At 72.3% G+C, this 57,671-nt stretch carries 47 protein-coding genes (1 of these 47 running past the window's edge); 13 read left to right on the top strand and 34 right to left on the bottom strand.

What is annotated here, in order from left to right; translation table 11 throughout:
• Positions 1-767 (bottom strand): transposase (locus tag ACVCAH_RS04350; RefSeq protein WP_447134723.1); only part of this gene is annotated, 767 nt, incomplete at its 3' end.
• 757 nt (positions 768-1,524) lie between these two features.
• Here ACVCAH_RS04350 and acs point away from each other — a divergent pair.
• The 6 genes from acs to ACVCAH_RS04380 all read left to right on the top strand — a co-directional run bounded on the left by acs (position 1,525) and on the right by ACVCAH_RS04380 (position 13,568).
• Positions 1,525-3,489, top strand: a complete 1,965-nt coding sequence (gene acs, locus ACVCAH_RS04355; RefSeq protein WP_447134724.1) for an acetate--CoA ligase — start codon at positions 1,525-1,527, stop codon at positions 3,487-3,489.
• A 267-nt stretch (positions 3,490-3,756) separates the two neighbouring features.
• Entirely contained in the window at positions 3,757-6,549 is a 2,793-nt protein-coding gene (locus ACVCAH_RS04360; protein ID WP_447134725.1) for an immune inhibitor A domain-containing protein, read from the top strand.
• 390 nt (positions 6,550-6,939) lie between these two features.
• Positions 6,940-9,243: an immune inhibitor A domain-containing protein gene (locus ACVCAH_RS04365; RefSeq protein WP_447134726.1), complete on the top strand. Its 2,304-nt coding sequence runs from the start codon at positions 6,940-6,942 to the stop codon at positions 9,241-9,243.
• A gap of 321 nt (positions 9,244-9,564) precedes the next feature.
• Positions 9,565-11,955, top strand: a complete 2,391-nt coding sequence (locus tag ACVCAH_RS04370; RefSeq protein ID WP_447135035.1) for an immune inhibitor A domain-containing protein — start codon at positions 9,565-9,567, stop codon at positions 11,953-11,955.
• Between the two features lie 127 nt (positions 11,956-12,082).
• On the top strand, positions 12,083-12,559 hold the full coding sequence (locus tag ACVCAH_RS04375; protein ID WP_447134727.1) for a hypothetical protein: 477 nt from the start codon (positions 12,083-12,085) through the stop codon (positions 12,557-12,559).
• A gap of 76 nt (positions 12,560-12,635) precedes the next feature.
• A complete protein-coding gene (locus ACVCAH_RS04380) occupies positions 12,636-13,568 on the top strand; it encodes an alpha/beta fold hydrolase (RefSeq protein ID WP_447134728.1) in 933 nt (310 codons plus the stop codon).
• 1 nt (position 13,569) lies between these two features.
• On the opposite strand, the gene ACVCAH_RS04385 is transcribed toward ACVCAH_RS04380, so the two are convergent.
• Positions 13,570-13,935, bottom strand: a complete 366-nt coding sequence (locus ACVCAH_RS04385) for a hypothetical protein (RefSeq protein ID WP_447134729.1) — start codon at positions 13,933-13,935, stop codon at positions 13,570-13,572.
• Positions 13,932-17,279, bottom strand: a complete 3,348-nt coding sequence (locus tag ACVCAH_RS04390; protein WP_447134730.1) for an SseB family protein — start codon at positions 17,277-17,279, stop codon at positions 13,932-13,934. Before ACVCAH_RS04390 ends, ACVCAH_RS04385 begins: the two co-directional genes overlap by 4 nt.
• 152 nt (positions 17,280-17,431) lie before the next feature.
• Between ACVCAH_RS04390 and mycP the strand changes: the two genes are divergently transcribed.
• Positions 17,432-18,778 (top strand): type VII secretion-associated serine protease mycosin, encoded by a 1,347-nt coding sequence (gene mycP / locus ACVCAH_RS04395; protein ID WP_447134731.1) that lies wholly within the window; start codon positions 17,432-17,434, stop codon positions 18,776-18,778.
• A gap of 141 nt (positions 18,779-18,919) precedes the next feature.
• On the opposite strand, the gene ACVCAH_RS04400 is transcribed toward mycP, so the two are convergent.
• Together ACVCAH_RS04400 and ACVCAH_RS04405 are read right to left on the bottom strand one after the other, a co-directional pair.
• Positions 18,920-19,213: a WXG100 family type VII secretion target gene (locus ACVCAH_RS04400; RefSeq protein ID WP_447134732.1), complete on the bottom strand. Its 294-nt coding sequence runs from the start codon at positions 19,211-19,213 to the stop codon at positions 18,920-18,922.
• A 28-nt stretch (positions 19,214-19,241) separates the two neighbouring features.
• The gene (locus tag ACVCAH_RS04405; protein ID WP_088997043.1) at positions 19,242-19,562 is read right to left on the bottom strand and encodes a WXG100 family type VII secretion target; all 321 of its coding nucleotides are present in this window, start codon (positions 19,560-19,562) and stop codon (positions 19,242-19,244) included.
• A gap of 335 nt (positions 19,563-19,897) precedes the next feature.
• Here ACVCAH_RS04405 and eccE point away from each other — a divergent pair, with 335 nt between their 5' ends.
• The 4 genes from eccE to rarD all read left to right on the top strand — a co-directional run bounded on the left by eccE (position 19,898) and on the right by rarD (position 23,705).
• Complete coding sequence (gene eccE / locus ACVCAH_RS04410) at positions 19,898-21,751, top strand: type VII secretion protein EccE (protein WP_447135036.1); 1,854 nt, start codon at positions 19,898-19,900, stop codon at positions 21,749-21,751.
• 67 nt (positions 21,752-21,818) lie between these two features.
• Complete coding sequence (locus tag ACVCAH_RS04415) at positions 21,819-22,205, top strand: phage holin family protein (RefSeq protein ID WP_447134733.1); 387 nt, start codon at positions 21,819-21,821, stop codon at positions 22,203-22,205.
• Between the two features lie 67 nt (positions 22,206-22,272).
• Positions 22,273-22,773, top strand: coding sequence for a GNAT family N-acetyltransferase (locus ACVCAH_RS04420; RefSeq protein WP_447134734.1), 501 nt, complete (start codon positions 22,273-22,275; stop codon positions 22,771-22,773).
• Entirely contained in the window at positions 22,770-23,705 is a 936-nt protein-coding gene (gene rarD, locus ACVCAH_RS04425; protein WP_447134735.1) for an EamA family transporter RarD, read from the top strand. The genes ACVCAH_RS04420 and rarD overlap by 4 nt, the downstream gene beginning before the upstream one ends.
• A 36-nt stretch (positions 23,706-23,741) precedes the next feature.
• Here the strand turns inward: rarD and ACVCAH_RS04430 are convergent, their stop codons facing one another.
• Both ACVCAH_RS04430 and ACVCAH_RS04435 read right to left on the bottom strand, forming a co-directional pair.
• On the bottom strand, positions 23,742-24,428 hold the full coding sequence (locus ACVCAH_RS04430; protein ID WP_447134736.1) for an anti-sigma factor family protein: 687 nt from the start codon (positions 24,426-24,428) through the stop codon (positions 23,742-23,744).
• Entirely contained in the window at positions 24,425-24,940 is a 516-nt protein-coding gene (locus ACVCAH_RS04435) for a sigma-70 family RNA polymerase sigma factor (protein ID WP_447135037.1), read from the bottom strand. Before ACVCAH_RS04435 ends, ACVCAH_RS04430 begins: the two co-directional genes overlap by 4 nt.
• Before the next feature lie 224 nt (positions 24,941-25,164).
• On the opposite strand from ACVCAH_RS04435, the gene ACVCAH_RS04440 reads away from it, so the two are divergent.
• Positions 25,165-27,291 (top strand): PhoX family protein, encoded by a 2,127-nt coding sequence (locus ACVCAH_RS04440; RefSeq protein WP_447134737.1) that lies wholly within the window; start codon positions 25,165-25,167, stop codon positions 27,289-27,291.
• Positions 27,292-27,403: 112 nt separating this feature from the next.
• On the opposite strand, the gene ACVCAH_RS04445 is transcribed toward ACVCAH_RS04440, so the two are convergent.
• Positions 27,404-28,186, bottom strand: coding sequence for an IclR family transcriptional regulator (locus ACVCAH_RS04445; protein WP_447134738.1), 783 nt, complete (start codon positions 28,184-28,186; stop codon positions 27,404-27,406).
• Between the two features lie 153 nt (positions 28,187-28,339).
• On the opposite strand from ACVCAH_RS04445, the gene ACVCAH_RS04450 reads away from it, so the two are divergent.
• On the top strand, positions 28,340-29,542 hold the full coding sequence (locus tag ACVCAH_RS04450; protein ID WP_447134739.1) for an MFS transporter: 1,203 nt from the start codon (positions 28,340-28,342) through the stop codon (positions 29,540-29,542).
• Positions 29,543-29,638: 96 nt separating this feature from the next.
• On the opposite strand, the gene ACVCAH_RS04455 is transcribed toward ACVCAH_RS04450, so the two are convergent.
• From ACVCAH_RS04455 to paaA, 26 genes are all read right to left on the bottom strand, one after another.
• Entirely contained in the window at positions 29,639-30,724 is a 1,086-nt protein-coding gene (locus ACVCAH_RS04455; protein ID WP_447134740.1) for a polyprenyl synthetase family protein, read from the bottom strand.
• Positions 30,725-30,815: 91 nt separating this feature from the next.
• Positions 30,816-32,369: an NADH-quinone oxidoreductase subunit NuoN gene (gene nuoN / locus ACVCAH_RS04460; protein WP_447134741.1), complete on the bottom strand. Its 1,554-nt coding sequence runs from the start codon at positions 32,367-32,369 to the stop codon at positions 30,816-30,818.
• A complete protein-coding gene (locus ACVCAH_RS04465; RefSeq protein WP_447134742.1) occupies positions 32,366-33,898 on the bottom strand; it encodes an NADH-quinone oxidoreductase subunit M in 1,533 nt (510 codons plus the stop codon). The genes nuoN and ACVCAH_RS04465 overlap by 4 nt, the downstream gene beginning before the upstream one ends.
• A gap of 64 nt (positions 33,899-33,962) precedes the next feature.
• The gene (gene nuoL, locus ACVCAH_RS04470; RefSeq protein ID WP_447134743.1) at positions 33,963-35,921 is read right to left on the bottom strand and encodes an NADH-quinone oxidoreductase subunit L; all 1,959 of its coding nucleotides are present in this window, start codon (positions 35,919-35,921) and stop codon (positions 33,963-33,965) included.
• A gap of 11 nt (positions 35,922-35,932) precedes the next feature.
• On the bottom strand, positions 35,933-36,250 hold the full coding sequence (nuoK, locus tag ACVCAH_RS04475; protein ID WP_447134744.1) for an NADH-quinone oxidoreductase subunit NuoK: 318 nt from the start codon (positions 36,248-36,250) through the stop codon (positions 35,933-35,935).
• A complete protein-coding gene (locus ACVCAH_RS04480; RefSeq protein WP_447134745.1) occupies positions 36,250-37,020 on the bottom strand; it encodes an NADH-quinone oxidoreductase subunit J in 771 nt (256 codons plus the stop codon). Before ACVCAH_RS04480 ends, nuoK begins: the two co-directional genes overlap by 1 nt.
• Entirely contained in the window at positions 37,017-37,658 is a 642-nt protein-coding gene (nuoI, locus tag ACVCAH_RS04485) for an NADH-quinone oxidoreductase subunit NuoI (protein ID WP_447134746.1), read from the bottom strand. The genes ACVCAH_RS04480 and nuoI overlap by 4 nt, the downstream gene beginning before the upstream one ends.
• 1 nt (position 37,659) lies before the next feature.
• On the bottom strand, positions 37,660-39,012 hold the full coding sequence (nuoH, locus tag ACVCAH_RS04490) for an NADH-quinone oxidoreductase subunit NuoH (protein WP_447134747.1): 1,353 nt from the start codon (positions 39,010-39,012) through the stop codon (positions 37,660-37,662).
• Positions 39,009-41,489: an NADH-quinone oxidoreductase subunit G gene (locus tag ACVCAH_RS04495; RefSeq protein ID WP_447134748.1), complete on the bottom strand. Its 2,481-nt coding sequence runs from the start codon at positions 41,487-41,489 to the stop codon at positions 39,009-39,011. Before ACVCAH_RS04495 ends, nuoH begins: the two co-directional genes overlap by 4 nt.
• Complete coding sequence (gene nuoF / locus ACVCAH_RS04500; RefSeq protein ID WP_447134749.1) at positions 41,489-42,805, bottom strand: NADH-quinone oxidoreductase subunit NuoF; 1,317 nt, start codon at positions 42,803-42,805, stop codon at positions 41,489-41,491. Before nuoF ends, ACVCAH_RS04495 begins: the two co-directional genes overlap by 1 nt.
• A complete protein-coding gene (gene nuoE, locus ACVCAH_RS04505) occupies positions 42,802-43,923 on the bottom strand; it encodes an NADH-quinone oxidoreductase subunit NuoE (protein ID WP_447134750.1) in 1,122 nt (373 codons plus the stop codon). Before nuoE ends, nuoF begins: the two co-directional genes overlap by 4 nt.
• A complete protein-coding gene (locus ACVCAH_RS04510; protein ID WP_447134751.1) occupies positions 43,920-45,245 on the bottom strand; it encodes an NADH-quinone oxidoreductase subunit D in 1,326 nt (441 codons plus the stop codon). The genes nuoE and ACVCAH_RS04510 overlap by 4 nt, the downstream gene beginning before the upstream one ends.
• On the bottom strand, positions 45,242-45,979 hold the full coding sequence (locus ACVCAH_RS04515) for an NADH-quinone oxidoreductase subunit C (RefSeq protein WP_447134752.1): 738 nt from the start codon (positions 45,977-45,979) through the stop codon (positions 45,242-45,244). Before ACVCAH_RS04515 ends, ACVCAH_RS04510 begins: the two co-directional genes overlap by 4 nt.
• Positions 45,976-46,650, bottom strand: a complete 675-nt coding sequence (locus ACVCAH_RS04520; RefSeq protein WP_447134753.1) for a NuoB/complex I 20 kDa subunit family protein — start codon at positions 46,648-46,650, stop codon at positions 45,976-45,978. The genes ACVCAH_RS04515 and ACVCAH_RS04520 overlap by 4 nt, the downstream gene beginning before the upstream one ends.
• Positions 46,651-46,664: 14 nt before the next feature.
• Positions 46,665-47,030: an NADH-quinone oxidoreductase subunit A gene (locus ACVCAH_RS04525; RefSeq protein ID WP_447134754.1), complete on the bottom strand. Its 366-nt coding sequence runs from the start codon at positions 47,028-47,030 to the stop codon at positions 46,665-46,667.
• Between the two features lie 138 nt (positions 47,031-47,168).
• Positions 47,169-48,446, bottom strand: a complete 1,278-nt coding sequence (locus ACVCAH_RS04530; protein ID WP_447134755.1) for a geranylgeranyl reductase family protein — start codon at positions 48,444-48,446, stop codon at positions 47,169-47,171.
• Positions 48,447-48,616: 170 nt separating this feature from the next.
• Positions 48,617-48,844 (bottom strand): hypothetical protein, encoded by a 228-nt coding sequence (locus tag ACVCAH_RS04535; protein WP_447134756.1) that lies wholly within the window; start codon positions 48,842-48,844, stop codon positions 48,617-48,619.
• Positions 48,845-49,073: 229 nt separating this feature from the next.
• Positions 49,074-49,784: a demethylmenaquinone methyltransferase gene (locus ACVCAH_RS04540; protein WP_447134757.1), complete on the bottom strand. Its 711-nt coding sequence runs from the start codon at positions 49,782-49,784 to the stop codon at positions 49,074-49,076.
• Positions 49,785-49,929: 145 nt separating this feature from the next.
• A complete protein-coding gene (locus ACVCAH_RS04545) occupies positions 49,930-51,120 on the bottom strand; it encodes a cell wall anchor protein (RefSeq protein WP_447134758.1) in 1,191 nt (396 codons plus the stop codon).
• A 203-nt stretch (positions 51,121-51,323) separates the two neighbouring features.
• The gene (locus tag ACVCAH_RS04550) at positions 51,324-52,502 is read right to left on the bottom strand and encodes a hypothetical protein (RefSeq protein WP_447134759.1); all 1,179 of its coding nucleotides are present in this window, start codon (positions 52,500-52,502) and stop codon (positions 51,324-51,326) included.
• Positions 52,503-52,765: 263 nt separating this feature from the next.
• Complete coding sequence (gene mqnC / locus ACVCAH_RS04555) at positions 52,766-53,956, bottom strand: cyclic dehypoxanthinyl futalosine synthase (RefSeq protein WP_447134760.1); 1,191 nt, start codon at positions 53,954-53,956, stop codon at positions 52,766-52,768.
• A gap of 158 nt (positions 53,957-54,114) precedes the next feature.
• Positions 54,115-55,251 carry a 1,2-phenylacetyl-CoA epoxidase subunit PaaE gene (gene paaE, locus ACVCAH_RS04560; protein ID WP_447134761.1) on the bottom strand — a complete coding sequence of 379 codons (1,137 nt, stop codon included), beginning with the start codon at positions 55,249-55,251 and terminating at the stop codon, positions 54,115-54,117.
• The gene (gene paaD, locus ACVCAH_RS04565) at positions 55,248-55,724 is read right to left on the bottom strand and encodes a 1,2-phenylacetyl-CoA epoxidase subunit PaaD (protein ID WP_447134762.1); all 477 of its coding nucleotides are present in this window, start codon (positions 55,722-55,724) and stop codon (positions 55,248-55,250) included. The genes paaE and paaD overlap by 4 nt, the downstream gene beginning before the upstream one ends.
• A complete protein-coding gene (paaC, locus tag ACVCAH_RS04570) occupies positions 55,721-56,446 on the bottom strand; it encodes a 1,2-phenylacetyl-CoA epoxidase subunit PaaC (RefSeq protein WP_447134763.1) in 726 nt (241 codons plus the stop codon). The genes paaD and paaC overlap by 4 nt, the downstream gene beginning before the upstream one ends.
• A complete protein-coding gene (gene paaB, locus ACVCAH_RS04575; RefSeq protein WP_088997011.1) occupies positions 56,443-56,730 on the bottom strand; it encodes a 1,2-phenylacetyl-CoA epoxidase subunit PaaB in 288 nt (95 codons plus the stop codon). The genes paaC and paaB overlap by 4 nt, the downstream gene beginning before the upstream one ends.
• A protein-coding gene (paaA, locus tag ACVCAH_RS04580; protein ID WP_447134764.1) for a 1,2-phenylacetyl-CoA epoxidase subunit PaaA crosses the window boundary here: on the bottom strand, positions 56,727-57,671 show its 3' portion. 126 nt of this gene lie beyond the right edge of the window; only the last 945 of its 1,071 coding nucleotides appear in the window; its start codon lies beyond the right edge, outside the window; it ends in the stop codon at positions 56,727-56,729. Before paaA ends, paaB begins: the two co-directional genes overlap by 4 nt.

Raw genomic sequence — 57,671 nt, forward strand, 5'->3', positions numbered from 1 at the left:
ACACCCACCCGCTGCTGCTGGGCCCAGGTGATGACCGTGCGGGCGGCCTCGTGCTGGGCCTGGCGGACCCGCCGCCGGTGCCGGCCCTCCACCAACCGGGCACGACGGCGGTACGTGCGCCACCGACGTGACCCCTTCTCACCCGGCCTAGGGGCGCGGCGGGCCACCGCTCGGCGGCGGGCCTTGGTGTCGGCCAGGTGCATGCGATGCTCAGCGCGGACCGCCCGCCCCGACACCAACAGCCCCTCACCCTCGGGGCCAGCCACCGCGTACGGGTGAATGATCCCCAGATCCACCCCGGCCACCCGACCCGGATCCGGCTCCTCACCCGGCGGGTAGGTGACGACGGTGACTTCGGCGGTGACGTCGAGAAACAGCCGCCCACCCTCGCACAACAAGGTGATCGACCGGACCTGCTCCACCGGATACGGCACATCCCGCGCCAACCGCACCCACAACGCCGGGCCGCCTTTGGTGGTCGGAATCCGCACCCGGCGCCCATCGATGGTGAACGTGCCGTGATACCAACGCACCGGCACCAGCCCCCGCCGCCGCCGCGGGAACCGCGCCGACACGTCACCGCCGGCGCGGCGTTTCGCGGCCGCGAACCACGCATTCGAAAACCGGCGCAGCACCGACCGCGCGCCCGTGGTGTCCGGTTCGCCGAACGTGCCCGGCCCCGACGCCGCCAACTCCCGACACAACTCCTGGTAACCGACCAGCGGTGCATCGTGCCGGCGGCGCCGCCACGCGTTGACCTCCAACACACACGCCCACACGTCACCCGCCGAGCGCAACAGGCCGAAACACCGCCGCCGCTGCCCCGCCGTCACCCGCAACCCCACCCGAGCCGTGCAATGCACAACCCGCGGCGCGGCAGGATCCCGACGGCGAGGCACAAACCCCAGCCAACACCACCCCTACGACATCTCCGCAACCCCGACAACCCGGCGAACGTTAATGGCCACCGCACCAGAGAGGCTCCGCCTCGGACCGCCGAGCAGGCCGGTTGAGCCGGACAAACAACCTGTGGCCCTACCTCGGGCCAAGCTCACGCAGGGACCTGCGGCCCGATCTTGGCCGGCCGCCGCCACCCGCTGCGCCGATGTCCGGCCGCCGTGGCGACCGGCTGTGCCACACCAAAGTGGCTGGTCAGAACCCATGTCTGCAAAATGTGGAGCGGGCAACCCAACGTTACGCCCGCTCAAAAACTTGACACAAACGTCGAGAATCTGGCGGCCAAGGATCTAGCGACCCGGCCGCCCGCCCCGAGCCGCACCTGGCCCGAACGCGATCCGGGCCACCGCCGGCCCGGACGGCCACCGGACATGGTCGTGATCGACGCGGGTTGCCCGATGCCGCCGCGTGGCCATCCCGACCTCCCCCGCGGCCGAGAGCGCCGTCCGGCGCGCGTCGTGGGCCGCTCGGCGCGATCCGGCGGATGACCGGTCGCCTCGGCCCCGGAGCTCCGACTAACCTCTCCCCCACGAGACCCAGGTCACCCGAGCGACGAGGGAGCACGGCATGAGCGAGGCATTGGCCAATCTGCTGAACGAGACGCGCCAGTTCCCGCCGCCGGCCGAACTCGCCGCCGACGCCAACGTCAAGGCGGACGCGTACGCCGAGGCGGAAGCCGACCGGCTGGCCTTCTGGGAGCGCCAGGCCGGGCGGCTGACCTGGGCGAAGCAGTGGGACCAGGTGCTGGACTGGTCGAATCCGCCGTTCGCGAAGTGGTTCGTCGGCGGGCAGCTCAACGTGGCGTACAACTGCCTGGACCGGCACGTCGAGGCGGGTCGCGGCGACAAGGTCGCGATCCACTGGGAGGGCGAGCCGGGCGACACCCGGACCATCACGTACGCCGAACTGCACCGGCTCACCTGCCAGGCGGCGAACGCGCTGACCGACCTCGGCGTCACCGCCGGCGACCGGGTGGCGATCTACCTGCCGATGATCCCGGAGGCGGCGGTCGCGATGCTGGCCTGCGCCCGGATCGGCGCCACGCACAGCGTGGTCTTCGGCGGCTTCTCGGCCGACGCGCTGACCAACCGGATCCAGGACGCCACCGCCAAGGTGGTGATCACCGCGGACGGCGGCTTCCGGCGGGGCAAGCCGTCGGCGCTGAAGCCGACCGTGGACGAGGCGGTGGCGAACTGCCCGTCGATCGAGCACGTGCTGGTGGTGCGCCGCACCGGCGAGGAGGTCGCCTGGTCGGCCAAGGACCACTGGTGGCACGAGACGGTGGAGACCGCCCCGGTGGAGCACACCGCCCAGCCGTTCGACGCCGAGCACCCGCTCTTCATCCTCTACACCAGCGGCACCACCGCCCGCCCGAAGGGCATCCTGCACACCACCGGCGGTTACCTGACCCAGACGTCGTACACCACGCACGCGGTCTTCGACCTCAAGCCGGAGACCGACGTCTACTGGTGCACCGCCGACATCGGCTGGGTGACCGGCCACTCCTACATCGTGTACGGCCCGCTCTCCAACGGCGCCACCCAGGTGATGTACGAGGGCACCCCGGACACCCCGCACAAGGGCCGGTTCTGGGAGATCGTCGACAAGTACCAGGTCACCATCCTCTACACCGCGCCGACGCTGATCCGCACGATGATGAAGTGGGGCGAGGACATCCCGGCCGGCTTCGACCTGTCGTCGCTGCGGCTGCTCGGCAGCGTCGGCGAGCCGATCAACCCGGAGGCGTGGATCTGGTACCGGCAGCACGTCGGCCGGGGCCAGCTGCCCATCGTGGACACCTGGTGGCAGACCGAGACCGGCGCGATCATGATCTCCCCGCTGCCCGGGGTGACCGCCGCCAAGCCGGGCAGCGCGATGACCCCGCTGCCGGGGATCGTCGCCGACGTGGTGGACGACCAGGGCCAGCCGGTGCCCAACGGCGGTGGCGGTTACCTGGTGCTGCGGGAGCCGTGGCCGTCCATGCTGCGCACCATCTGGGGTGACGACAACCGGTTCATCGAGACGTACTGGTCGCGGTTCCAGGGCATGTACTTCGCGGGGGACGGGGCGAAGAAGGACGACGACGGGCACATCTGGCTGCTCGGCCGGGTGGACGACGTGATGCTGGTCTCCGGGCACAACATCTCCACCACCGAGGTGGAGTCGGCGCTGGTCTCGCACCCGTCGGTGGCCGAGGCCGCGGTGGTCGGCGCGACCGATCCGACCACCGGGCAGGCGATCGTCGCGTTCGCCATCCCACGCGGCAGCACCGACACCGCCGGCGCGGCCGGCGAGCAGCTCATCGCCGACCTGCGCAACCACGTGGCGAAGACGCTCGGCCCGATCGCCAAGCCGCGGCAGATCATGCTGGTGCCCGAGCTGCCGAAGACCCGCTCCGGCAAGATCATGCGCCGGCTGCTGCGGGACGTCGCGGAGCACCGGTCGCTGGGCGACGTCACCACGCTCCAGGACTCCTCGGTGATGGAACTGATCGCCTCGGGCATGGGCGGCGGCAAGTCCGACGAGGACTGACGGCAGACGTACGACCCGGAGGGTGGCGGTCCGAGCGGACCGCCACCCTCCGTCATGTCTTACGGGCAGGAACCGGGCCGCCCACGAGGTGTCACATCGGTCGGTCGGCTGACCCGGGAGAAGCTGAACGGACACAGGCGGCGTTCGACCCCTGTCATTCGCGTTATTTCTGATTTAGGTTCACGCAGGTCGGGACGCTTCGACGGTCATCACATCGATGCCGGCTGCCCGGCGCCATCCTCCCCCATGCCCGAGAAATGGAGCGGCATGAACAGAAATCCCCACCCCGGGTCGCGGCGACGCCTACTCGTCGCCCTGCCCGCCCTCGCCCTCGCCGCCACGTCACTGACCGTGACCGGCAGCGCGGCGGCAGCCGAGTCGGGGCCCGCCCGGGCCACCATCGGGGCCGACGAGTTCTACATCAACTACGCCGAGCCCGCGGTGCAGCCGGACTCCGACGGTCGCGAGGTCAAGGGCAAGGGCGGTGTGTACGCCCCGGCGGTCGACGAGGCACGGGCCTACGACCGGAAGTTCGCCCGGGGCAACCCGGTCACCGCGAGGCAGCTCGCCAAGACCGAGGCCGAGGCGATCAAGACGGGTAAGAACCCGCGGCAGATCAAGCAGGCCAAGGGCACCCAGACGGCCAAGCTGCTGACGCTGCTGGTCGAGTTCAACGAGCAGGCCAACGACGACTTCACCGACGTCATGGTCCCCAAGACGGTCTTCGAGGACCGGAGCTGTGTCCTCGGCACCGTGCAGAACGGGCCGCTGCACAACAACATCCCGAACCCGGCCACCCTGCCGCACGAGGACAACAACTCGATGTGGGTGCCGGACTTCTCGCCGCAGCACTTCGACAAGATGCTCTACACCAAGGAGGGCATCACCGAGCGGGTCCGCCCGGACCTGACCGGCCCGGACGGCAAGCCGGGCGTCAGCCTGGCCGGCCGGACCATGCACAACATGTACCTGGAGATGTCCAAGGGCGCGTACACGGTCGACGGGCAGGCCAGCCCGTGGATCAAGGTGCCGCACTCCGAGGGCTGGTACGCGGCCTCGCGCTGCTTCCAGGACGAGAACGGCAACTGGGTCGCCGGCCGCCAGCAGTCGATGAACGGCCACCCGGACAACCCGCAGGGCGCGGGGCGGCTGGCCACTGACGCGATCGACACCCTCGCGAAGATGGACCCGAACTTCCCGTGGGCCGACTACGACATCGAGGACCAGGGCGACCGCGACGGTGACGGCAACGTCTTCGAGCCGGACGGCGTGATCGACCACCTGGTGCTGGTGCACGCCGGCCAGGGCAAGTCGCGCGGCGGCGGCGCCGAGGGCACCTACGCGGTGTGGGCGCACTCGTCGTCGATCGCCGGCGGCTACACGATCCCCGGCACCAACCTCCAGGTGTCGAACTACATCGTGCAGCCGGAGGACGCCGGCGTCGGCGTCTTCGCCCACGAGTTCGGGCACGACCTGGGCCTGCCGGACCTCTACGACACCTCCGGCAACGCCGACTCGGACGTCGACTTCTGGGACCTGATGGCCTCGGGCTCGCACTCCGGTGAGGTCTTCCAGGCGCTGCCGACGCACATGGGCCTGTGGGACAAGTGGGTGCTCGGCTGGGCCGACCCGCTGACCCTCGCGCCCGGCGCCTCCCCCCGCGACGTGCAGCTGGGCCAGACCTCGCGCACGCCGCGCGGCACCCAGGACGGCATCAAGATCAACCTGCCGAACAAGGTGATCACGTTGGCCACGCCGCACAGCGGGGCGAACATGTGGTACACCGGCGCCGACCAGGACTGGGCGGACGTCAAGATCGCCCGTCAGGTGGCGGTCCCGGCCGCGGCCGACGCGAAGTTCTGGATGTGGAACAACTTCGTCATCGAGGCGGACTGGGACTACGGCTTCGTCGAGATCTCGACCGACGGCGGCGCCACCTGGGCCGAGCAGAAGGTCTACGACTCGACCGGCAAGCTGGTCACCACGGACGACGGCTACGCCGACCCGAACGGTCGGATGGTCGACTTCGGCAACAAGAAGTACGGCCTCACCGGTGACACCCACGGCTGGCGGCACGACTACGTCGACCTGTCGGCGTACGCCGGGCAGACCGTGCAGCTCCGGCTCCGCTACGCCACCGACGAGGCGTTCGTGGAGCGCGGCTGGTTCGCCGACGACTTCTCGGTGACCGGCGGTGGCACCACCACCTGGAGCGACGACGTCGAGAGCGGGACCAGCGGCTGGACCGCGACCGGCGGCACCTTCGTCGACACCACCGGCCCGGGCTGGCGGATCGACGGCGGCACCTCCACCCAGGCGCACTACTACCTGGCCGAGTGGCGCAACTTCGACGGCTTCGACAACGGCCTGAAGTACGCCTACGACACCGTGTACTCGCACGAGGCGTGGAAGGTCGACAAGTTGTCGTACAACGCCCCGGGCATGCTGGTCTGGTACCGGGACACCGCGCTCGGCGACGTCAACCACGTCACCGCGCAGTTGACCGCGCTGCCCAGCTACGGCGCCAAGGGCGGGCTGCTGATCGTGGACTCGCACTTCGACCCGTACCGCCGCACGGGTGAGGCGGCCGTCAAGGACCCGTCGGTGCTGGACAACCTGCCCAGCCGGCCGCAGTCCGCGAACGCGGCCTTCTCGCTCAAGCCCACGTACTCCTTCAAGGAGTGCCTGGAGGCGGCGGACGAGCCGTACAGCGAGTACTGCACCAACTTCCCGGCGCAGCCGGCGGTGCCGGGCTTCAGCGACGCCAAGGGCTGGTACCCGGGCATCGAGATCCGGGACGGCGCGGCGTACGCCCGGGACAGCGACGCCTCGGTGGTCGTCCCGTCGAAGGGGAATGAGCGGTACACCACCCGGGTCACCAACCCCGACGGCACGCCGGCTCCGGCGTACTACGGGGCGACCCTGGGCGGCGGCGTCATCGTGCTGGGCACCGGCAACCCGGGTGACCAGGGCGTGAGCTACGGCGTCTCGATCACCATCAAGCAGACCGCGAAGGACAACTCGTACGCCACCGTGTACGTCACACCGGCGACGAACTGACCCGAGCGATCCCGGCGACGGGGCACCAAGGGGCCCGTCCGGAGCACCACGCTCCGGACGGGCCCCGCTCGTTCCGGCCGGTTCTTACCGCGTCCGGCTGTTCGAGCAACCCGCTGTGACACTTTTCCAGCCGGCGGCGCTCTCCTCATGGGACCTCATAACCACCGTCACTGTGGGTGATCGTGGCCAAACCGTGACGTGAACCCGAGTTGATGGGCCACACGCTTTGGCACGTATTTGTCCCGACATGTCGCCCGGAGATCGTCGCCTGAGGCGTCAATTGACCCGTGACAACGGGCTACTCCTCTGTCAGGGTGAGTGACGCATCACATGACAGTCACGGCCACGGTCGAGTCTGTCATGTAACAGATCCACAAAGGAGGAGGACCTTTGAGGAGACGAGTCACAGCCGGCCTGGCCACCGCTGCGGCCGCGCTGCTGGCGGCGGGAGTCGTGTCGGCGCCGGCCTCCGGCGCACCGGTCGCGGGCCCGACCCCCGGTTCCGACAAGGCGAAGCACGGCAAGGACAACCTCCCCGATCCGATGGCGGATCAGCGGCGGGAGGTCCGGAAGCAGGCGATCGCCGACCTGCTCTCCGGCAAGGCCAAGCTGCAGACGCGCAACGGTTCGAAGGTCATCCAGGTCAAGGACGACCTGTTCGTCGAGTACCAGCAGGCGCCGAAGACCGACCCCATCTTCACGATGCTGGTCAACTTCGGCGACCAGATCGACCCCCGGACCGGTGGAGCTGCCGGCCCGGTGGTCAACCAGATCGCCGAGCCGGACCGCAACTGGGACGGCGGCGCCACCGACGACAACAGCACGCTGTGGCGGCCGAACTTCGACCGGGCCCACTACCTGGACATGTTCTACGGTCCGGGCGAGTCGATGCGGGACTTCTACCTGAAGCAGTCCGGCGGCCGCTACACGGTCAACGGCGACGTCACCGACTGGGTGCAGGTGCCCTACAACGAGGCCCGGTACGGCAGCAACGCCATCTCCGAGGCGGACGGCTACTGGAACTTCGTCAAGGACAGCGCCACCGCCTGGTACGAGTCGCAGGTCGCCGCCGGCAAGACCACCGCGGAGATCAAGCAGTACCTGACCCAGTTCGACATCTGGGACCGGTACGACTTCGACGGTGACGGCGACTTCAACGAGGCCGACGGCTACATCGACCACTTCCAGGCGGTGCACGCGGGCGAGGGTGAGGAGGCCGGCGGCGGCGCCCAGGGCGAGGACGCCATCTGGTCGCACCGCTGGGCCGCGTTCCCGAACCTCGCCGGCAGCGCCGGCCCGGCGGACAACAAGGCCGGTGGTGTGCAGATCGGCGACACCGGCATCTGGATCCGGGACTACACCACGGAGCCGGAGAACGGCGGGCTGGGCGTGTTCGCCCACGAGTACGGCCACGACCTCGGTCTGCCGGACCTCTACGACACCGCCGGTGGCGACAACGGCGTCGGCTTCTGGAGCCTGATGTCCTCGGGTTCGTGGCTGAGCCACGGCACCGACGACATCGGGTCGACCCCGGGCTACATGGACCCGTGGTCGAAGCTCTTCCTCGGCTGGCTGAACTACTCGGTGGTCGAGGAGGACAGCGGCACCACCCAGGTGACGCTCGGGCCGGCCGGTGACAGCGACGGGCCGAAGGCCCAGGCGGTCGTGGTCAACCTGCCCGCGCAGACCCAGACCACGAGCTACAACACGCCGTTCGGCGGGTCGTACGAGTGGTGGGGCGGCAGCGCCGACGACCTGAACACCACGCTGACCCGTCAGCTGGACCTGACCGGTAAGACCGCCGCGTCGATCACCGCGAAGGCCTGGTACGACATCGAAGAGGACTACGACTACCTCTACGCCGAGGTGTCCGCCAACGGTGGCGCCAGCTGGACCCCGCTGGGCAACTCGTCGATCGACGCCGGGGAGACCGGGGTCGACGGCTCCACCAGCGGCAACTGGGTGGACCTCAGCTACGACCTGTCCGCGTACGCCGGGCAGACCGTGCAGTTCCGCTACCGCTACCAGACCGACGGCGGCGTGCACCTCGCCGGCGCGTTCCTGGACAACGTCTCGCTGGTCGCCGACGGCGCCACCGTGTGGACCGACGACGCCGAGACGCTGGCCGCGGAGTGGACCGCGAAGGGCTTCACCCGGATGACCGGCTCGGTCACCGACACCTACCCGCGGTTCTACATCGCGGAGAACCGCAGCTACGTCGGGTACGACGACACCCTGCGCACCGGCGGGTACAACTACGGGTTCACCAACACCCGGCCGAACTGGGTGGAGCGGTTCTCGAACCACCCCGGCATGCTGGTCTGGTACGTCAACTACGCGTACGGCGACAACAACACCTCGGAGCACCCGGGCTTCGGCCTGAACCTCCCGGTGGACGTGCGGCCGGGCCAGATCAAGGTGGGCCAGGGCGGCATCACCAACCGGCGTAACGGTTACGACGCCACCTTCAGCAAGTTCGGCAAGCCGGCCCAGACGTTCCACGTAAACGGGGTGCCGGTGACCGTCCCGGCGCTGGACCCGAACCCGGTGTTCAGCGACAGCGGGCCGAACAAGTACTGGACGGCGAGCAACCCGTGGAACTCGGTGAAGGTGGCCGGCAGCGGCACCCGCATCGAGATCGTCCAGCAGAGCACCAACCCGACCGACGACATGGTGGTCAAGGTCAGCAACTGACAACAGCGTTACCTGTGGGGCCGGTGGCGGCGACGCCACCGGCCCCTTTTTTGCGTACGCAAACAAATTGATCGAAAGGTCTCACTTGACACTCTTCGCCATCCATTCCCCCAGCTCACCATGGTTGATGAAGATCCGGGGTGTGACAGTGAAAAGCATTCCCAACAAAATCTTGCAACAAATCGACGTACGCATCTTCCCACCGGTCCCACCAGTGTCTATGTTCACCATTGGTCCCACTAGTGGGATCGATTTCCACCGGCCCATACCCCCGTAGGGCCGGTTCCCTCACACCGGAGGTACCACGTGCGCAAAGTCGCAGTGGGTCTGCTCGGGCTTGGGCTGACAGCGTCGGGACTGGCGTTCACCACATCCGCCAGCGCCGCGCCGCAGCCGAAACTGCCGACGGCCGCTCCGTCGGTTGCCGAGCCCGCCCATGTCGACCACGACCTGCCGAACCCGCTCGAGGACAAGCGTCGCGCCCTGCGCCAGGAGGGCCTGAGCGAGGTCCTCACCGGCAAGGCCAAGGCACAGCGGATCAACGGCAGCACGGTGGTCAAGGTCGGCAAGACCCAGGCGGAGGGGGCTACCGCCCGCACCGCCGGGTCCGGCACCGCCCAGACCGAGGACCAGTACGTCGAGCTCTCCCGCGAGCGGACCGACCGGATCTTCGTGATCCTGGCCGAGTTCGGCAACGAGCGGCACCCGAACTACCCGGACCAGGACACCGACCCGGGCACGCCGGGTCCGACCCGGTTCGACGGGCCGCTGCACAACGAGATCCCGGCCCCCAACCGCGCGGTGGACAACTCCACCGTCTGGCAGGCGGACTACAACGCGGACCACTACCGCAAGCTCTACTTCGGCACCGCGCCCGGTGACGAGTCGCTGAAGCAGTACTACGAGGCCCAGTCCTCGGGTCGCTACAGCGTCGAGGGCACGGTGACGGACTGGGTCAAGGTCCGCTACAACGAGGCCCGCTACGGCCGCTCCGGCGGCTTCCCGTGCGACGACAACGTCTGCACCAACACCTGGGCGCTGGTCCGCGACGCCGCCAACCAGTGGGTGGCCGACCAGAAGGCCGCCGGCCGCAGCGACGCCGAGATCGCCGCGGAAGTCAAGGCGATGGACCAGTGGGACCGGTACGACCACGACTCGGACGGCAACTTCAACGAGTCGGACGGCTACATCGACCACTTCCAGATCGTCCACTCCGGCGGCGACGAGGCCGACGGTGACCCGTACCAGGGTGAGGACGCCATCTGGAGCCACCGCTGGTACGCCTACGTCTCCGACCAGGGCTCGACCGGTCCGGCCAACTTCCCGGCCGGTGGCACCCAGATCGGCAGCACCGGCATCTGGATCGGTGACTACACCATCCAGCCGGAGAACGGCGGCCGGAGCGTCTTCTACCACGAGTACGGGCACGACCTCGGTCTGCCGGACGACTACAACGTGCTCAGCGGTGGGGACAACAACAACGAGCACTGGACCCTGATGGCCCAGAGCCGGCTCGGTGGCAAGAACGACGGCGGCATCGGCGAGCGCGGTGGCGACCTGGGCGCCTGGAACAAGCTCCAGCTCGGCTGGCTCGACTACGAGGTCCTCGTCGCGGGCCAGAAGCGCACCATGACCCTCGGCCCGCAGGAGTACAACTCCGACAAGCCGCAGGGCGCCGTGGTGGTGCTGCCGCAGCGTGAGTACACCTTCAACAACGGCGCGCCGTTCGAGGGCACCAAGCAGTTCTTCTCGGGCAACGAGGACGACCTCAACAACGCGATGACCCGGACGCTGGACCTGACCGGGAAGTCGTCGGCGACGTTGACGATGAAGGGCCGCTACCAGATCGAGGCCGGGTTCGACTACCTGTTCTTCGAGGTGTCGACCGACGACGGCCAGACCTGGACGCCGCTGAACGGCACGGTCGACGGCCAGCCGCTCCCGGAGATCTCGCCCGGACGTCCGGCCCTAGACGGCAGCAGCAACGGCGAGTGGGTCGACATCAACATCCCGCTCGACGTGGCGGCGGGCAAGGTCGCGCAGTTCCGGCTGCGCTACCAGACCGACGGTGGTGTGTCCGAGGGCGGCTTCTACGGTGACGCCATCACCGTGACCGCCGACGGGCAGACGGTCCTCTCCGACGGGGCCGAGGCCGGCGCGGGCGACTGGGCCCTCAACGGCTGGAGCATCGTCGAGGAGACCTACACCCGGCTCTTCGACAACTTCTACATCGTCGGCAACCGGTCCTACGTCTCGTACGACAAGTACCTCAAGACCGGTCCGTACTTCTTCGGCTACGCGAACACCCGCCCGGACTACGTGGACCACTACGCGTACCAGGAGGGTCTGCTGATCTCCTACTGGAACACCCGGTGGGCGGACAACGACACGTTCGCGCACCCGGGTGAGGGTCGCAACCTGTACATCGACGCGCACCCGCGGCCGATCTACAACCTGACGGGGCAGCCCTGGCGGGCCCGCATCCAGGTCTACGACGCGCCGTTCAGCCTGAAGAAGGCCGACTCGTTCACGCTGCACCTCAACAGCCAGCCGCAGTACATCCGTGGCCAGGCCGCGCAGCCGCTGTTCGACGACACCCAGAAGTACTGGTACGCGGAGCTGCCGAACCACGGCGTCAAGCTCCCGGCCACCGGCACGAAGATCCGCGTTCTGGAGCAGGACGGCACCTCGGTGAAGGTCCGCTTCTCCTGATCCGCTGATCGGCACCACCCCGCGATGCCCGGGCAGGTCACCTGCCCGGGCATCGCCCTTTTCCGGCCGCGGTTTCGGGGCACGCCACGGCGGGAACCCGCAGCTCCGCCAGCGCGTCCGATCCTTCGTGCGCCGTGCAACCCGTACCACCGTCGCGAGCCTGGCCGCCGCCCTCGCCCTGACCGGCTGCGCCGGCTTCCAGGAGGAGGCCAACGTGCCCACCGAACCCACGCCGTCCGCCAGCGGCTCGGGGCCCGAACCGACGTCGCCCACCGGTCCCACCGCCGCGGCGCCCTCCGGGCGCGGCGAGCCACCGCTCTCGTCGACCCGGCCGCCCACCATGGGCCCGCCGACCGCGCCGCCCAGCGAGCCCACCGACCTGCGCAAGGCGAACATCGTGGCCGGCCGGATCACCCGGGGCGGCGCCGGGCCCTGCTACGGCCTGGTCACCGACGACGGCCGGGAGTACGCGCTGCACGGCGTCGGCAAGGGCACCTTCGCCACCGGCAGTTGGGTCCGGGTCACCATCGGCCCCGCCGACCCGACGGCCGACTGCGGCCCCGGCACCCCGGCCAGCATCGTCACGATCAGCCCGGTGGCCTGACCCGGGACGAGCGATCCCGGCCACCCGCCGGGCCGGCGGACGGGCCGGCCGGCACCGGGGTCCTAGGCTGTCTGCCATGACCGAGCAGCACGACGGGCCCGTCGACGAGTCCTGCGTCCTCACCGAAGGGCCGTGGACGCACCGGTTCGTCGGGGCGAACGGCAGCCGGTTCCACGTCGTGGAGGCCGGCGCCGGGCCGATGGTGCTCTTCCTGCACGGCTTCCCCGAGCACTGGTGGGCCTGGCACGAGATGCTGCCGGCGGTCGCCGACGCCGGGTTCCGCGCCGTCGCCGTCGACCTGCGCGGCTACGGCGCCAGCGACAAGCCACCCCGGGGGTACGACGGCTACACACTGGCCGCCGACATCGCCGGGCTGATCCGCGCGCTCGGCGAACGCTCGACCACCGTGGTCGGCGCCGGCGCCGGCGGCCTGATCGGGTGGACCGTGGCGTCGTTCCACCCGGGCCTGGTCCGGCGGCTGGTGGTGCTCGGCGCACCGCATCCGCTGCGGCTGCGGGCCGCCATCTTCGCCGACCCGCGCGGGCAGTTCGCCGCCTCCACACCCGCCCTGAAGTTCCAGTTGCCCCGCTACGAGCACCTGCTCACCCGGGACGGCGCGGCGGCGGTGGAGGAGATGCTGCGCCGCTGGGGCGGGCCACGGTGGGTGTCCGGGCCGGACTTCGCGGCGTACGCCCAGCGGTGCCGGGAGGCGATGCGGATCCCGCAGGCCGCCTTCTGCGCGCTGGAGGGCTACCGCTGGGCGTTCCGCTCGGTGCTCCGCCTGCACGGCTACCGGTTCGTCCGGTTGATGCAGAAGCCGCTGATCACCCCGACCCTGCAACTGCACGGCGCGCTCGACCGGGCGTCGCTGCCGCGCACCGCACAGGGCTCCGGCCGGTACGTGGTCGCGCCGTACGAGTGGCGGCTGCTCGATGACGTGGGGCACTTCCCGCACGTGGAGGCCCGGGACGTGGTGCTCGGCGAGATCCTGCGCTGGGCGAAGTCCTGACTCAGACCCGCTGCTCGCGCAGGTCGGCGACCTCGGCGGCGGGCGCCCAGCCCTGGTACACGCCGAAGTCGAACACCTCCAGGCCCATCGCCCTGGCGACCGGCCAGCGCCCGCCGGTGTACTCGACCCGCAGCCAGCCGTCGTGCTCGCCGAGCACGATGAACGGCTGGCCCTGCCAGGTGCAGGTGGTCCGCACGTACGCCACGTCCGCCACCTCGGTCGCCGGGACCACCCGCACGTACCGGCCGGGGCGTACCTCCTCGAAGCCCTCACCCGGTTCCGGCTGGTAGAGCCGGACGTCGTCGCCGTCCGGGCTGGCCTGGTACTCCCGCCCCCGCCACCGGGCCACGTAGCCGTCCCGGATCACGGCGCACCGACCTGTCGCCAGAGCAGCGCGTCGGTGTCGAGCACGGCGACCATCCGCTCGGTGCCGTCCGCACCGATCCGCCACAGCTGCGCGCCGTGCGGCAGCCGGGCGCTGTCCACCTTGAACTCCGCCACCACGTCGCTGCTCTCCCCGGGGGCGAAGCCGTTGCCCCGGAAGGGCGGCCGCTCGATGACCCAGCCCTCCATGGCCCGCATGGCGGCCTCGTTCTGCCCGCCGTAGGGGATCCGGTAGAGGCTGGGCCGGTGCGCCGGCCAGCGCAGCACGTAGATCTCGTCGGCCTCCCGCGCGAACGGCGAGTCGGGATAGCCCAGGCCGAGGGCCTCGAACAGCTGGGCCGGGGTGGTCAGGTGGGCCAGCTCGCCGGCCCGGTGCACGAACCCGGAGACGCGGTCGTAGCCGCGCTCCAGGTAGTACGCGAGCTGGCTGGGGGCGACGGCCTTCTGCATCACGACCGGACGCGCCGGGTCGGCGGCCGGTGGGGTGTACCGGGTGCGCTCGGCGGGCGGCGGGGCCTGCGGCGCCTCGGGTTCGCTCTCGTCGTCGCCGAGGCCCACCTCGGCGGCCCAGTTGGCCAGCCCGACGATCTGCTCGCCGGGCAGCTTGGCGCCGACCGGGGTGCCCGGGTTCACCGCGAACGACCACGCCTCGTCCGGCCAGCGCCGGATCAGCTGGACGAACCGGACCCGCACCGTCTCGACCGACGCGTCAGTGTGGTCGGCGAGCCGCTCCGGCGAGGTGTAGACCACGACGAAGGTCTCCCCGTCCAGCTCCTCTGTACGCCAGACGAAGCCGGGCTCGCCGGGCCGGCTGCCCGGCACCGACTCGGGCGACACCGGCAGCAGCACCCGGGCCAGCAGCAGCGTGGAGAGGAAGGTGTCGGTGCTGCCCGCCCCGGCCGCGTCGAGCAGGTCCTCCTCGACCGCGTTCGCCGGCTCGAACTCGGCCCGGGCCGGCCCGGCGGCTGGTGCCGTGGCGGGCTCGCCCGGCCGGCCGACATCGGGCCTGGCGGAGTGCGCGCCGGCGTCGGGGCCGGCGGGCTGTGGGGCGGCGGCCCGGGTGCCGCCGGTGTGCGGGCCGGCCTCGGAGCCGGGCACCGTCCACAGCGGCCCGGTGTCCGCGAGATCGGGCGCGTTCTCCGCGGCCGGGGCGGCGGCTTGCGCCGGCCCTGCCCCAGGGGCCTCGGGCGCGGTCCCGGCCCGGGGCGCTCCAGCCGCCTCCGGCGAGGCGAGCCACGCGGCGCCGGACCGGTCGGCCGCCGCCGGCTGCGCCGGGATCCACCCGGACTCGGGCTGGTCGGCCGAGGACGTTGGGCCGGCCTGCTGCTCGGTGGACTCCGACCGGGTCGGAAGCCATCCAGCGACCCGCTGGGCGGTCGACGCCGGCTGGGCCGGAACCCCACCAGCGGCCTGCTGGTCGGTCGACGCGGACGGGCTCGGAAGCCAACCAGCGGCCCGCTGGTCGGTCGACGCCGGCTGGGCCGGAACCCAACCAGCGGCCTGCTGGTCGGTCGACGCCGACGAGACGGCCGGTCGCGGCTGATCGCCGCCGGCCCACTCAGGCCCGGTCCCGCCGGCCGGCTCCGACGGCTCCGCCATCGGCCTCGGCTGCGACCCGCCACCGGCTTCGGCTCCGTTCGCCGACCATGCCGGCGGTCCAGCCGGCTCGGCGTCGGCCGCCTCCGCCGACCAGGCAGGCGGTCCAGCCAGCCCGGCATCGGCCGCCTCCGCGGACCAGGCCGGCGTCGTGGCCGATCCGGCGGCGGGTGTCTCCGCCGACCAGGCGGGCGGTCCGGCCGGCTCGGCATCGGCCGCCTCCGCGGACCAGGCCGGCGTCCTGGTCGATCCGGCGGCGGGTGTCTCCGCCGACCAGGCGGGCGGTACGGCGCGCTCGGCGGCGGGCGGCCCCGCCGGTCGGGCGTCGGGCGACCCGGGAAGGGGCGCGCCGGCACTGTCGGGTCCGGTTGGCCCCGAGACGGGCGCGCCGGCGTCGGGCGGCTCATCGAGGTCGCGGGACTCGACGATGGTGCCCTCGATGACGATCGGCGTGAACCCACGCCGCGACAGCGGCGGCCCGGAGACCGGCTCGGCGACCAAGGGCAGGTCGTCCACCGGGTCGGCCGGTGCCGGGGCGGGTCGGCGCCGCGGCAGGGCCTGCGTGGTCTCCTCGTCCGGCGGCGGACCCGGGTACGCGCGTTCGGTCGGGACCGGGATGGCCCGGGTGACCTCCTCCGGGGGCGGCGGCCACTGCGCCGACCCGCCGCCGCGCGGCGGACCGGGCGGGGTCTGCGGCGGAGTGGTCGGAAGCGCCACGGTCGGCCCCTCGGGGACCGGCTCGCCGGCCGGACGGCGGCGCGGGAACGGCTGGCTGCCCCGCGCGAAGCGCGACGGTGGCAATGTCCGGTCAGTGGGGCGGACGGGGTCGTCCCGGTAGGCCGAGCCGCGACCGGACGCCGGTTCGAAGAAGGAGCGTGGGCGGGGTCGGGCGGGAGCGTCCCCGGTGGGCCGACCGTTCGCCGGCGGCGCGGGCCGACCGGGCTCGGACACCGGCCCGGGCGGTGGGACGCCCGGGCGGGAGCGGGCAGCCGGGTCGTCCGCGCCGGACGGCGGGAACGCCGAAGGGGCGGCGTCGTCGGCCCGCCCGGGGTCGTCGGCGTCCCGCCGGGCCGGATCGGCCGGGTACGGCGGCGGGAGGGACGGGCGGAGCGACTCGACCGAACGGCGGTCCGGCGCCGCCCCGACCGGGCCGGCGGGGGCCGCCACCCGCGGCGGCAGTGGCACGGTGGGCGCCTCGGGGTGGAGCGGGGCGCCGTTGCCGGGAGCCGGCGGGCGGGCGGCGGGCGGCGGGGCACCGGAGCCGGGATTCTCCGGGCCGGCGGCCCGCACCCGGGCGACCGTCTCCGCGCGCTCCAGTCGGGCGCGGGCCCCCATGGTGCGGCCGGGCAGCCGGACGTCGCCCCGGGAGAGCTGCGAGACGTACCAGGCCGGTAGGTAGCCCTCGATCGGCAGGCCGGGGTTGACGGCCAGCCACCACTCGTGGTTGGGCCAGCCGCCGGCCAGGTCGGCGTAGCTGGTGAGCCGGCTGGCGCCGGCGTGTTCGCCGAGGCAGGCGCGCATGGCCGCGGCGGAGGTGAAGGCCAGCACGTGAGTGCGGCCGGCTGTGGTCCAGGTGCCCCAGCCCGAAGCCTGCCCGGCCTGCGCCGGCGCGGGCACCGGCAGCAGCAGGTCGGTGCGGGCCAGGATCCGGAAGTATCGCTGCTGGTCACTGGCGCGCAACGCGTCCCGCAACGCGGCCTCGGCCTCGGTGGCCGGCTCCCATCCGGTCACGGCCACCCCTCCTCCCGCGCACAGGCCATAGGCATCGCGTACAACCTACAAGGTAGTAACAAGATCACAATGGCTGGCCGACGGCGGTGCGCCGGTTCTCGCCGAAGGCGCTAACATCCCGTTCCGGAGTCGACACGATACGGAGGCGGTCGATGTTCCGGTCCCCCGCGCGTCCGCTCCTGGCGGCCGTCACGGCCGTCCTGGCGACCGCGGCACCGGCCGCCCCCGCCGCCGGGCCCAACCCCGCAAGGGCCGCCGCACCGGGAGCTCCCGCCACCGCCAACCCGAGCCTCGCCCGGGCCGCTCCCGCCACCGCCGACCCGAGCCTCGCCCGGGCCGCTGTCGCCGCCGCCGGGCCGGGCCTCGCCCGGGCCGCCGCGCCGGACTGCGCCACCCCGCTCGCCCCGGTCCGGCCCGTGTCCGCGCCACCCTGGCCCCAGCAGCGGTACGCCCCGGAGCGGCTGTCGCCGCTGGCCACCGGGGCGGGGGTGACGGTGGCGGTGGTCGATTCCGGGGTGGACCGCCGGCATCCGCAGCTCGCCGGTCGGGTCCTCGACGGCACCGACCTGCTCGACCCGGGTGGGGACGGCACCAGCGACTGCGCCGGTCACGGCACCGGCGTGGCGAGCATCATCGCCGCCGAGCCCCGGGCCGGGATCGCGTTCCACGGTCTGACGCCGGGCGCCCGGATCCTCCCGGTACGGGTCAGCGAGCAGCAGGTGGTCGAGGGGCGGGAGTCGGGGCGTACGGTCAGCGCCGAGGACTTCGCCCGGGCCATCCGCTGGGCCGTCGACCACGACGCCGACGTGCTCAACCTCTCCGTCGTGCTGTACGCGGACAACCCGGCGGTGCGCGCCGCGGTCGACTACGCGGTGGCCCGGGACGTGGTCGTGGTCGCCGCCGCCGGGAACCTGCACGACAGCGGCGACCCGCAGCCGTACCCGGCCGGGTACGACGGGGTGCTCGGGGTGGGCGCGATCGGGGTGGACGGGGTGCGCTCCGCCTTCTCCCAGACCGGCCCGTACGTCGACCTGGTCGCTCCGGGCAGCGACGTGCTGATGGCCGCGCCGGGCCGGGGCCACCACCGGGCCGAGGGGACCAGCTATGCCGCGCCCTTCGTGGCAGCCACCGCCGCCCTGCTCCGGCAGTACCGGCCTGAGTTGACCGCCGCCGAGGTGGCGCAGCGGATCCTCGCCACCGCCGATCCGGCGCCCGGTGACGGCCGGGGCGGCGGGTACGGCGCGGGAGTGCTCAACCCGTACCGCGCGGTCACCGAGACCGGCGGCGGGGTCGCGGAGCGGTCGCGCCCGGCCACCGCGCTCGCCGACGACCGGCCCGACCCGGCTGTGCTGGCCGCGCGGGCGCGGCGGGCCACGGCCCGGGACCGGGCCCTGCTGGTGGGCGCGCTGGCCGCGGCGGTGGTCGCCGTCGCGGCGCTGTCGGCCCTGGTGCTGCCGCGCGGCGCCCGCCGGCGGTGGCGTCCCGCCGACCCGGCGTGACCCGCATCGCCCCGTCCGGCACCGGCGAGGGCGGCGCCGGCTACGGCGGGCCGCGGCGCGACGTATGGCCGAGCCGTGGACGGCGCTGCGACGGGCGTGGCGTCGGGGGCGCCGGCCGAGATGGCCGGTGCCCCCGACGGATCACTGGAACAGGCCGACGTTCTTCTTCTCGGTGTCGAGGTAGTCGGCCGCGGAGTCGTCCACCGCGAGCTTGATGTCGCGCAGCATCGCCTGCAGGTCCTGTGAGGCGGAGCGCCACCGGGCCTGCCGCTGCTCGTACGCCTGGCGGGCCTCGCCGCTCCAACTCGCCACCAGCGGGGCGGCGTCCCGTTCCAGCTGCCCAAGCTGCGAGTCGAGCGTGTTCAGCGCCTTCTGGATGTCCGCGCCGGCCTGTTGCAGCGCGGCGAAGTTGACGACCAGCACACCGTGGTCCATCGGATGGCTCCCTCCCCCGGATCCGGGTCTACAGCGGCAGCTGGATGCCGCCGCGGTTGGTGGTGGACACCCGGCCGGCGGCCTCGGTGTCCGCGACGTCGTACTGCTGGCCGGCGGTGCGGATCGCGGAGGCGGTCTCCCGCAGCGCCCGCTGCAGCGTCGCCTGATCCTGCGCCCACTGCTGCTTGACCTGCTCGAAGGACCGCCCACCGGCGCCCCGCCAGGCCTGCTGCAACACCTCCAGCTCGGCCATCAGGCTGCTCAGCATGGTCTGCAACGACTGGTCCACCTGCTCGAACTTCGCGGCGGTCTGCTGCATCACCGCGGCTTCTGCCTGGGTCTGGGACACCCGGACGTCACCTCGTCTCGTCGGTCGTGGCTGGCCGTCGGCGCGCCCGCCCTCAGGACGCGCCGCTCGCGCCGCCCGGGACACGAGCACGGCGGGCGCGGGTCAGCGGAACTCGTCGCTGACGGTAGCGGCCCGATCGCCCTTCTGCTACCCCGCCCGGCTCCCCTGTGGACAACCACGGGTCCGCGCCGACCCCCCGCCCTTACCATGGGCGGCAGCATCGTCGCGGCGAGTGATCGGGAGGAGGCGGGGTGCCGGCCACCACCAGCGCGAGCCCGCACCGGGCGGCCCCGGTCGGCGGCGCCACGCCGCCCGCCGACGTCGGCGCCGCCGGGATCGGTGCGCCGCCCGCCACGGCCGCCCGGCCGGTCGCCGATCCGCCGCGGGCAGCCGGCCCGTCGACGCCCCGGCGGGCGGCTCTCCCGGCACAGTGGATCCCCGCCGGGCACCGGCCGGCCACCGGCGTACGGGCCGGTCAGATCGTCGCCGCGCAGGTCGCGGTCGCGGTGCTCGCCGCCGCCGTCGGCAACGGACCGGGCCCGGTGCTGGCCGCGGTCGCGCTGGCCGCGCTGCTGCTGCCGGCCGCCTGGCTGCGGATCCGGGGCCGCTGGCTCTTCGAGTGGCTGACCACCGCGCTCGGCTACCTGACCCGCCGGCGCGGGCTGCCCGGGTCGGCCGACCCGGCCGCGCTGCTCGACCTGGTCGCCCCGGCCGCCGTGGTGCGCCCGGCGGAACTGGGCCGCGGTCCCGCCGCCCTGGTCGACGACGCGACCGGCATGGTCGCCGTGCTGGAACTCGGCGACCCGGCCGACCTGCTCGGCGACGGTCCGCGGCAGCTGCCCGCCCCGGCGTCGCTGCTCGCGGCGGCCCCGCCGGAGGGCCCGCCGGTGCGGGTGCAGCTGCTGCTCACCGGGGCTCCCGCGCCGGCCGTCGGCGCGGGCGGCGGGATCGTCGCCACCTCCTACCACCAGCTCACCGACGGGCAGCTGCCCGGGCGGGAGCGGGCCGTGCTCGCCGTCCGGGTGCTCCGCGTCGACGGCTGGTCCGAGGCGGAGCTGCGGCGCGCCCTGGCCGGCGCCGTGCGTCGCCTGCTGCGCCGGCTGGGGCCGGTCACCGCGCGCCCGCTCGGCGAGCACGCGGCGCTGCGCGTCCTCGCCGAGCTGGCCCATCACGACGGGCGGCCGGCGCAGGAGTCCTGGCCGGTGCTGCGCTCGGCCGGCCTGCTCCAGGCCAGCTTCCGGCTGCGCCGCTGGCCCGACCCGCGGGTGGAGGCCGGGCGCCGGCTGGTGCCCCGGCTGCTCGCGCTGCCGGCCACCGCGACCACGGTCTCGCTCTGCGCCGGGACGGGCCCGCACACCGACCCGGCGGGGGCGCCGACCGAGCTGGCCGTACGGCTGGCCGCCGCCGGCCCGGCGGAGCTCGCGGTGGCCGCCCAGGCCCTGGACCGGCTGGTGACCGGCGCCGGCGGCGAACTCCAGCGGCTGGACGGCGCCCAGCTCGACGGGCTGGCCGCCACCCTGCCCCTCGCGGCGGCGGGCGCCGGCGTGCTCGGCGGCCCCGGGCCGGAGGCGCTGGAGCTGCCGTTCGGCGAGGCGGGGCTGATGATCGGCAGCAACCGGCGCGGGGGCGCGGTGACCGTCCGGCTGTTCCGGCCCGAGAGCACCCGGGTGATGCTGGTCGGCGGGGTACGCGCCGCACAGCTCGTGGTGCTGCGGGCGCTGGCGCTCGGCGTCCGGGTCGCGGTGCAGACCGCCCGCCCCCGCAGCTGGGAGCCGTTCGTCCGGGGCGTCGGCACGCCGGCGGGGGCGATCCCGCTGCTTCCGCCGGGCCGGCCGGTCGGTGGCGAGCCCGGCACCCCGCTGCGCCCGCACCTGGTGGTGGTGGACGCCGGTCCGCAGCCCGGGCCGGAGCCCGGGCCGCCCTGGCGGGCCACCCTGCTGGTCCGGGACGAGCTGACCCCGGCGGACGCCGACGCGCTGGGCCGGGCCGACCTGGCGGTGCTGCAACCGCTCAGCCCGCCGGAGGCCGCGCTGGCCGGCGGGGCGCTGGGCCTCGGCGCGTCCGCCGAGTGGCTGACCCGGATCCGGGACGACATGGTGGCGGTGGTGAACCGGCGGGCGCTGCGCTGGGCGCTGCTGTCGCCCACCCCGATCGAGTCGCAGCTGATCGGCCGGCCGTCCCGCCGCTGACCCGCAGTCGGCGATTGGTCGATCTCCCGGGTTCCGCCGGTGCGCCGTCCGTGGCACGATCCCGGCCATGGGTTTTCTGAAGGGTCTGCTGATCCGCCTGGTCGTCACGGCGCTGGCCTTTTGGTTGGCAACGCTGGTCATCCCGGGCATCACGCTGGATGCCGACTCCGCCACCGAGACGGTCACCACGCTGATCCTGGTGGCGGTCATCTTCGGCGTGGTCAACGCGGTGCTCCAGCCGGTCATCAAGACCGTCGGCTGCGGCTTCTACCTGCTGACCCTCGGGCTGATCGCGCTCGTGGTGAACGGGCTGCTGTTCCTGCTCACCAGCTGGATCGCCGACCAGGCCGGGCTGCCGTTCCACGTGGACGGCTTCTGGCCGGCCGCCGTGCTCGGCGCGCTCTTCGTGGGCATCGTGACCTGGATCCTCGGCGCCCTGCTCGATCGCGACTGACCCCGTACCGACCAGTGGGCGGGAATTGGCCGGCGCGCCGGCCGGGTGGCGGGACTAGTCTCGCGGCGTGTTCACCCTGACCCGTGACGACGGCTACCTGCTCAGCACCGATCCGCAGCGCATCGACCTGGATCGGGTGCACCACTGGCTCTCCACTGACGCGTACTGGGCGCTGGGGCGGGACCGGGAGACGGTGGCCCGGGCGTTCGCCGGCTCGGTGCCGTTCGGCGTCTACCGTCCCGGCGATGGGCGGCAGGTCGCGGTGGCCCGGGCGGTCACCGACCGGGCCACCTTCGCCTGGCTCTGCGACGTCTACGTGGACCGGGACGAACGCGGCCGGGGCCTGGGCAGCTGGCTGGCCGAGGCGGTCCGTGACCACCTGGACGCGCTCGGCGTACGCCGGATCCTGCTGGCCACCGTCGACGCGCACGGGGTGTACGCGAAGGTCGGCTTCACCCCGATGCCCGATCCGCACCGGTGGATGCAGCTCGACCGGCGCGAGCTGCCGGTGAGCCAGGTCACCGGCAAGGAGCAAAGCGGCGGTTCGCCCCTTACGGTGGAGGCGTGACGCCGCTCCGCCTCGGATATCTCTACGGCATCGGTGCGTACCTGCTGTGGGGGTTCTTCCCGCTCTACCTCAAGCTGCTGCGCCCGGCCGGGCCGCTGGAGATCCTCGCGCACCGGATCGTCTGGTCGGTGGTCTTCGTCGCCCTGCTGCTGGCCGCGATGCGCAACATCGGCTTCCTGCGGGCGCTGCTGCGCCGGCCCCGGGCGCTGGCGGGGATCGGCGTCGCCGCCGCGCTGATCGCGGTCAACTGGGGCACCTACATCTACGGCGTGAACTCCGACCGGGTGGTGGAGACCGCGCTCGGCTACTTCATCAACCCGCTGGTCGTGGTGCTGCTCGGGGTGACGGTGCTGCGCGAGCGGCTGCGCCCCGCCCAGTGGGTGGCGCTGGGCATCGGCGGGCTGGCGGTGGCCGTGCTGACCGTGGACTATGGCCGGCTGCCCTACCTGGCCCTGACCCTGGCCCTGAGCTTCGGCGGGTACGGCCTGGTCAAGAAGCGCCTCGGGCTGCCCGCCGCGGAGGGGCTCTTCGTGGAGTCGGCGGTGCTGGCTCTGCCCGCGCTGGCGTACCTGGGTTGGCTCACCGTGGCCGGGGACGCCGCGTTCGGCCACGTCTCGGCCGGGCACACCGTGCTGCTGGTGCTGGCCGGCGCGGCCACCGCGATCCCGCTGCTGCTCTTCGCCGGCGCGGCCAACCGGCTGCCGCTGACCAGCCTGGGCATGATCCAGTATTTGGCGCCGATCCTCCAGCTCGGCTGCGGCGTGCTGATCTTCCACGAGCCGATGCCGCCGGCCCGGCTCGCCGGCTTCGCGCTGGTCTGGGTCGCGCTGGTGGTCTTCACCGCGGACGCGGTGCGCCAGTCCCGGCGTACCCGCGCGGCGCAGGCCGCCATCCGCCGGGCGGCTGCGGCCGCCGTGCCCGCCGCCCGCTGAGCGGCCCGCCGCCGGGGGCGAGCCGCTCGGGCGCACTCAGCGGACGTCGTAGGCGAGCACCGGGGTGCCGTCGGCCCGGAGCAGTTCCAGCCGCACCAGCTCCGCGCCGGTGAACCGGGTCGCGCCGCTGATCCGCAGGTCGTCGCCGGGGGCGGCGAGCCAGGAGCCGATCTGCTCGGTGGCCCCGTCCGGGCCGTGCGCCACCAGCCGGAAGGTGTACGCCTTGCCGTAGCCGGCCCGCGCCTCGTACCCGCAGCGCATGGTCACCTCGGTGCCCCACTCGGTGCCGGTCAGCGCGATCTCCGCGTGCACCGGCACCGTGCCGGCGACCGGCTGCATGGCGACCATCTGCACGTCGCCGCCCGGCTCGGTCCGGGGCAGCAGGGCGGCCGTGCCGAAGCCGACCACCAGGGCCAGCGCGGCGGCGGCGAGCATGGTGACCGCGTACCGCCGGCGGGTGGCCGACCGCTCACGGCGCCGGCGCTCCCGGGCGGCCGCGAGCAGCTCGGGCATCCGGGTGCTCTCCGCCGGTGGCGGCAGGAACTGTTCCAGGCCGGCCGGGTCGAGCCGGCCGAGCAGGCCGGGCAGCACGGCGATCTCGGCGACCGCCTGCTGGCAGGCGGCGCAGCCGGCGAGGTGCCGCTCGTAGGCCGCCCGCTCGGCGGGAGCCAGCGCACCCAGCACGTACGCGCCGTCGTCGTGCGCGAACTCGCACCGGGTCATCCCGTCACCCCCATCTCGGCCAGGACCAACCGTAGTGAGCGCAGGGCGTAGTGTGTCCGGGACTTCACCGTGCCGGGTGGCACGCCCAGCCGGGAGGCCGCCTCGGCCACCGAGCGCCCCTGGTAGAAGCACTCGACCAGCACCTCCCGATGGGTGGGGCTGAGCCGGTTCAACGCCTCGGCCACGGTCCAGGCCTCCACCGCGCGCTCCGCTTCGTCGACGGTCTCCGGTGGCTCGGGCAGCTCGTCGGTGTAGACCTCGCCGACCCGGGTGGCCCGGCGGCGCCAGGCGTCGATGGCCAGGTTGCGCGCGGTGGTGAAGAGCCAGGCCCGGACCGAGCCGCGCCGGGGGTCCAGCGACTCCGGGTGGCGCCAGGCCCGCAGCAGGGTCTCCTGCACCAGGTCCTCGGCCCGCTGCCGGTCGCCGTTGACCAGGCGCAGGGCGTGCGCGTACAGCGCCTCCGCGTGCTCGTCGTGCAACGCGCGGAGCAATTGGGCGTCATGGTCGGTGATGGCGGTCTCCTCGCTCTCGGCGCGAGTCCGGCGGTGCGTTCGCTCGGTATTACGTGCGGTCACGCCGATCGGTTCAGCCGCAGGTCATCGCGGTCTTCCCGGCCAGGTGTTCATGCCCGGTTCACGCCGCGGCCGACGACCGCTCACCGCGCCCTCCTAGCGTCCGCCGGGTACGCACGAGCTGTTCCCGGCGTGCATCGACCCCTTTCAGGAGGCTCCTCCCCATGAGCGACCGTCCCCGGCTGCTCCCGCTGCTGGGCGCCACCCGCCACGGCGGCCGTGACGCCATGACCTGTCTGTACCGGTGCGGTAACGCCTGCGACCACCCGGTGCCGAACACCTCCGACAACACGTACTTCGGCGATGTGGTGAACGCCGAGGTGTCCCGCCGCGGCGTGGTCCGGGCCGGCGCCGTCGGTGCGCTGGTCCTCGGCTTCGGCGGCGCCGCGGCCGGCGCGCTGGCCGGCGCCGCACCCGCCGCGGCGGCCCCGGCCACCCCGGTGGTCCCCGAGGCCGCCGGGTTCGGTCGTCCCGGCCAGGGCGTGGGCAGCGGCGCGCTGACCTTCACGCCGATCCCGCCGAACAAGCTCGACACCCTGGTGGTGCCGAACGGGTACGACCACGCGGTGGTGATCCGCTGGGGCGACCCGGTGCTGCCGGGCGCGCCCGAGTTCGACGTGCACGACCAGACCGCCGCCAAGCAGGCGAAGCAGTTCGGCTACAACAACGACTTCGTCGGGGTGCTGCCGCTGGACAAGCAGGGCCGGCGGGCGCTGCTCGTGGTCAACCACGAGTACACCAACGAGGACCTGATGTTCCCCGGCTTCACCAGCCAGGACGCGCTGACCGTGGAGCAGCTGCGGATCGCGATGGCCGCGCACGGCATGTCCGTGGTGGAGCTGGAGCGGGTGGCCGGCACCGGGCAGTGGCGGCCGGTCGAGGGCGGCCGCCGGCCGTACAACCGGCGGGTCACCGCGTCGGGCACGAAGTTCGAGCTGACCGGCCCGGCCGCCGGCTCGGCCCGGCTGAAGACCGCCGCCGACCCGAAGGGCCGGACCGTAGTCGGCACGCTGAACAACTGCGCCGGCGGGGTCACCCCGTGGGGCACCGTGCTCTCCGGCGAGGAGAACTTCAACCAGTACTTCGTCGGCGGCGACGGCGTGCCGGCGGAGCTGAAGCCGAAGCTGGAGCGGTACGGGATCACCACCACCGCCCGCTACCCGAGCGGCAGCCGCAAGTGGGAGCGCGCCGACGAGCGGTTCGACCTGGCGAAGCACCCGAACGAGGCGCACCGGTTCGGCTGGATCGTGGAGATCGACCCGTTCGACCCGGAGAGCCGCCCGCGCAAGCACACCGCGCTGGGCCGGTTCAAGCACGAGGGCGCGAACGTGATCATCGCCAAGAGCGGGCACGCGGTCGCGTACATGGGTGACGACGAGCGGTTCGACTACCTGTACAAGTTCGTCTCCGACCAGAAGTTCATGCCGGGCAACACCTGGGTCGCCCGCAAGCACAACCTGACCCTGCTGGAGTCCGGCGCCCTCTACGTCGCCAAGCTCGACGCGACCAGCGCCGGCGAGATCGACGGCTCCGGCAAGCTCCCGACCGACGGGGCGTTCAACGGCCGGGGCCGCTGGATCAAGCTGGTCAGCGGCAACCGCTCGTACGTCGACGGGATGACCGCCGCCGACGTGCTCACCTTCACCCGGCTCGCCGGTGACAAGGTCGGCGCGACCAAGATGGACCGGCCGGAGGACGTCGAGCCGAGCCAGCTCACCGGCAAGGTGTACGTGGCGCTGACCAACAACACCAACCGCGGGGTCGGCAGCAACCCGAAGGCGGACGAGGCGAACCCGCGTACCGCCAACAAGCACGGCCACGTGCTGGAGCTGGTCGAGGACCGGGGCGACAACTCCGCCGAGACCTTCGCCTGGTCGCTGCCGATCGTGGCCGGCGACCCGGCCGACCCGTCGACCTACTTCGCCGGGTACGACAAGACCAAGGTCTCCCCGATCTCCTGCCCGGACAACGTCGCCTTCGACGCCACCGGCAACCTCTGGATCTCCACCGACGGCAACGCGCTGGGCAGCAACGACGGCCTCTTCGCCACCGCCGTCGAGGGCCCGGAGCGCGGGCACCTCAAGCAGTTCCTGACCGTGCCGCTCGGCGCGGAGGCCTGCGGCCCGTTCGTCACCGGGGACAACCGCTCGGTCTTCGTGGCCGTGCAGCACCCGGGCGAGATCACCGGGGCGTCCGTGGAGAAGCCGGCCTCGACCTGGCCGGACGGCGACTACGCCAAGCCGGGCGTGGTGGTCACCTGGCGGCTGGACGGCGGGCCGGTCGGCAGCTGACGTCACTCGGGCGGTCCCGGCGCCGGACCGCCGCGCGGGGCCCTCTCCCAGCCCGGGGGAGGGCCTCGCGCCGTTGCGGCCCGCGCCCATGTCGGCCCCGGGGCTTTCCCGGTCAGCTCTCGGCGGCGATGCCGTCGGCGATGGCCCGGGCGGTGGTGAGCAGCTTGGCGCGGACCACCCGGGCTGAGGTCATCATCTCGCTGGCCGGCAGCGCGCAGGCCAGCACCACCCGGCGTTCCATGTCCTTGTCCGGGGCGACCAGCACCGCGGCGCAGGCCACGCCCTGCCGGAACTGCCCCAGCTCCAACTGCATGCCGCGCCGGTCACCGGCGGCCAGGTCGGCCTCGAACGCCTCCACACTGGTCAGCGTGGCGCTGGTGAACGGCCGCATGCCGAACTCGCGCAGGTAGCGGAAGCGCTGCTCGGCGGTGAGCGTGGCGAGCAGCGCCTTGCCCAGGGCGGTGGCGTGCGCGCCCTCGTCGAAGCCGGGGACCAGGTCCTCCAGGTAGGGCGTGCGCGGCCCTTCGGCCACCGCGGTGATCGCCACCTGGCCGCCGACGAACCGGCCCAGGTAGTGGCTGTAGCCGGTGTCCGCGGCGGCCCGGCGTAGGCTCTCCCCGACCGCCGGCGGCCCGCGGAAAGCGGTCACCAGCTCGCGGTAGCGGTCCGCCACCTCCAGGCCGACGATGTACGTGCCGTCCTCGCGGCGGATCACGTAGCCCTCGTAGGCCAGGGTGCGGACGAGGTGATAGGTCGTCGCCACGGTCAGCTCGCACCGCCGGGCGATCTGCTTCACGGTCAGCCCCTTGGGGGCACGGCCGACCGACTCGAGCACTCGTAGCGCGCGGGACACGCTCCGGATCAGGTCCGAGGGTTCCGCCAGGGGGTCGCGCACAACCACCTCCGCCGCCGGGGACTTACACCATATGAAAAACCGGCCGGGTGCGAAATGCCTGTTCGGGTGGAGGACGCCAGATCGTCATCGACCAGTTGTGTCCCGACCGACACGATGCGTGGTGTGAGCTGGGCTCGCGTAGGTTTGCCAATCATGGCCGACACCGCCCTGCAGCCCGCCCCCGGCACCGCGCCGACCCGTCCTGTCCGGGCCGCCGCCGGCGCGGTCGCCGTCACCATCGCCTGCGTCCTGCCGGTCTTCCTGGTCGGCGGGCTCGCCGTGCAACTCGGCGAGGACCTCGGCTTCTCCCCGGCCGGCCTGGGCCTGGCCGTGTCGGTCTATTTCGGGGTGGGCGCGCTCGCCTCGGTGCCCTCCGGCTCCCTCGCCGAGCGGTACGGGCCGGCCGTGGTGGCCCGCGCCGGCATCCTGCTCTCCGCCGGCTGCCTGCTCGCCGTGGCGGCGCTGGCCCGCTCGTACCCGGTGCTGGTCGGGCTGCTCGCGCTCGGCGGCACCGCGAACGCCCTCGGCCAACTGGCCAGCAACGCCGCGCTGGCCCGGCACGTGCCGCCCCGCCGGCAGGGCCTGTCGTTCGGGGTGAAGCAGGCGGCCATCCCGGTCTCCACGCTGCTGGCCGGGGTGGCGGTGCCGACCGTGGCGCTGACCGCCGGTTGGCGCTGGGCGTTCGTGGCCGCCGCCGGCGCCGCGCTGGCCGCCCTGCCCGCCGTACCCGCCCGGGAACCCCGGCCGACGCACCGGGCCGCCGCCCGCGCCGGCCGGGCCACCTGGGCCCTGGTGGTCGTCGGGGTGGCCGCGACGCTCGCCGCGGCGGCCGCGAACGCGCTCGGCACCTTCGTGGTGGACTCCTCCGTCGACCGCGGGCTGGCGCCCGGGGCGGCCGGCCTGACCCTGACCCTGGGCAGCGCGGTCTGCGTCGCCGCCCGGATCGGCGCCGGCTGGCTCGCCGACCGCCGCGCCAGCGGCCACCTGGCCGTCATCGCCGGCATGCTGGTGGTCGGCGCCGGCGGGCTCGGCCTGCTCGCGGTGGCCGGCTCCGCGCCGCTGGTGGTCGGCGTGGTGCTCGGCTTCGGGCTGGGCTGGGCCTGGCCGGGCCTGATGAACTTCGCGGTGGTCCGGCTGCACCCGCAGGCGCCGGCCGCCGCCACCTCGATCACCCAGACCGGGGTGTACGCCGGCGGCTGCCTCGGCCCCCTCGCCCTCGGCACGGTGGCCGCCCATGCCGGCTACCCCGCCATGTGGACCGCCGCCGCCGCGGCGATGCTCCTCGCCGCCACCCTCATGCTCACCGCCACCCGCCTCTTCCCCACCGCCACCCCGACCCCTACCCAGTCGGGTTGATCATGAAGTTGGTGTCACGACACGCCGACGCGGGTGACGCCAACGTCATGATCAACGGCGCTGCGGCCCCGAGGCCGGTGGGCCGGGGACGAGGGCTCAGCTGGTGCGGTCGGCGATGTAGTCGCAGAGGGACTCGAGGGCGCGGCGGGCCGGGTTGCCGGGCAGCGGGGTGAGCTGGGCGCGGGCGTCCTCGGCGTAGCTGCGGACGGTCTCCCGGGCGCGCTTGAGGGCCGGGCTCTCGCGGAGCAGGCCGAGCGCCTCCGCGTGCAGGTCGTCGTCGGTGACCGGGCCGGTGGCCAGGATTTCCCGCAGCCGCACCGAGGCGGCGTCCGCGTCGTCGGAGGCCAGCGCGTAGAGCACCGGCAGGGTCGGCACGCCCTCGCGCAGGTCGGTGCCGGGGGTCTTGCCCGACTGCACCGACTCGGAGGCGATGTCGAGCAGATCGTCGGAGAGCTGGAAGGCCACGCCGATGGTCTCGCCGTAGCCGGCCAGCGCCTCGATGTGCTCGGCGGAGGCACCGCCGAACATGCCGCCGAACCGGGCCGAGGTGGCGATCAGCGAGCCGGTCTTGTCCGCGATCACGCTCAGGTAGTGGGCCACCGGGTCGTCGCCCGGGCGGGGGCCGACGGTCTCGGCGATCTGCCCGTGCACCAGCCGGGCGAAGGTGCGCGCCTGCAGGCGTACCGCCTCGGTGCCCAGGTCGGCCGCGATGTCGGCGGCGCGGGCGAAGAGGTAGTCGCCGACCAGGATGGCGACGGAGTTGGTCCACCGGGAGTTGGCGCTCGGCGCACCCCGGCGCACGGCGGCCTCGTCCATCACGTCGTCGTGGTAGAGCGTCGCCAGGTGGGTGAGCTCCATCACCACCGCGGCCGGTACGACCTGCGGCCCGGTCGGATCACCGAACTGGGCGCCCAGTGCCACCAGCAGCGGCCGGAACCGCTTGCCGCCGGCCTCCACCAGGTGCCGGGCGGCCTCGGTGACGAACGGGTCGGCGCTGGCCACGCTGGCCCGCAGTTCGACCTCGACGGCCTCCAGCAGGCCCAGCACGGACGCCTCGACGCGGGGATCGGCGAGATAGAGGCCGAGCGCGCCGAACTGACTCGTGCTCACCCGGCTCCGGCGGCCGCCGGAGCCGGTGGCACCTGAACGCTCGCCAGCCGGAATCACCACGCTATCCACCATGCCACACCCCCTCGACCTGCTCCGGACTGGGGATACGGACCGGGGGCCGGCCCGCCGTGGCGGACCGGCCCCCGTAGGCCCGGACGTCGGTTCACCGCACGAATTCGGCGGCACCCGTGGCGAGGTCGAGCAGCGGCGCCGGGGCGACCCCGAGCACCAGGGTGGCGATCACGCCGATCATCAGCGCCGCCGAGGTGAGCCCGCCCGGCACGGTCACCGTCGGCGTGGACTCGCCCGGCTCGGAGAGCCACATCATCACCACGACCCGCAGGTACGGGAAGGCCAGCACCATGCTGGTCAGCACGCCGGCGATCACCAGCCACGCCTGCCCACCGTCGAGCGCCGGGCCGAAGACCGCGAACTTGCTGGTGAAGCCGCTGGTCAGCGGGATGCCCGCGAAGGCGAGCAGGATGAAGGTGAACACCGCGGCGTAGAACGGCGAGCGCTTGCCCAGCCCGGCCCAGCGGGACAGGTGGGTGGCCTCCCCGTCGGCGTCCCGCACCAGGGTCACCACGGCGAACGCGGCGAGCACCGAGAAGCCGTACGCGACCAGGTAGAACATGGTGCCGGAGAGCCCGTCACGGCTCGGCGCCAGCACGCCGACCAGGAGGTATCCGGCGTTCGCGATCGACGAGTAGGCGAGCAGCCGCTTGATGTCGGTCTGGGTGACCGCCAGCACCGCGCCGACCAGCATGGTCAGCACGGCGACCGCGCCGAGGACCGGGGTGAAGTCCCAGCGGGCCCCGTCGAAGGCGACGTGGAACACCCGCAGCAGCGCGCCGAACGCGGCGACCTTGGTGCAGGCGGCCATGAAGCCGGTGACCGGGGTCGGTGCACCCTGGTAGACGTCCGGCGTCCAGACGTGGAACGGGGCCGCCGCCGCCTTGAACAGCAGACCGATGCTCAGCAGCGCCATGCCGGCGAAGAGCAGCAGCGGGCTGGCGGTGGACTCGGCCACGGCCGCGTTGACGGTGGCGAAGTCGACGCCGGCCGAGGAGTTCGGGATGCCCGCGGTGAAGCCGTAGATCAGGGCCACCCCGAACAGGAAGAAGGCCGAGGCGTACGCGCCGAGCATGAAGTACTTCAGCGCGGCCTCCTGGCTCAGCAGCCGCCGGCGGCGGGCCAGCGCGCAGAGCAGGTAGAGCGGCAGCGAGAAGACCTCGAGCGCGATGAACATGGTCAGCAGGTCGTTCGCCGCCACGAAGATCAGCATGCCGCCGATCGCGAACGTGGTCAGCGGGTAGACCTCGGTGGCGCCGTTCGCGCCCTCGGCCTGCCGCCGGTCGTCGGCCGACTCGGCAGGGAACGCGGCCTGGGCGACGAACGCCCCGCCCCGCTCCACCGAACGCTCGCCGATGAGCAGCAGCGCCATCGCGGCGAGCACCAGGATCGCGCCCTGGAGGAAGAGCGTCGGCCCGTCCACCGCGATCGCCCCGCCGATGGTGATCAGCCGGTCGTCGGCGTTCAGCACCACCATGGTGAGCGCGCCGAGCACCGCCAGCAGCGCCAGCGACAACTGCACCAGGTGCCGCAGCCGCCGGGGCACGAACGCCTCGACCAGCACGCCGAGCAACGCGGCGCCCAGCATGATCAGGCTCGGCGCGAGCGCCGCGTAGTCGATCGAGGGGAGTTTGAGTTCACTCACTTTGCGGCCTCCTGGACGGTGCCGACCGAGGGCGCAGGGTCGGTCCTGCCGATGTCGTCCATGGTCGCCTGGACGGCGGGGTTGATCACGTCGGTGACCGGCTTCGGGTAGAACCCGAGCAGCACGATCAGCGCGATCAGGGGCGCGACCACGACCTTCTCGCGCAGGTTGAGGTCACGCCGCATGCCGTCGACCTCGGTCAGCGCCGGGTTGAGCGTGCCCTGCGTGGTGCGCTGCACCATCCAGAGCACGTACGCCGCGGCCAGGATGATGCCGAGCGTGGCGATGACCGCGACCGGCTTGTTCACCGTGAAGGTGCCGATCAGCACCAGGAACTCGGAGATGAACGGGGCGGTGCCGGGCAGCGCCAGCGAGGCGAGACCGGCGAAGAAGAGCACCCCGGCCAGCAGCGGCACCAGCTTGCCGGCGCCGCCGAAGTCGCTGACCAGCGCCGAGCCCCGGCGGGCGATCAGCATGCCGACCACCAGGAAGAGCAGGCCGGTGGCGAGCCCGTGGTTGACCATGTAGAGCACGGCCCCGGTGCCCGCCTGGGTGGTGAAGGCGAAGATGCCCACCCCGATGAAGCCGAAGTGCGCGATCGAGGTGTACGACACCAGCCGCTTCAGGTCGTTCTGGCCGACCGCCAGCAGCGCGGCGTAGATGATGCCGATCAGCCCCAGCGCCAGCGCCCACGGGGCGAACCACTTGGCCGCGTCCGGGAAGAGCGGCAGGCAGTAGCGCAGGATGCCGAACGTGCCGACCTTGTCCAGCACGCCGACGAGCAGCGCGGCCGCACCCGCGGGCGCCGCCCCACCGGCGTCCGGCAGCCAGGTGTGGAACGGGAAGAACGGCGCCTTGATCGCGAAGGCGAGGAAGAAGCCGAGGAAGAGCCAGCGCTCGGTGCCGGTAGAGATGTCCACCTGGGACAGCGCCTGCCAGTCGAAGGTCTTCCCGCCGACCACCCAAAGGCCGATCACCGCGGCGAGCATGAACAGACCGCCGACGAGCGAGTAGAGGAAGAACTTCACCGCCGCGTACTGCCGCTGGTGGCCGCCGTAGCTGCCGATCAGGAAGTACATCGGCACCAGCATGACCTCGAAGAACACGTAGAACAGGAAGACGTCGGCGGCGGCGAAGACGCCGATCATCGTGCACTCGAGGACGAGCAGCAGCGCGAAGTAGACCGGGACCGACCGCTTCGACGACTCGGCGTCGTGCCAGGACGCCAGGATCACCAGCGGCACCAGCACCGCGATCAGCATCAGCATCACCAGCGCGATGCCGTCGGCGGCGAAGGTGAAGTTGACGCCCCAGTTCGGGATCCACGGGTAGGACTCGCGGAACTGGAACCGCTCACCGCCGACCTGGAAGGTGACCCACATGACCACCGACAGCACCAGCACCAGCAGCGACCAGCCGAGCGCGACCTGCTTGGCCAGCTCCGGCCGCGTCCGCGGCACCAGGGCCACCACCAGGGCGCCGACCAGCGGCGCCACGGTGAGCACCGAGAGGAACGGGAAGTCGGACATTATGCGGCCTTACCTCCGTCGTCACTGCGCGGTCCGCCGACGACGGCCGCCTGGAAGAGGTCGATCACGCCAGCCACCCCGCCTCGACGGCCAGGAACGCCGCCAGCACCAGCAACGCGCCGGTCAGGATGGAGGTGGCGTACGACCGGACGAAGCCGGTCTGCAGCCGCCGGAGCCGGCCGGAGCCGCCGCCGACCGCCGCGGCGAGGCCGTTGACCAGCCCGTCCACGCCCCGGTTGTCGAGGAAGACCAGTGCCCGGGTGAGGAAGATGCCCGGCTTCTCGAAGACCGCCTCGTTGAAGGCGTCGGTGTAGAGGTTGCGCCGGGCGGCGGTGACCAGCACCCCGGCCGGCTGCGGCGCGGTGGCCGTGCCGGCCCGGAACAGGAACCAGGCCAGCCCGGCGCCGAGCACGGTGACCAGCAGCGAGAGCACGGTGATCACGGTGTGCGAGAGCACCGCGTGGTGCCCCTCCTCCTGGCCGCCCAGCCCGGCGGTCGCTTCCAGCCAGTCGGGCACGGAGGTGGCGAGCAGGAAGCCGGCCCCGACCGAGCCCGCGGCGAGCAGGATCAGCGGGATGGTCATCAGCGCCGGCGACTCGTGCGGGTGCTCGATGTCCTCGGTCCAGCGCTTCGGCCCGTGGAAGGTGAGCACGAAGAGCCGGGTCATGTAGAACGCGGTCAGCCCGGCGCCGAGCAGCGCGGCCATGCCGAAGAGCCAGGCCGTCCAGTCCTCCCGCTCGAACGCGGCCACGATGATCGGCTCCTTGGAGAAGAAGCCGGAGAACGGGAACATGCCGATGATGGCGAGCCAGCCCATCATGAAGGTGATCCAGGTGACCTTCATGTACTTGGAGAGCCCGCCGAAGCGGCGGATGTCGACCTGGTCGTTCATGCCGTGCATGACCGAGCCGGCGCCGAGGAACATGTTCGCCTTGAAGAAGCCGTGCGCGAGCAGGTGCACGATCGCCAGCGCGTACGCCGCACCGCCGAGCCCGACGCCGAGGAACATGTAGCCGATCTGGCTCACCGTCGACCAGGCCAGCACCCGCTTGATGTCGTCCTTGGCCGCGCCGATGACGCAGCCGATCAGCAGGGTCAGCGCGCCGACGCTCACCACCACGAGTTGGAGGGTGGAGTTCGCCGAGAAGATCGGGTTGGACCGGGCGATCAGGTAGACGCCGGCGGTGACCATGGTGGCGGCGTGGATGAGCGCCGACACCGGGGTCGGGCCCTCCATCGCGTCCGGCAGCCACGCCTGGAGCGGGAACTGGCCGGACTTGCCGGTCGCGCCGAGCAGCAGCAGCAGGCCGAGCACCAGCACCGTGGTCGCGCCGAGGGCGCCGACGCCGCTGAAGACCTCGTCGTACTGGGTGGTGCCGAGGGTGGCGAACATGATGAAGATGCCGATCGCCAGGCCGGCGTCGCCGACCCGGTTCATCAGGAACGCCTTCTTACCGGCGGTGGCGGCGCTCGGCCGCTCGTACCAGAAGGAGATCAGCAGGTACGACGCCAGGCCGACGCCCTCCCAGCCGAAGTAGAGCATCACGTAGTTGTTGCCGAGCACCAGCAGCAGCATGGCGGCGACGAACAGGTTGAAGTACCCGAAGAAGCGCCGCCGGCCCGCGTCGTGGGCCATGTACTCGACCGCGTAGAGGTGGATCAGGAAACCCACCCCGGTGATCAGCAGCACGAAGACCGCGGCCAGCGGGTCGAAGAGCAGACCGAAGTCCACCCGCAGGTCGCCGACCGTGATGAAGTCCCAGAGGCTCAGCTCGACCGACTTGTTCTCCAGGCCCCGCAGCTGGAAGAAGTAGGTCAGGCCGAGCACGAAGGCGGCGCCGATGGCCGCCACGCCGAGCCAGTGCCCCCAGCGGTCCGCCCGCCGGCCGAGCAGCAGCAGGATCGCCGCGCTGACCAGCGGGATGGCCACCAGCAGCCAGACGCTGCCCAGCAGCCCGTCGGCCGTCGCGTACGCGACGGTGCCCGCCGGCTCGGCCGGGGCGTTCGTCAGAATCGTTCCCACCGCAGGACCCCTCAGTACTTCAGCAGGTTGGCGTCGTCGACGCTCGCGGAGCGCCGGGTCCGGAAGATCGACATGATGATCGCCAGCCCGACCACGACCTCCGCGGCCGCCACCACCATCACGAAGAACGCCATGATCTGGCCGTTGAGGTCACCGTTGATCCGGCTGAAGGTGACCAGCGTCAGGTTGGCCGCGTTGAGCATCAGCTCGACGCACATGAACAGCACGATGGCGTTGCGCCGGATGAGCACCCCGGCGGCGCCGATGGTGAACAGCACCGCGGCGAGCACCAGGTAGTAGTTCGGTTCGACCGAGAAGAACTGGTCCATTACTTGTCCGTCCCCTTCAGCGCGGTCTCCTCGGCGGTCATCTCGCGCACCGGCAGGATCTCCGGAGTGCTCCGCTCGGTGAGCCGGCCGTCCGGCAGCCGGGCCGGGGTGGCCACCGAGGAGGAGGTGGCGAAGACGCCGGGGCCGGGCTTCGGGCCCGGGTAGTTGCCCGGGGCGAAGCGGGCCCGCATGGTCGCCGGCTGGTCGAGCTTGTCCTGCTTGCGCCGCTCGACGTGGGCCAGCACCATCGCGCCGACCGCGGCGGTGATCAGCAGCGCCGAGGTGAGTTCGAAGGCGAAGACGTACTTGGTGAACAGCAGCCGGGCGATGCCCTGCACGTTCCCCTCGGCGTTCGGCTCGGCTAGGCCGACCGCGGTGACCCCGTCCAGCCCCCGGTAGAGGCCGGTACCGACCAGGCCGGCGAAGCCGAGCGCCAGCAGCAGCGCCGCGGTCCGCTGCCCGCGCAGCGTCTCGATCAGCGAGTCCGACGCGTCCCGGCCGACCAGCATCAGCACGAAGAGGAACAGCATCATGATCGCGCCGGTGTAGACGATGATCTGCACCATGCCGATGAACGGCCCGGCCTGGAGCACGTAGAACACGCCGAGGCAGAGCATGGTCAGCACCAGCCACAGCGCCGAGTGCACGGCGTTGCGGGCGGCGACCATCCCGATCCCGCCGATCAGCGCCAGCGGGGCGAGGATCCAGAAGGTGACCGCCTCGCCGGTGGACACCGAGCCCGCCGCGGCGAGCACCGTCTGCGTGGTCATGCTCCGTCTCCCTTGCCCGCGGCGGCCCGCTGGGCGTGCTGCTCGGCGCCGGGGAAGCTCACCCCGGGGTGCTCCTCCAGCTGGTACCGCCCGGGGCCCATCGGGGAGCGCTCGGCGCCGGCCGAGGTGCCCGGGTTCTCCAGCGCGCCGACGTAGTAGTCCTTCTCGCTGTCCCCCAGCCGCATCGGGTGCGGCGGCTGCTCCATGCCCGGCAGCAGCGGCGCGAGCAGCTGCTCCTTGGTGAAGATGAGGTCCTGCCGGTTGTCCCGGGCCAGCTCGTACTCGTTGCTCATGGTGAGCGAACGGGTCGGGCAGGCCTCGATGCAGAGGCCGCAGAAGATGCACCGGGCGTAGTTGATCTGGTAGACGCTGGCGTACCGCTCACCCGGCGAGAAGCGCTGCTCGTCGGTGTTGTCGCCGCCCTCGACGTAGATCGCGTCCGCCGGGCAGGCCCAGGCGCACAGCTCGCACCCGATGCACTTCTCCAGCCCGTCCGGGTGCCGGTTCAGGATGTGCCGCCCGTGGTAGCGCGGCGCCGACACCGGCGGCTTGAACGGGTAGTCGGTGGTGACGACCTTCCTGAACATGTGCGAGAAGGTGACCCCGAAGCCCTTGAACGTTCCGGTGATCGCGCCCACGTCACACCTCCCTGGAGTCCGAGCCGGCGGCGATGTTGGCCGGCTCCCGCTCGGCGACCACGCGCCTGGTGCGCGGGCTCGGTGGTACCTGCAGGTCCATCGGCGGCAGCGGGAAGCTGCCGTGCGGCCGGCTGTTGACCTGTTCCTGGAGCGTCGGCTTCGGCTGCGGCTTGCGGCTCGGCCAGAAGAGCGTGGCGAGCAGCAGGATGCCGGCCGGGATGCCGACCGCGATGACCTTGCTGCGGGAGTCCCAGTCCTCGATCGAGCGCAGCCCGGAGAGCACCAGGATCCAGACCAGGTTGATCGGGAGCAGCACCTTCCAGCCGAACCGCATGAACTGGTCGTAGCGCAGCCGGGGCAGCGTGCCCCGCAGCCAGACGAAGACGAAGACGAGCGCGATCACCTTGCCGAAGAACCACAGCATCGGCCACCAACCGGAGTTGGCACCCTCCCAGAGGGTGATCGGCCACGGCGCCCGCCAGCCGCCGAGGAAGAGCGTGGTGGTGACCGCGGACATGGTCACCATCGAGACGTACTCGCTGAGCATGAAGAGCGCGAACTTCAGCGAGCTGTACTCCGTCATGAAGCCCGCCACCAGCTCGGACTCGGCCTCGGGCAGGTCGAACGGCGCCCGGTTGGTCTCACCGACGGTGGCGATGAAGAAGATGACGAAGCTCGGCAGCAGCAGGATCGCGTACCAGCCGGGCGCCGGGAGCTCGGTGCCGAAGACGTTCAGCTGGGTGGCGTCCCCCTGGGCGGCGACGATCCCGCTGGTCGACATCGTGCCGGCGGTCATGAACACCGCCACGATGCTCAGCCCCATGGCGACCTCGTACGAGATCATCTGGGCGCTGGAGCGCAGGCCGCCCAGCAGCGGGTAGGTCGAGCCGGAGGCCCAACCGCCGAGCACGATGCCGTAGATGCCCATCGAGGAGCAGGCCAGCAGCACCAGCACCGCCACCGACACGTCGGTGACCTGCAGCGGCGTCCAGTGGCCGAAGATGCTCACCATCGGGCCGAACGGCACCACCGACAGCGCGGTGACCGCGCAGATCACCGAGATGGTCGGCGCGAAGAAGTAGACGACCTTGTCGGCCGCCTTCGGCAGGATGTCCTCCTTGAAGGCCATCTTGAGACCGTCGGCGAGGGTCTGCAGCAGGCCGAACGGGCCGACCTGGTTGGGGCCGGGCCGCACCGCCATCCGGCCCACGACCCGCCGCTCGAACCAGACCCCGAGCAGCGTGGCGAGCACGGCGAAGACGAAGGCGAAGACGACCTTGATGAGGACCAGCCACCACGGGTCCCGGCCGAAGTCGGCCAGCGTCGGGTCCTGGGCCAGGTAGACCGCGTTCACTGGATTGCACCCCCTGCGTTGAGGAGCGGGCCCGGACGGCCGGCCGCGTCGGCGGCGACCGCGGCGGTGACCCGGACGACCGCGCCGGACGTCGCGCCGAGGCTGCGCCGGACGGTCGAACCGGGTGAGTTGGTGGGCAGCCAGACGACGCCGTCCGGCATCTCGGTGATCTCCGCCGGCAGGGTCAGCGCCCCCCGGTCGGTGCCCACCGTCACCGGGTCGCCGTCGGCGACGCCGAGCGCCTCCGCGGTGCCCTTGCCCAGCCGGACCACCGGCGGGCGGGCGGTGCCAATCAGGTGCTCGTCGCCGTCGGTGAGGCTGCCCAGGTCGATCAGCTGGTGCCAGGTGGCCAGCACCGCCTCGCCGGCGCCGGGCTGCGGCACCGTGGCCGGCTCGACCGCCGGGGCGGCGGGCCGCTCGGTCCGGGTCGGCGGCAGCCCGCCCAGCTCGCGCCGGACGCTCGGCACGTCGCCGGTGCCGAGCCGCACGTCGAGCTGCGCGGCCAGCGCGTCCAGCACCCGGCCGTCGCTCATCGCGGCGGTCTGCAGCACCGCCTCGAAGGTGCGCAGCCGGCCCTCCCAGTCCAGGAAGCTGCCGGCCTTCTCGTCCACCGGGGCGACCGGGAAGACCACGTCCGCCCGGCGGGCCACCGCGCTGTTGCGCAGCTCCAGGCTGACCAGGAACGGCACCGTGTCCAGCGCCTGCTCGGCCAGCCGCGGGTCGGCCAGGTCGGCCGGGTCGACGCCGGCCACCACCAGCGCGCCGAGCTGACCGGCGGCCGCGGCCGCGATGATGCCGTCGGTGTCCCGGCCGGCCTGGCTGGGGATCACCCCGGCCGCGATGTCCCACGCCTCGCCCAGCTCGGCCCGGGCGGCCGGCTCGACGACCAGGCGGCCACCGGGGAGCAGGTTGGGCAGGCAGCCCGCGTCGACCGCGCCACGGTCACCCGCGCGGCGCGGCACCCAGGCCAGCCGGGCACCGGTACGCCGGGCGACGTCGGCGGCCGCGGAGAGGCCACCGGGCACCTCGGCGAGCCGCTCGCCGACGATCAGGATGGCACCCTCGGCGCTCAGCGCCTCGGCCACCGTGGCGTGCTCGGCGAGCACGCTGGCCTCCTCGCCCGGCACCACCCGGGCCAGCTTGGCGCCGAGCTTCTCCAGGCCGCGGGTGGCGAACGGCGCGATCGCGTAGACCGTCAGCTTCTTCTTCAGGTACGCCTTGCGCAGCCGCAGGAAGAGGATCGGGCACTCCTCCTCCGGCTCCAGGCCGACCAGCACCACGGCGGGCGCGTTCTCCACATCCGCGTAGGTGACGTCGGTGCGCCCGGCGACCGTGCTGGCCAGGAACTCGGCCTCCTCGCGGGAGACCGGCCGGGCCCGGAAGTCGATGTCGTTGGTGTTCAGCGCGACTCGGGCGAACTTCGCGTACGCGTAGGCGTCCTCGACGGTCAGCCGGCCGCCGGTGAGCACCGCGGTGCCCTGACCGCCGTCCCGGGCGGCGCGCAGCCCCTCGGCGGCGACGCTCAGCGCCTCGCTCCAGGACGCCTCGCGCAGCTCACCGGTGCGCTCGTCGCGGACCAGCGGGGTGGTGAGCCGGTCGAAGGCGCGGGTGTACTGGAAGCCCCACCGCCCCTTGTCGCAGTTCCACTCCTCGTTGACGGCCGGGTCGTCGCCGGCCAGCCGGCGCAGCACCTTGCCCCGCCGCCAGTCTGTGCGCTGGGCGCAGCCGGCCGAGCAGTGCTCGCAGACGCTCGGGCTGGAGACCAGGTCGAAGGGGCGGGCCCGGAACCGGTACTGGGCGCCGGTCAGCGCGCCGACCGGGCAGATCTGCACGGTGTTGCCGGAGAAGTACGAGTTGAACGGCACGTCGCCGTCCCCGTCCTCCACCCCGTACGCGTCGTCCCGGTAGATGTTGATCTCCTCGGCGGACGACCGGTTCATCAGGTCGATGAACTTGTCGCCGGCGATCTCCTCCGAGAACCGGGTGCAGCGCTGGCAGAGCACGCAGCGCTCGCGGTCCAGCAGCACCTGGGTGCTGATCTCCAGCGGCTTCTCGTACTCCCGCTTGTGCTCGTGGAAGCGGGAGTCGGCGCGGCCGGTGGACATCGCCTGGTTCTGCAGCGGGCACTCGCCGCCCTTGTCGCACATCGGGCAGTCGAGCGGGTGGTTGAGGAGCAGCAGCTCCATCACCCCCTCCTGCGCCTTCTTGGCGACCGGAGAGCTGAGCTGGGTGCGGACCACCATGCCGTCGGCGACGGTCTGGGTGCACGAGGCGACCGGCTTGCGCTGCCCCTCCACCTCGACCAGACACTGCCGGCACGCGCCGGCCGGGGCCAGCAGCGGGTGGTCGCAGAACCGGGGGATCTCGATGCCCAGCTGCTCGGCGACACGGATCAGCAGCGCACCCTTGGGGGCGGTGACCTCGACGCCGTCGATGGTGAGCGTGACGGTTTCCGGGGCCTTGACGACGTCAGTCATTAATGGGCTCCCACCAACTGCTTGTCGGACAGCTTCGGCGCCGTGCGCCCCTCGATGTAGTCGAGGTAGTCCTGCTTGAAGTACTTCAGCGACGAGGTCACCGGGCTGGTCGCGCCGTCACCCAGACCGCAGAACGAGCGGCCGAGGATGTTGTCGCAGGTGTCCAGCAGGGTGTCCAGGTCCTCGTGGGTGCCCTGACCGGAGAGGATCCGCCGGTAGACCCGGACCATCCAGTAGTTGCCCTCCCGGCACGGGGTGCACTTGCCGCACGACTCGTGGTGGTAGAACTCCAGCCACCGGTAGGTCGCGTAGACCGGGCAGTCCTGGTCGGAGAAGATCTGGGTGGCCGTGGTGCCGAGGATGGACCCGGCCGCCGCCACCGACTCGAAGTCCAGCGGCACGTCCAGGTGCTCGGCGGTGAGCAGCGGCGTCGACGAGCCGCCCGGGGTCCAGAACTTCAGGTTGTGCCCGGGCTGCATGCCGCCGGCCAGCTCGATCAGCTCCCGCAGCGTGATGCCCATCGAGCACTCGTACTGGCCCGGGTTGGCGATCCGGCCGGAGAGCGAGTAGATCATCGGCCCGGAGGACTTCTCCGTGCCCATGGTCCTCCACCAGTCGGCGCCGCCCAGCACGATGTACGGCACGCTGGCGATGGTGCCGACGTTGTTCACCACCGTCGGGCTGGCGTACAGGCCGTGGGTCGCCGGGAACGGCGGGCGCAGCCGGGGCTGGCCCCGGAAGCCCTCCAGCGAGTCCAGCAGCGCGGTCTCCTCGCCGCAGATGTACGCCCCGGCGCCCGAGTGCACCACCAGGTCCAGGTCGAAGCCGGTGCCCTGGATGTTCCGGCCGAGGTAGCCCCTGGCGTACGCCTCCTGCACCGCGTTGCGCAGCCGGCGCGCGGCGTGCACCGCCTCGCCCCGGATGTAGATGTAGGCGCGGTTGGCCCGGATCGCGTACGACGCGATGATCACGCCCTCGACCAGCGAGTGCGGATCATGCGTCATCAGCGGCAGGTCCTTGCAGGTGCCCGGCTCGCCCTCGTCGGCGTTCACCACCAGGTAATGCGGCTTGCCGTCGCCCTGCGGGATGAACCCCCACTTGAGACCGGTCGGGAAGCCGGCGCCGCCGCGCCCGCGCAGGCCGGAGTCCTTGATCAGCTGGATCAGATCGTCCGGGTGGGCCGTGAGCGCCTTGCGCAGCGCCGCGTAGCCGTCCAGCTTCTCGTAGGTGCCGATCCGCCAGGCGTCCGGCGACAGCCAGCGCTTGGTGAGCACGGGAGTGAGCTTCGCCAGGGTCTCCCGTCGAGGCGTCGTCACTTCTGAGCCTCCGCTTCCTTGAGGTTGCGCTCCTGCGCACCGGCCTCGTCGCCGGCGGGCTTGCCGTCACCGGCGGGCGGGTTGGCCGCCGCGCCGGCGACCTCGGCCTCCTGCGCGTCGCGCGGCGCCGGGGGCGCGGTGTCCACCGGGACCTTGGTGCCGGGCGCGTCCGGCACGGCGGTCGCCGCGTCCGGCTGCCGGGTCTCGGCCGCCCGCACCTCCGGCGACTTGTCATCCGGCCCCTTGACGTCCGGGGCGGTGCTGCCGGTCGCCTGCTCCGGCCGGGCCGGCTCGCCGGCCCCCGCGTTGCCGGCCGTACCGGTCGGGGCGGACGCGCCGTCGCCACCCTTCACCGGGGCGGTCGTCACGGGCGCCGGCTTCTCGGCCTTGGCGGCCTCGGCCTTCGCCTTCGCCGCGGCCGCGTCGGCCTCCGCCTTGCTCCGGATCGGGGTGTTCGGGTCGAAGCCCGCCACCGAGATGCCGTGCTCCTGGGCCAGCCGCAGGCCGCGCAGGGTCGGCTCGCCCGGCCCGCCGTCGGCGACCGCGCCCTCGCGCTCGTCGGCGAAGCCGGCCAGCTGCACCGCCATCTCCTTGAGCGTGCAGAGCCGGGCGCCCCGGGTCGGCATCGGCCGGCCGCCGGCGCGCAGCTCGTCGACCACCCCGACCGCGGCCTGCGGGTCCACCTTGTCGAAGAAGTCGTAGTTGACGGTCATCACCGGGCCGTAGTCGCAGGCCGCCAGGCACTCGGCGTGCTCCAGGGTGATCTTCCCGTCGGCGGTGGTCTCGTCGTGCCCGACGCCGAGGTGCTCGGCGAGGGTGTCGTAGACCTCCTGGCCGCCGAGCACGTTGCACATCGTGTTGGTGCAGACGCTCACCAGGTAGTCGCCGGTCGGCCGGCGCTTGTACATGGTGTAGAAGGTGGCCACCGCGCCCACCTGGGCCTTGTTCAGCCCCAGCACCTCGGCGCAGAACTCCACGCCGGCCGGGGAGACGTAGCCCTCCTCGGACTGCACCAGGTGCAGCAGCGGCAGCAGCGCCGAACGCGACCGGTCCGCCGGGTAGCGGGCGATGATCTCCCGCGCCCGCTGCCGGGTCTCTTCGGTGAAAGTCGTCGTCATCGGTCACAACCACCCATCACGGGGTCCAGCGAGGCGCCGCCGGCGATCACGTCGGCGATCAGGCCGCCCTCGGCCATCGCCGGGAGGGCCTGGAGGTTGACGAAGCTCGGCTCCCGGTAGTGCACCCGGTAGGGCCGGGTGCCACCGTCGGAGACCGCGTGCACGCCCAACTCGCCGCGGGGCGACTCGATGCCGACGTAGACCTGGCCCGGCGGCACCCGGAAGCCCTCGGTGACGAGCTTGAAGTGGTGGATCAGCGACTCCATCGACTGACCCATGATCTTGGCCACGTGCTCCAGCGAGTTGCCCATGCCGTCGACGCCGATGGCCAGCTGCGCCGGCCAGGCGATCTTCTTGTCGGCCACCATCACCGGGCCGGGCTTGAGCCGGTCCAGCGCCTGCTCGACCAGCTTGAGCGACTCGCGGATCTCGGCCAGCCGGACCAGGTAGCGGCCCCACACGTCGCCGTCGGTGTGCGTCGGGACGTCGAACTCGTACGTCTCGTAGCCGCAGTACGGCATGGTCTTGCGCAGGTCCCAGGCCAGCCCGGCGGAGCGCAGCACCGGCCCGGTCACGCCGAGCGCGATGCAGCCGGTCACGTCGAGCACCGCGACGTTCTTGGTGCGCTCGATCCAGATCGGCTGGCCGGAGAGGAGGTCCTCGTACTCCTTGAGCTTCTTCGGCATCAGCTTGAGGAACTCGCAGATCTTGACGATCGCCTCGTCCGGCACGTCCTGCGCCACGCCGCCCGGCCGGACGTACGCGTGGTTCATCCGCAGGCCGGTGATCATCTCGAAGATCTCGAGGATGTGCTCCCGCTCCCGGAAGCCGTACAGCATCATGTTGATCGCGCCCAGCTCCATGCCGGTGGTGGCCAGCCAGACCAGGTGCGACGAGATCCGGTTCAGCTCCATCATCAGCACCCGGATGGTGGTCGCCCGCTCGGTGACCTGATCGGAGATGCCGAGCAGCCGCTCCACCGCCAGCGCGTACGCCGTCTCGTTGAACAGCGGGGAGAGGTAGTCCATCCGGGTCACGAAGGTGCTGCCCTGGACCCAGTTGCGGTACTCGAGGTTCTTCTCGATGCCGGTGTGCAGGTAGCCGATCACCGAGCGGGCCTCGCGGACCGTCTCACCCTCGAGTTCGAGGATCAGCCGGAGCACGCCGTGCGTCGACGGGTGCTGCGGACCCATGTTGACGACGATCCGCTCGTCGTTGATCGGGTCAGTGCCGGAGACCACGCTGTCCCAGTCCCCACCGGTGACGGTGAAGACCTTGCCCTCGGCGGTCTCACGCTCGGTCGCGTAGTTGGACGTGGTCACTGGTACGACCTCCTCCGGTCCGGCGGCGGGATCTCGGCGCCCTTGTACTCCACCGGCACGCCGCCGAGCGGGTAGTCCTTGCGCTGCGGATGCCCCTCCCAGTCGTCCGGCATCAGGATCCGGGTCAGGTTGGGGTGGCCGTCGAAGACGATGCCGAACATGTCGTACGCCTCCCGCTCCTGCCAGTCCGCCGTCGGGTAGACCGACGTGACGCTGGGCAGATGCGGGTCCTCGACGGAGACCGCGGCCTCCAGCCGCACCGTGCGGCGGTAGGTCATCGAGGTGAGTTGGTAGACCACGTGCAGCCGCCGGGAGTCGGCGCCGAGGTAGTCCACCCCGGACACCGACGAGCAGAGCTCGAAGCGGAGCGCGAGGTCGTCGCGCATCACCTGGCAGACCTCGGCGATCCGCTCGGCGCGGACGTGCAGGGTCAGCTCGCCCCGGTCGACCACGACCTTCTCGATCGCGTCGGCGAAGGCCGGGTACGCCTCCTCCAGCGCGTCGCGCACCTCGTCGAAGTAGCCGCCGTACGGCCGGGGCGCGTCCTCGACGGCCCGGCGCGGGCGGACCAGGCCGCCGAAGCCGGAGACGTCGCCGGTGCCCTGGTTGCCGAACATGCCGCGACCGGCCGGGCTGGCCGGCGGGTACTCGGCGGGTGCGGTGCTGCTGGCGCCGGCCGGCGTGGTCGGCACGGGTACGCCGCCGGCGGTGAGCTTGTCCTCAGGTGCGGTCATCTGACGCCCCCATGCTGCAGGTGGTTCTGGGCCTTCATCCAGTTCTCGATCCGCAGCTGCTCCTCGCGGCCCTCGCGGACGGCCTTCGTCCACTCGGCCCGCCGGGCCTTGTCGCTGCGGTACGACGACGGCATCGAGCCGTAGGGGACGACCGGGACGTCACCGCGGGCTTGGCGCGCCTCGAGCATCTTGCGGCCGTTCGGGCCGAGCGGCTCGTACATGATCTTCTCGCGCAGCTTGAGCACCGCGTCGATGAGCATCTCGGGACGGGGCGGGCAGCCGGGGAGGTACATGTCGACCGGGACGATGTGGTCGACGCCCTGCACGATGGCGTAGTTGTTGAACATGCCGCCGCTGCTGGCGCAGACGCCCATCGAGATGACCCAGCGGGGCTCGGCCATCTGGTCGTAGATCTGGCGCAGCACCGGGGCCATCTTCTGGCTCACCCGACCGGCCACGATCATCAGGTCGGCCTGCCGGGGCGAGGCGCGGAAGACCTCCATGCCCCAACGGCCCATGTCGTAGTGCGGGCCGCCGGCCGCCATCATCTCGATCGCGCAGCACGCCAGGCCGAAGGTGGCACCCCAGACCGACGACTTCCGCGACCAGTTGACCAGCTTCTCCACCGAGGTGAGCAGGACACCAGCGGGAAGCTTCTCCTCGAAACCCATCTCAGGTTCCTCCCTCAGTCCCAGTCCAGGCCGCCGCGCCGCCACACGTAGGCGTACGCGACGAAGACCGCGACGATGAACAGGACCATCTCCACGAAGCCGAAGATCGGCAGGGCGTCGAACGAGACCGCCCAGGGATAGAGGAAGATGATCTCGATGTCGAAGACGATGAAGAGCATCGCCGTCAGGTAGAACTTGATCGGGAACCGCCCGCCGCCGACCGGCTGGGGGCTGGGCTCGATGCCGCACTCGTACGCCTCGAGTTTGGCCTTGTTGTAGCGGCGGGGGCCGACGAAGCGGGCGGCCGCCACGGAGAACAGCGCGAACCCCGCGGCGAGGGCGAACAGCCCGATGATCGGTGCGTAAGGCGAGAGCGTCATCGTTGTCTCCTGCTCGTCCTTCCCTGCCCTCGGTGCTTGGCGAAAATCACACTATTCACGTCCCATCCGGCAACCTGCGCCGGGGGGCCGATCTCTGTGCGCCGGGCCCGCCGTCGTCACGGACCGTGGACCCGGCGGTCACACTGCTGGCGCCACCTTCGTCATCGCGTTGATGACCCGGTCCATCGCGTCCCCGCCGCGCGGGTCGGTCAGGTTGGCCAGCAGCTTGAGGACGAAGCGCATCAGCATCGGGTGCGGCATGCCGTGCCGGGTGGCCATCCGCATGATCTCCGGACGGCCGATCAGCTTCACGAAGATGCCGCCGAGCCGGTAGTAGCCGCCGAAGCGCGCCTTGAGCTCGGTCGGGTACGCGGCCAGCGCCCGCTCCCGCTCGGCGCCGGCCGGTCGGGCCAGGGCCTGCACCGCGATCTCCGCGGCCAGCTCGCCCGACTCCATCGCGTACGCGATGCCCTCGCCGTTGAACGGGTTGACCATGCCGCCGGAGTCGCCGACCAGCATCACCCCGCGGGTGTAGTGCGGCACCCGGTTGAAGCCCATCGGCAGCGCCGCGCCGAGGATCGGACCCTCCGCGTTGGACTCGTCGGTCATGCCCCAGTCCGCCGGGGTGTTCGCCAGCCAGTCGGTCAGCAGCCGACGGTAGTTGGTCTTGCCGAACGCGGACGAGGAGTTGAGCACCCCCAGGCCGACGTTGACCCGGCCGTCACCCAGGCCGAAGATCCAGCCGTACCCGGGCAGCAGGTTGTCGCCGCTGTCCTTGCTGCGCAGCTCCAGCCAGGACTCCAGGTAGTTGTCGTCGTGCTTGGCCGCACAGCGGTAGTAGCGCCGCACGGCGACCCCGATCGGCCGGTCCTCCCGCTTGGCCAGCCCGAGGGCGAGCGGGAACCGGCCGGAGACGCCGTCGGCGGCGACGACCAGCGGCGCGTGGAAGGTGGCCGGGGCCTTGTCCGGGCCCACCTCGGCCTCCACACCGATCACCCGGCCGTCCGGGTCGAGCACCGGGCCGGTGACGTTCACGCTGGTCCGCAGCTTCGCGCCGGCGGCGACCGCACGCTGGGCGAGCAGGTCGTCGAAGTCGAGCCGGGTGCGCACCAGGCCGTAGTTGGGGAAGCTCGCCAGGTCGGGCCAGTCCAGCTCCAGCCGGATCCCGCCGCCGATCACCCGCAGCCCCCGGTTGTGCAGCCAGCCGGCCTCTTCCGAGGTGTCCACACCCATCCGGACCAGCTGCCGCACCGCGCGGGGGGTCAGTCCGTCACCGCAGACCTTCTCCCGCGGGAACTCGGTCTTCTCCAGCAGCAGCACCCGTACGCCGTGCCGAGCCAGGTGGTACGCGGTCGCCGACCCACCGGGACCGGCGCCCACGACGATGACGTCGGCGTCGTGCTCCACCGCGGTCATCCGCGCCTCCTCCCGCATGCTCGTGAAATGCTTCACAAGCCCAGACGGGAGGAGTCTATGACCGGGGTTACACCGGCGCCCGCTGAGGGGTACCTAACTTGCCGGAAACCCGGTTGCGGGGCGCTCACCAGCGGCGGAGCGCCCGCCGGTCCGTGCCTCGGGTGCGGTCGTCAGCGGCGGGCGGGGCTCGCCGAGTCCAGGCCGGCGTCGACCCGGATCGTCTCCGGCAGGTGCTCGCGCAGCGCGCCGCCGGCGGCGCGATCGAGCGCGGCGAGGACCTCGGCCACCACCTGACGAACGTCGGCGGGATCCGCGCCGGCCAACTCCTTGAGCTGCGCGACGAGTTCGGCCGCGTCGTCGTCGGTGGCCGCCACCTCGTCCGGCTGCTCAGATCTCATACCGTGAGCCTACGGAACAAAATGGACCAAAGACGGATATTCACGAAACCAGGTGGTACGACCGCTAGGTCCGGGTCAGGTGAGGCCCCGGCGTGCGCCCTTTGCTCTGCTTCAACCGGCGCAACGGTCGACCGCCCGAACCGCTGCCTCGGTTGACGCAGAGCAAAGGCGCCTTACCGGTTCCCCGGCGGACCCGGCACCGGTCACCGGCAACCGGGTGCCGCCACGGTCAGGGGCGGATCGCGCGGTGCAGGGCGACGACGCCACCGGTCAGGTTGCGCCAGGCCACCCTGCCCCAGCCGGCCCCGCCGATCCGCGCCGCCAGCGCCGCCTGGTCGGGCCAGGCCTGGATCGACTCGGCCAGGTAGACGTACGCGTCGGGGTTGCTGGAGACCCGGCGGGCCACCGCCGGCAGCGACCGCATCAGGTACGACAGGTAGACCGTGCGGAAGGCGGGGTTCACCGGGCGGCTGAACTCGCAGACCACCAGCCGCCCGCCGGGCCTGGTCACCCGGGCCAGTTCGCGGAGCGCCGCGTCGGTGTCGACCACGTTGCGCAGCGCGAAGGAGATGGTCACCGCGTCGAAGCTGGCGTCGGCGAAGGGCAGCCGCAGCGCGTCCCCGGCCACCAGCGGCACCAGGGGGCGGCGACGCTTGCCGGCGTGCAGCATGCCGAGCGACAGGTCGGCCCCGACGGCGTACGCCCCGGACTGGGCCAGTTCCTCCGTCGAGACGCCGGTCCCCGCGCCGACGTCCAGCACCCGCTCGCCGGGGCGCAGGCCGAGCGCGGCCCGGGTGGACCGGCGCCAGGACCGGTCCTGACCGAAGGAGAGGACCGTGTTGGTCAGGTCGTACCGCGCGGCCACGCCGTCGAACATCGCGGCGACCTCGTGCGGCTGCTTGTCCAGGCTGGCGCGCTGGCCCTGGGGGGTACGGCTCACCCCTCCACTCTGCCAGCCGGGCGCCCGCAGCCGACCGCTGGGTCGGCCGCCGATCCGGCCGGGCGAGCGTGCGGCGGCCCGCCCGCGTGGCCCGGACACGGAACGGGCGGGGTGGTCACCCACCCCGCCCGCCGCGTGTCACCCGTCAGTCGGTCGACGTCTCGTCGCCCGGGGCCACCAGGACCACCCGGCGCCGCCGGGAGATCAGCAGCAGCGCGCCACCGACCAGCAGGACGGCCGCGCCGATCCCGCCGATCAGGCCGGCCTGCACACCGGTCACCGGCAGGCCGCCGCCACCGCCGCCGGTGCCCGTCGGCTCGCCGCTCGGGGTCGGCGTCGGAGTGGGCTCCGCGCTCAGGTCGACGAACGCCTCGAAGATGGTGTGGTTGTCCTTCTCGTCAACCTCGGTGAAGGTCTTCCGCTGCGCCTGGGTGGCGGCCCGCGGCTCCTCCTCCGCTCGGCCCTCGGCGCCGTCGAGTCCATACGCGAAGAGGTCACCCTCGTGCAGGACCGGCTCCGTGACGTCCTCGCCGACCTTCACCCGCACGTCAGCCGTGTAGTACTCGCCCGGCTTCACCACCGCGCCGGAGTCCTCGCAAAGCAGCTGGGCCTTGCCGAGGATCTCCTGCTCCAGGCAGCCCGCCGGCTTCTGCACGAAGCTGACGCCGGCCGGCAGCGTGAGGCCGTAGAAGATGCCGGTCGCCTTCCGGCTGCCGTCGTTGTAGACCGCCCAGTCCAGCGGCACCGTCGCCCCACGGGGGACGGGCTTCAGGTCGGGCTCGTCGATCACGGCGCCGTTGACCACCACGTTGGCCTGAACGTCCTGCACCCAGGCGGTGAGGTCGTAGCCGGGCCTGGTCACCGTCACCGGCACCTCGACGGTGTCGTTGGCGATGTCGTGCTGGGGCGTCGTCGTGGCGACGCCGGCCACCAGGAGGCCGCCGTCGCCCTTGCCGCCCGTGCTGAAGAGCGGGATGCCGAAGTCCTCGCTGGTGCCGGCGGGCAGGTCACCCAGCGGGCACTGGAAGAGGTAGCTGGCGATGACGTGGCAGCCCTCGGGCACCACGAAGCCGACCCGCTTCTGCTTGAGCTGCCGGGTGTCCACCCGGACGTCGACGTCCTTCGCGTCGGCCGGGCCGGCGTTGGTGACGGTGAACTTGAACGGCTTGGCCCGGGCCTCCTCGACGCCCTTCGCCAGCTCGGTGCTGATCGGGGCAAGAACGAGGTCCGCCACGTCGGCGGCCTGGGCCGGGGCCGCCGCGACGGACACGCCGCCGACGGCGAGCAGGGCTGCGACGCCGGCGCGCGCCAGCGCGGAACGGTGGAACGGTGTCACCGACCGGGGTTAGGGAAGAGAAACTGATGGTTGCGGAACCGAGCGGACGTTATCGAAGGTCGATACGGCACGCCAGTTTCCGCCCGCGGGTTTCATCCGTCCGGCCCGGACGGCATGGACGGTGCGGGCGGGATGGTCACCCGTCCCGCCCGCACCGCCGTGCGTTATGTGAACGGCCCGCGCGGGCCGATGGAGGACGGCGTTCAGGCCGTCGGCCGCTCGTCGCCCGGCGTCACCAGGACGACCCGGCGTCGCCGCGCGACCAGGAACATCACACCACCCGCGACCAGCACGGCCAGGCCGATCCCGCCGATCAGGCCGACCTGCGGGCCGGTCACGGGCAGCCCGCCGCCGCCACCACCGGTCCGGGCCGCCACGATCACCGCGAAGTCGTCGGTGTTGTCGCTGTCGTCCACATCGGTCACGCCGAGCGGCGCCAGCTTCATGCCCTGCGGCAGCCGGACCGTGCTCGGCTTCACCGCCCGCACGTCCGCCGGCAGCTCACGGAGCGCGACGGCCGTCATCGAACCCGGCTTGAGTACGACCGGCGCGTCCACGTCGGCGGCCACCGTGATCGGCACCAACACGTGCAGCACGTCCTCGCCGGCGGCCAGCGGCACGTCCTCGATCTCGCAGGTGGCGGTCCGGTTGTCCGCCGAGTGCTCGCAGTACCGCAGGGTCGTCGCGAAGGTGACGCCCGCCGGCAGCCGCATGGTCAGCCGGACGCCCTGGGCGTCCCGGTCGCCCTGGCTGAAGACGACCCCGTACAAGGTGGTCGTGTCGCCCGGCTTCAGCGTGGGGAACTCCTCCTCGCCGGTGCCGTACTCGTCGAGCGGGATGGTCCGGGTCACGTCCGGGACCAGCACGCCGAGGTCCACGCCGCTCTCCGCGGTGAACTCGACCTGCGCCGTCTTGGAGTTGTTGTCCGGGGTGGTGTCGTCGGGCGACACGATGGTGAAGGTGACCGGCGCCGTGTACGGAACCGTCACCAGCTCCTTGATGAGGATCAGCGCCACCTCGAGGGTCTCCCCGGGCTTGGGGATCTCCCCGTCGGTCAGCACGCACTCCCAGTTGCGCCGGCTGTCGCGGGTGACCTCTTCGCAGTGCTGGGCGATCGGCACGGCCTCGGCCTTGGTCGAGTCCAGTTCGGTGACGTCCACCCGGACCAGCAGGCTGGACGGGATGGCCGGACCGTTGTTAGTGATCTTGACAAAGGTGGCCTTGCCGTTGGCCTCGGCGGCCACCCGGGTGCCGGCGACGTCGAGCGACAGGTCCGTGCCGGCGTTCGCGGCGTACGCCGGTGCGCCGATCGTGGTGAGCGCGCCCGCGGCGAGCAGCGCGGCGGCGCCGAGCCGGGCCAGCGGCCGGTGGTGGAAGATCATTGGGATTGCCTTCCGCGACGATGGGAAGTACGCCGGCCGCACGCTAGCGATCGACGACTACCGTCGCCACCCCCCACGCCGAGCGCAGTGACCTGCTCGTCCGTCGGGAACCCGGACCGCGCCCGGATTGATGGGCATTACGTTGATCCGCACGGTCGGCGGCACCCGATCCGGCCCGGAGAATCGATCCGTTCGGTCGAGCGGATCGTCAGCCCCTCGACCGACCCGCCCGAAAGCCGGGAACCGGACCAACCGGACCGGGGTCAGTTGACCTCGACCAGCGGCAGGGACTTCCCGGCGCCACCGCCCGGCATCGCGATCGAGGAGAAGTGCGAGACCACCCGATCGTCGGTCGGGTCGTCGGCCGGGGTCCAGTGCACCGCCAGCCGGTTGTAGAGGGTGTCCCGCTGGGCCGGGATCCGGTCCGCCGAGCGGATCATGCCGATCAGCTCGTGCAGGTTGGAGCGGTGCCGGGCACCCGCCGAGGAGATGACGTTCTCCTCCAGCATGATCGAGCCGAGGTCGTCGACGCCCATGTGCAGGGCGAGCTGGCCGACGTCCTTGCCGGTGGTCAGCCAGGACGCCTGCAGGTGCGGCACGGTCTCGAAGAAGAGCCGGGACACCGCGACCAGCCGCAGGTACTCCAGCGTGGTGGCCTGGGTCCGGCCCTTGAGGTGGTTGTTCTCCGGCTGGTACGTCCACGGGATGAACGCCCGGAAACCGCCGGTGCGGTCCTGCACGTCGCGGATCATCCGCAGGTGCTCGATCCGCTCGGCGTTCGTCTCGCCGGTGCCCATCATCATCGTCGCGGTCGACTCGAGGCCCTGCCGGTGGGCCAGTTCCATGACCTCCAGCCAGCGCTCGCCGGACTCCTTGAGCGGGGCGATCGCCTTGCGCGGCCGCTCGGGCAGCATCTCCGCGCCGGCGCCGGCGATCGAGTCCAGCCCGGCCACCTTGATCCGGGCGATCGCCTCGTCCAGGCTGACGCCGGAGACCTTGGCCATGTGCAGGATCTCGCTCGGGCCGATCGAGTGGATGGCCAGCTGCGGGTACGCCTGCTTGACCGCGGAGAAGAGCTCCTCGTAGTACTCCACGCCGTAGTCCGGGTGGTGCCCGCCCTGGAGCATGACCTGGGTGGCGCCCAACTCGACCGCCTCGCCGCAGCGGCGCAGGATCTCCTCGGTCGGGTGGGTCCAGCCCTCCTTGTGCTTCGGCGCGCGGTAGAACGCGCAGAACTTGCACGCGGTGACGCAGACGTTGGTGTAGTTGATGTTGCGGTCGATCAGGTACGTGACGATGTCGTCCGGGTAGCGGCGCCGACGTACCGCGTCGGCCGCCTCGCCCAGCGCGTGGAAGGGCGCGTCGGTGTAGAGCAGCAGGGCCTCCTCGGGCGTGATCCGCCCGCCGTCCGCGCCGCGCTGCAGGATGTCGTCGATCTCCCGGCTCACCGTCACGCCCCCGAGCCTACGTCCCCCCGCGCACCCCTGCCCCGGGGTGCCCCGCCCCTTGTCACCCATCCCACGCACCGCTCTGCACGATCTTGCACTCTCGGCCCGCCATTCGTCCGGTTAGCGGCATAAGTCGGGGCCACAACTGCACGATCGCCGCGGGGTCACGCGTCGTAGTCGACGGTGAGCTTGTCGGTGGTCGGGGTGGACTGGCAGGTGAGGACGTAGCCGGCGGCCACCTCGTCGGGCTCCAGGGCGTAGTTGCGAGCCATCGTCACCTCGCCGTCGACGACCTTCGCCCTGCAGGTCGAGCAGACGCCGCCCTTGCAGGCGTACGGCAGTTCGCCGCGCACCTTGAGCGCCGCGTCCAGCACCCGCTCGTAGCGGCCCATCGTGAAGCTCGACGAGCGGCCGTCCAGCAGGATGGTCACCTCGGTGCCGCTGCCCGGCTCGTCGGCGGCGCGGCGCGGCGGCTCCGGCGGCGCGTCGACGTGGAACAGCTCGGTGTGCACCGCCGACTCCGGCAGGCCGCGCCCGGTCAGCACCGCCTTCGCGTCCACCACCATGCCGTACGGGCCGCAGAGGAACCACTCCTCGATGGCCTCGCCGGGCACCACGGTGTCCAGCAGCCGGCCCAGCCGCTCGGCGTCGACCCGGCCGGAGAGCAGCGGGGACTCCCCCTGCTCCCGGGAGAGCACGTGCACCAGGTGCAGCCGGGTCGGGTAGCGGTCCTTCAGGTCGGCCAGTTCCTCGGCGAACATCACCGTGTTCGCCGTGCGGTTGCCGTACACCAGGGTGAAGGTGCTGGCCGGCTCGACGGCGAGCGCGGTCGCGACCAGCGCGAGCACCGGGGTGATGCCCGACCCGGCGACCACCGCGCCGTAGTGACGGACCCGGTCCGGGGCGAAGGCGGTGGTGAAGTGCCCCAGCGGCGGGAGCACCTCGACCGTGTCGCCGTCGCGCAGCGCGCCGCAGGCGAACGCGGAGAAGGCGCCGCCGGGGATCTCCCGCACCCCGATCCGCAGCCGGCCGTGCCGGGCCAGGTCGTCCGGCGCGGAGCAGATCGAGTACGACCGGCGCACGTCCTCGCCGGCCGCACCGGCAGAGCCGGTGCGCCCGTCTCCGGCGGGAAGCCGAACGGTCAGGTGCTGACCGGCCCGGAACGCGAAGGTCTCCCGCAGTTCCTCGGGTACGGCGAACGTGATCGCCACGGCGTCGTCGGTGAGCCGGTCGACGGCGGCGACGGGCAGCGGGTGGAAGACCGGCCGGCGGCGGACCGGGCGGGTGATGGTGACTGTCACAGCGCCTTCAGGTGGTCGAAGGGTTCGGAGCAGGAGCGGCAGCGCCAGAGCGCCTTGCACGCGGTGGAGCCGAACCGGCTGACCTGCTCGGTCTCCGGGGAACCGCAACGCGGGCAACGCACCGCCAGGGTGAGCGGCACGACGCCGGCCGCGCGCACCGGAGCCGGCGGGGCGATGCCCGCGGCGGCGAGCTTGGCCCGCCCCCTCGCGGAGATCCAGTCGGTGCTCCACGCCGGACTGTAGACCGTGCGGACCTCGGCGTCCGGGTGGCCGGCGGCGGCCAGCGCCCGGCGGATGTCGGCCCGGATGACGTCCATCGCCGGGCAGCCGGTGTAGGTCGGGGTGATGGTGACGACCACCCGGCCGGTGGCCGGATCCTCGTCGACCGCCCGCAGGATGCCCAGCTCGTCGATGGTGACCACGCGGATCTCCGGGTCCACCACCGCCGCCACGGCCGTCCTGGGATCGGTCACCACGCCGCCCCGGGGTGGGCGCGGTGCAGCACCTGCATCTCGGCGAGCAGGTACGACAGATGCTCGGTGTGCACGCCGTCCCGCCCGCCGGCCGGCGCCCAGCCGGTCTCCGGCCGGGTGAGCGTCGCCTCGTCGAGCACGGCCGCCACGGTGGCGTCGAACCGGTCGCGCAGCATCGCCGGGTCGACCGGGGCCGCCGGGTCCGGGGCGAAGAGCTCCGCGGTGTACGGCCAGACCTGGTCCACCGCGTCCTGCATCCGGTGGTGCGACTCCTCGGTGCCGTCACCGAGCCGCTTCACCCAGAGCGAGCCGTGGTCCAGGTGGTAGGCCGACTCCTTGCGCGCCTTGGCGCCGATCGCGGCCAGCCGCTCGTCGGCGCAGCCGGCCAGCGCGGTGTAGAGCGGCAGCTGGTAGGCGGCGAGGAAGAACAGCTTCGCCATGGTCACCGCGAAGTCGCCGTTGGGCAGCTCGACCAGGAGACAGTTGCGGAACTCGCGGTCGTCGCGGAGGAACGCCAGCGCGTCCTCGTCGCGGCCGGCGCCCTCCATCTCGCCCGCGTACGTCAGCAGCAGCCGGGCCGCGCCGAGCTGGTCGAGGGCGATGTTGGCCAGCGCGATGTCCTCCTCCATCTCCGGCGCGCGGGTGGTCCACTCGGCGAGCCGCTGCGCCGCGATCAGCGCGTCGTCGCCGAGGGCGAGGGTGAAGTCGAACGGACGGCTCACAGGTGGGCCACCCCGTCCGGCACCTCGTAGAAGGTGGGGTGGCGGTAGACCTTGTCCGCGGCCGGGTCGAAGAAGGCGTCCTTCTCGTCCGGGCTGGACGCGGTGATCGCGGCGGCCGGGACCACCCAGATCGACACCCCCTCCTGGCGGCGGGTGTAGAGGTCCCGGGCGTTGCGCAGGGCCAGCTCGGCGTCGGGCGCGTGCAGGCTGCCGACGTGGGTGTGGGACAGCCCGCGCCGGGCCCGGACGAACACCTCCCAGAGCGGTGCTTGTTCCTTGCTCACGCGGCCACCTTCTCCTTCTGCTGCTGTGCCCGCTTGGCGGCGTACGCCGCGGCGGCCTCGCGGACCCACGCGCCCTCGCGGTGCGCGGCCCGCCGGTGCGCCATCCGCTCCCGGTTGCACGGCCCGTCGCCGGAGATCACCCGCATCAGCTCGGCGTAGTCCGGCTGGGTGAAGTCGTACGCCTGCCGCTCGTCGTTCCAGCGCAGGTCCGGATCGGGGATGGTCAGGCCGAGGACCTCGGCCTGCTGCACGCACATGTCGACGAAGCGCTGGCGCAGCTCGTCGTTGGAGAAGCGCTTGATCTTCCAGGCCATGGACTGCGCCGAGTGGGTGGAGTCGGTGTCCGGCGGGCCGAACATCGCCAGCGACGGGTACCACCAGCGGTCGACGGCGTCCTGGGCCATCGCCTTCTGCGCCGGGGTGCCGTGCGCCAGGGTGTGCAGGATCTCGTAGCCCTGCCGCTGGTGGAACGACTCCTCCTTGCAGACCCGGATCATCGCCCGGGCGTACGGGCCGTAGGAACAGCGGCACAGCGGCACCTGGTTGACGATCGCCGCGCCGTCCACCAGCCAGCCGATGGCGCCCACGTCGGCCCAGGTGAGGGTCGGGTAGTTGAAGATCGAGCTGTACTTCTGCCGGCCGTCGAGCAGCAGCTCGACCAACTCGTCCCGGCTCACTCCGAGGGTCTCGGCGGCGGCGTAGAGATAGAGGCCGTGGCCGGCCTCGTCCTGCACCTTGGCGAGCAGGATCGCCTTGCGCTTGAGCGACGGCGCCCGGCTGATCCAGTTCCCCTCCGGCTGCATGCCGATGATCTCGGAGTGGGCGTGCTGGGCGATCTGCCGGATCAGCGTCTTCCGGTACGCCTCGGGCATCCAGTCGCGTGGCTCGATCTTCTGGTCGGCGTCGACGACCGCGGCGAAGTACGCCGCCAGGTCCTCGTC

The sequence above is a fragment of the Micromonospora sp. LZ34 genome (assembly GCF_052981855.1).

Excerpts from the sequence above, each read along its gene's own strand:
- acs (WP_447134724.1), top strand. The coding sequence starts at position 1,525 with ATGAGCGAGGCATTGGCCAATCTGCTGAACGAGACGCGCCAGTTCCCG.
- ACVCAH_RS04360 (WP_447134725.1), top strand. The coding sequence starts at position 3,757 with ATGAACAGAAATCCCCACCCCGGGTCGCGGCGACGCCTACTCGTCGCC.
- ACVCAH_RS04380 (WP_447134728.1), top strand. The coding sequence starts at position 12,636 with ATGACCGAGCAGCACGACGGGCCCGTCGACGAGTCCTGCGTCCTCACC.
- mycP (WP_447134731.1), top strand. The coding sequence starts at position 17,432 with ATGTTCCGGTCCCCCGCGCGTCCGCTCCTGGCGGCCGTCACGGCCGTC.
- ACVCAH_RS04400 (WP_447134732.1), bottom strand. The coding sequence starts at position 19,213 with ATGGACCACGGTGTGCTGGTCGTCAACTTCGCCGCGCTGCAACAGGCC.
- ACVCAH_RS04415 (WP_447134733.1), top strand. The coding sequence starts at position 21,819 with ATGGGTTTTCTGAAGGGTCTGCTGATCCGCCTGGTCGTCACGGCGCTG.
- ACVCAH_RS04430 (WP_447134736.1), bottom strand. The coding sequence starts at position 24,428 with ATGACCCGGTGCGAGTTCGCGCACGACGACGGCGCGTACGTGCTGGGT.
- ACVCAH_RS04440 (WP_447134737.1), top strand. The coding sequence starts at position 25,165 with ATGAGCGACCGTCCCCGGCTGCTCCCGCTGCTGGGCGCCACCCGCCAC.
- ACVCAH_RS04450 (WP_447134739.1), top strand. The coding sequence starts at position 28,340 with ATGGCCGACACCGCCCTGCAGCCCGCCCCCGGCACCGCGCCGACCCGT.
- ACVCAH_RS04455 (WP_447134740.1), bottom strand. The coding sequence starts at position 30,724 with ATGGTGGATAGCGTGGTGATTCCGGCTGGCGAGCGTTCAGGTGCCACC.
- ACVCAH_RS04465 (WP_447134742.1), bottom strand. The coding sequence starts at position 33,898 with ATGTCCGACTTCCCGTTCCTCTCGGTGCTCACCGTGGCGCCGCTGGTC.
- nuoK (WP_447134744.1), bottom strand. The coding sequence starts at position 36,250 with ATGGACCAGTTCTTCTCGGTCGAACCGAACTACTACCTGGTGCTCGCC.
- ACVCAH_RS04480 (WP_447134745.1), bottom strand. The coding sequence starts at position 37,020 with ATGACCACGCAGACGGTGCTCGCCGCGGCGGGCTCGGTGTCCACCGGC.
- ACVCAH_RS04495 (WP_447134748.1), bottom strand. The coding sequence starts at position 41,489 with ATGACTGACGTCGTCAAGGCCCCGGAAACCGTCACGCTCACCATCGAC.
- nuoE (WP_447134750.1), bottom strand. The coding sequence starts at position 43,923 with ATGACGACGACTTTCACCGAAGAGACCCGGCAGCGGGCGCGGGAGATC.
- ACVCAH_RS04515 (WP_447134752.1), bottom strand. The coding sequence starts at position 45,979 with ATGACCGCACCTGAGGACAAGCTCACCGCCGGCGGCGTACCCGTGCCG.
- ACVCAH_RS04520 (WP_447134753.1), bottom strand. The coding sequence starts at position 46,650 with ATGGGTTTCGAGGAGAAGCTTCCCGCTGGTGTCCTGCTCACCTCGGTG.
- ACVCAH_RS04525 (WP_447134754.1), bottom strand. The coding sequence starts at position 47,030 with ATGACGCTCTCGCCTTACGCACCGATCATCGGGCTGTTCGCCCTCGCC.
- ACVCAH_RS04530 (WP_447134755.1), bottom strand. The coding sequence starts at position 48,446 with ATGACCGCGGTGGAGCACGACGCCGACGTCATCGTCGTGGGCGCCGGT.
- ACVCAH_RS04535 (WP_447134756.1), bottom strand. The coding sequence starts at position 48,844 with ATGAGATCTGAGCAGCCGGACGAGGTGGCGGCCACCGACGACGACGCG.
- ACVCAH_RS04550 (WP_447134759.1), bottom strand. The coding sequence starts at position 52,502 with ATGATCTTCCACCACCGGCCGCTGGCCCGGCTCGGCGCCGCCGCGCTG.